This is a genomic window from Pseudomonas sp. RG1, assembly GCF_025910115.1.
In the GTDB taxonomy this organism is placed as follows: Bacteria; Pseudomonadota; Gammaproteobacteria; order Pseudomonadales; family Pseudomonadaceae; genus Aquipseudomonas; species Aquipseudomonas atacamensis.
Genome location: NZ_JAPCIK010000001.1, coordinates 342,860 through 386,840, shown reverse-complemented (window position 1 = coordinate 386,840; position 43,981 = coordinate 342,860). Strand labels below are relative to the sequence as shown.

The window sequence follows — 43,981 nt, the reverse complement described above, 5'->3', positions numbered from 1 at the left end:
TAACTTGCGAATTGGTTAAAAAACATCCAATCAGATGAGAAAAGAGCGTCTTCTATATAGAAGAAGACTTAAAGGACGCCTTCTTCCTTCAACATAGCCACCGCACCTGCCCCCAGACCCAGCACCCGCTGCAGAACCTCTAACGTGTGCTCACCCAATAAAGGAGGCGCATGACGATATTCAACGGGGGTCTCCGATAATCGAATCGGGCTGGCCACCTGGGGCACCATTCCCGCCAATGCATGAGGCAGTTCGATCGCCAGACCGCGCGCCTTCACCTGTGGATCTTCAAACACCTGCGACAGATCATTGATCGGCCCACAAGGCACACCCGCCTGCTCCAATTGAGCAACCCACTCGGCCGTGGTCTTGAAGACCGTAGCTTGGCGGATCAACGGGATCAGCACCGCGCGGTTCGCTACCCGCAGCTTGTTGGTCGCGAAGCGCGGATCATCCGCCCACTGCGGTTGCCCCGCGACCTCGGCGAACTTGCGGAACTGCCCGTCATTACCCACGGTGAGAATGAAGTCGCCATCCGCCGTAGGAAAGTCCTGATAAGGCACGATATTCGGATGCGCATTGCCCAGGCGCTTCGGCGCATTGCCGGTGGTCAGGTAGTTCATCGCCTGGTTCGCCAGACATGCGACCTGTACATCCAGCAACGCCATATCGATGTGCTGGCCGCCACCGTCGTGATCGCGATGAGCCAATGCCGCGAGGATCGCTACCGTCGAATACAGCCCGGTAAGAATATCCGTTAGCGCCACGCCCACTTTCACCGGGCCAGCGCCTTCATCTCCTTCAGGTCGACCAGTCAGACTCATCAAGCCGCCGAGGCCCTGGATCATGAAGTCATACCCTGCACGCCTGGCGTAAGGGCCGGTCTGGCCGAAGCCGGTAATGGAGCAATAGATCAGATTCGGGTTGAGCGCCTTCAGCGACTCATAGTCCAGACCATAGGCCGCCAGACCACCTACTTTGAAATTCTCAATCAGAATGTCCGACTTTGTCGCCAGGTCGCGCACCAGCTTCTGCCCTTCAGGGCGGGTGAAGTCGATGGTGACCGATTGCTTGTTGCGGTTTGCCGAGAGGTAATAAGCCGCTTCCGACGTGTTCTCGCCGTAAGCGTCTTTAAGGAAGGGCGGCCCCCAGGCGCGGGTGTCATCACCATTGCCCGGGCGCTCGACCTTGATCACTTCGGCGCCAAGGTCGGCGAGGATTTGCCCGGCCCAAGGCCCGGCCAGTACTCGCGATAAATCCAGAACCCGCAGATGCGACAGCGCGCCCATGGTCTGCTCTCCTATTAATAGAACGCCTGCAGACCGGTTTGCGCACGCCCGAGGATCAGCGCGTGAACGTCATGGGTACCTTCATAGGTATTCACCACTTCCAGATTGACCAGATGACGAGCGACACCGAACTCATCGGAGATGCCATTGCCACCGAGCATGTCCCGCGCCATTCGTGCGATATCCAGCGACTTGCCGCAGGAGTTGCGCTTCATGATCGAAGTGATTTCAACGGCGGCGGTACCTTCGTCCTTCATCCGGCCCAAGCGCAGGCAGCCTTGCAGTGCCAGAGTGATCTCGGTCTGCATGTCGGCGAGTTTCTTCTGTACCAGCTGAGTTGCGGCCAGCGGACGACCGAACTGCTGACGATCCAGAGTGTATTGGCGCGCGGTGTGCCAGCAGAATTCGGCCGCGCCCAGCGCGCCCCAGGAAATGCCATAGCGTGCGGAATTGAGGCAGGTGAAAGGGCCTTTCAGGCCACGGACATCCGGGAAGATGTTTTCTTCCGGCACGAACACGTTGTCCATGACGATCTCACCGGTGATCGAAGCGCGCAGGCCGACCTTGCCGTGAATCGCCGGAGCGCTCAGACCTTTCCAGCCTTTCTCCAGAACGAAGCCACGGATATCGCCAGCATCGTCCTTGGCCCAGACCACGAACACGTCAGCGATCGGGCTGTTGGTGATCCACATCTTCGCGCCAGTCAGGCTGTAGCCGCCATCGACTTTGCGCGCCCGGCTTATCATCGCGCCCGGATCGGAACCATGGTTCGGCTCGGTCAGGCCAAAGCAACCGATCCATTCGCCGGATGCCAGCTTCGGCAGATACTTCTGTTTCTGTGCCTCGGTGCCGAATTCGTTAATCGGCACCATCACTAGCGAGGATTGCACGCTCATCATCGAGCGGTAGCCGGAGTCGACGCGCTCGACCTCTCGGGCAATCAGACCGTAGCTGACATAGTTCAGACCGCTGCCACCGTATTGTTCGGGAATGGTCGCACCGAGCAGGCCGACTTCACCCATCTCGCGGAAGATTGCCGGATCGGTCTTCTCATGACGGAAAGCTTCGAGCACACGCGGCGCCAGACTCTGTTGAGCGAACTGCGCGGCGGTGTCGCGGATCATCCGCTCTTCTTCGGTGAGCTGTTGATCCAGCAGCAGGGGATCGATCCAATTGAAACTAGCTTTACCGCCCATGAGTGTGCCCTCGCAATCGGGTGAATTAACGTGGCATTGATCCTAGGCGCGGTTCGCCATCGCGGCAAACGAGGATTTCGCATCCTGTTGTGCTAATTTCTCACTCCGAAACGTCGCGAATAGCCTTTTATGCGGCGCATTAGTGAGGTTGACGTACATGCGCAGGAAGATCCCCAGCACCGCCGCCCTGATCAGTTTCGAAGCTGCCGCCCGCCATGAGAGCTTTACCCGTGCTGCTGAAGAACTGTCGCTCACCCAAGGCGCCATTTGCCGACAGATCGCCAGCCTGGAAGATTTCCTCAGCGTGGAACTGTTCCGACGCTCGCGACGTGGAGTGAAACTGACCGAGGCGGGTCTTTCCTACAGTCGCCGGGTGGCGACTCAGCTCGATGCGGTGGAGCGCGACACCCTTTCGGTGATGGGCCAGCAGGGCACCAACGTCATCGAGCTCGCCGTCGTCCCGACCTTCGGCACGCAATGGCTGCTGCCACGCCTCAAGGATTTCCAGCTCAAGCACCCGGAAGTGACCGTCAACCTGACCAACCGCACCCGGCCGTTCCTGTTTGCCGACACCGAATTCGATGCCGCGATCTACTTCGGCGATGCCGATTGGTCGGGTACCGAATCCCACAGATTGATGGGCGAGAATCCGATGCCGGTGTGCAGCCCCGCCCTACTCGGCGATCGCAAGCAGCTGACAGCGCAAGCCATCGCTGAACTACCGCTGCTGCAGCAAACCACCCGACCTTACGCCTGGCGCCAATGGTTCAACTCGCAACAGCTGAATATTCCGCGCGACATGACCGGCCCACGCTACGAGCTATTCTCCATGCTTGCCCAGGCAGCCATGCACGACATGGGCGTCGCGCTGATTCCGCCGTTTCTGATCCAGCGCGAGCTGGCAGAGAAACGTCTGGTGGTTGCCAACCCTCAAGCGCTCTCCAGCATCAAGGCCTATTACCTGATGATTCCGGAGCGAAAGGTCGAATCGGCATCGCTGAAGGCATTTCGCGACTGGCTGGTAAATCAAGCGCAGAGCTACAGCCTAGAATAATAAAGGCTTTGCGCAATACTTAACCCCGTAGTCAGAAAAACCAAAGCCCTACAGATATAACTATTTGTCGCTTTTGAGCAGACTGTATCCGAAAGTCGTACAGACGTCCCACAAGCTGCCAAACACGTGGCTTTGAGCCTCTAATGGCGACTCATTACTGCCTATTCACGCCACCGATTCGAATTTTTTTCAAATTCAGCCAGAATCCATGCAGGGCACGGCCTGCAAGGGGTTCAACTGGCCATCTGCGACATTCGGTCACGGCATGACTTGTAGTTAATTTTCCGTCACCCGTCATAATCCCTTGAAGGGCATAAAGTTCGCCTGCAAAATGCCGCGCCCCGCCCTGATTCGGCGGGATCGTGCTGATCGGCCGCCCCAGTCGCACCATCCGTAGTGCATGGGTTTACTCAATAAGATCACGCAGGAGATTTGACGTGCACATTGGTGTTCCTCTCGAAACCCAGACCGGTGAAACACGGGTTGCTGCAACCCCGGAAACCATCAAGAAGCTGATCAGCCAAGGCCATAAGGTCACTGTGCAAAGCGGCGCTGGCGTCAAAGCCAGTGTCGTCGACAGTGCCTATGAAGCGGCCGGCGCAAGCATTGGCAGCGCCAATGACGCGTTTGGCGCCGAGCTGATTCTCAAAGTGATCGCGCCAAGCGATGCCGAACTGACGCTGATCAAGCGCGGTGCGGTGCTGGTGGGCATGCTCAACCCATTCAACAACGAGACCATCGCGAAGATGGCCGAATGCGGCATTACCGCGTTCGCCCTCGAAGCGGCGCCGCGTACCTCGCGGGCACAGAGTCTTGATGTGTTGTCGTCGCAGGCGAATATCGCCGGCTACAAAGCGGTGTTGCTCGCGGCTCACTATTACCCACGCTTCATGCCGATGCTGATGACTGCTGCGGGCACCGTGAAAGCGGCGCGCGTGCTGATTCTTGGCGCAGGCGTGGCCGGGTTGCAGGCGATTGCCACGGCGAAACGTCTGGGTGCGGTGATCGAAGCGTCTGACGTGCGTCCAGCGGTGAAGGAACAGATCGAATCCCTCGGCGCGAAGTTCGTCGACGTGCCTTACGAGACCGATGAAGAGCGCGAATGCGCCGTCGGTGTCGGCGGTTACGCGCGGCCAATGCCGGCGAGCTGGATGCAGCGTCAGGCCCAGGCTGTGCACGAGCGCGCCAAGCAGGCCGATATCGTCATCACCACCGCGCTGATTCCGGGCCGCAAGGCGCCGACGCTGCTCAGCGCCGAGACCGTGGCAGAGATGAAGCCGGGCTCGGTGGTCATCGACCTCGCCGCCGCCCAGGGTGGCAACTGCCCACTGACCGTCGCCGATCAGGTCGTTGTGGAAAACGGTGTGACCATCGTCGGCCCGACCAACCTCGCCGGTGAAGTCGCTGCCGATGCTTCGGCGCTGTACGCACGCAACCTGCTGGACTTCCTCAAGCTGGTGTTCACCAAGGAAGGCCAGTTCGACGTCAACCTCGAAGACGACATCGTCGCCGCGTGCCTGATGTGCCGCGACGGCCAAGTCATCCGCAAAAACGCCTAAGCAGGGATTCAGACGATGGAAGAGCTTATCTCCCCCGGTATCTACAACCTGATCATCTTCGTGCTGGCGATTTATGTCGGTTACCACGTGGTCTGGAACGTTACGCCTGCGCTGCACACGCCGTTGATGGCGGTGACCAATGCCATTTCCGCGATCGTGATCGTCGGCGCCATGCTCGCCGCTGCGCTGACCGTCACGCCGCTGGGCAAGACCATGGGCACGCTGGCAGTGGCACTGGCGGCGGTCAATGTGTTTGGTGGCTTCCTGGTCACCCGCCGCATGCTTGAGATGTTCAAGAAGAAAGCCCCGAAAGCAAAAGAAGAGGCGCCGAAGTAATGAGCATGAATCTCGTCACGACGCTCTACCTGATCGCGTCGATCTGCTTTATCCAGGCCCTCAAAGGCCTGTCGCACCCGACCACTTCGCGGCGCGGCAACCTGTTCGGCATGCTCGGCATGGCGCTGGCAATCATCACCACGGTCGGCCTCATCTATAAGTTGGGCGCTGAACTGGCCACGGCTGGCATTGGTTATGTGATCGTTGGCTTGCTGGTCGGCGGTACCGCCGGCTCGATCATGGCCAAGCGCGTTGAAATGACCAAGATGCCGGAACTGGTAGCGTTCATGCACAGCATGATCGGCCTCGCGGCGGTGTTCATTGCCATCGCGGCGGTGGTCGAGCCGCAATCGCTGGGTATCGTTAAACAACTGGGCGATGCGATTCCGGCAGGCAACCGTCTGGAGCTGTTCCTCGGTGCGGCGATTGGTGCGATCACCTTCTCCGGCTCGGTGATTGCCTTCGGCAAGCTCTCGGGCAAATACAAGTTCCGCCTGTTCCAGGGCGCACCGGTACAGTTCAGTGGCCAGCACAAGCTGAACGCCGTGCTGGGTCTGGCTACGCTGGTTCTTGGTCTGACCTTTATGCTCACCGGCAACCTCACTGCTTTCGCGCTGATGCTGGCGCTGGCGTTCGTGATGGGCGTGCTGATCATCATCCCGATCGGCGGCGCCGACATGCCGGTAGTGGTGTCGATGCTCAACAGCTATTCCGGCTGGGCGGCGGCGGGCATCGGTTTCTCGCTGAACAACTCGATGCTGATCATTGCCGGCTCGCTGGTGGGTTCCAGCGGTGCGATCCTCTCGTACATCATGTGCAAGGCGATGAACCGCTCCTTCTTTAATGTACTGCTCGGCGGTTTCGGCAATACGGCAGACGCAGGTCCTGCCGGTGCGCAGGAAGCCCGTCCGGTGAAATCCGGCTCGGCTGATGATGCAACCTTCCTGCTGACCAACGCCGACACCGTGATCATCGTCCCGGGCTACGGTCTGGCAGTGGCCCGTGCACAACACGCACTGAAGGAACTGACCGAGAAGCTGACCCATCGCGGCGTGACCGTGAAGTACGCGATTCACCCGGTGGCCGGTCGCATGCCTGGGCACATGAACGTCCTGCTCGCCGAGGCCGAAGTGCCTTACGACCAGGTGTTCGAGATGGAAGACATCAACTCCGAGTTCGGTCAGGCCGACGTAGTGCTGGTGCTCGGCGCGAACGACGTGGTCAACCCGGCCGCGAAGAACGATCCGAAGTCGCCGATTGCCGGCATGCCGATCCTCGAAGCGTTCAAGGCCAAGACCATCATCGTCAACAAGCGCTCGATGGCCAGCGGCTATGCCGGTCTGGACAACGAACTGTTCTATCTGGACAAGACCATGATGGTTTTCGGCGACGCGAAGAAAGTGATCGAAGACATGGTCAAAGCGGTCGAGTAATTCACCGCTGCAATAGCGAACGCCCCGACTTGTCGGGGCGTTTTTGTTTGCGCAAGACGCTGGACAATTTGCCGCGTTGTTGCAGATCCGGTAACGGTGTTTTACTGCAAACCCGCGAAATAGAGGCCTCGTTTGCGACCTTGGTAGCGGGACAGGCGCCGGCCAAATTAACTAGACTGCGCATCCTGCTACTCGTTGCCCGAGATAATAATCCATGTACCGTGACCGTATTCGCCTGCCTTCGTTGTTGGACAAAGTGATGAGCGCTGCCGACGCCGCTGCTCTGATTGAGGACGGCATGACCGTCGGCATGAGCGGTTTCACCCGCGCCGGCGAAGCCAAGGCCGTTCCCCATGCACTGGCCGAGCGCGCCAAGGTCACGCCGCTGAAGATCAGCCTGATGACCGGCGCCAGTCTGGGTAACGACCTCGACAAGCAACTGACCGAGGCCGGCGTGCTGTCGCGGCGTATGCCGTTTCAGGTCGACAGCACGTTGCGCAAGGCAATCAACGCCGGCGAAGTGATGTTCATTGACCAGCATCTCTCGGAAACCGTAGAGCAACTGCGCAACCAGCAGTTGAAACTGCCGGACATTGCCGTCATCGAGGCAGTCGCGATCACCGAACAAGGCCACATCGTGCCGACCACTTCGGTGGGCAACTCGGCCAGCTTCGCGATCTTCGCCAAACAAGTGATCGTCGAGATCAACCTGGCCCACAACGCCAACCTCGAAGGCCTGCACGACATCTATATCCCGACGTACCGCCCGACGCGCACGCCAATCCCGCTGGTGAAAGTCGACGATCGCATCGGCAGCACGGCAATTCCGATTCCGCCGGAGAAGATCGTTGCGATTGTCATCACTCAGCAGTCGGACTCGCCGTCCACAGTGTCGGTACCGGACGTTGATACCAACGCTATCGCCGAACACCTGATCACCTTCTTCAAGCAGGAAGTTGCGGCCGGGCGCATGACCAACAAGCTCGGCCCGCTGCAAGCCGGAATTGGCAACATCGCCAACGCGGTGATGTGCGGCTTGATCGACTCGCCGTTCGAAGACCTCACCATGTACTCGGAAGTGCTCCAGGATTCGACTTTCGACCTGATCGATGCCGGCAAGCTGAGCTTCGCCTCGGGCAGTTCGATCACCCTGTCCGAGCGGCGCAACAGCGACGTGTTCGGCAACCTGGAGAAGTACAAGGACAAACTGATTCTGCGGCCGCAGGAGATCTCCAATCACCCGGAAGTGGTGCGCCGTCTGGGCATCATCGGCATCAACACCGCGCTGGAGTTCGATATCTACGGCAACGTCAACTCCACCCATGTCTGCGGCACGCGGATGATGAACGGCATCGGCGGCTCCGGCGACTTCGCGCGCAATGCGCATCTGGCGGTATTCGTGACCAAGTCGATCGCCAAGGGTGGCGCGATTTCCAGCGTGGTGCCGATGGTCAGCCACGTCGACCATACCGAGCATGACGTCGACATCTTGGTGACCGAAGTCGGCCTCGCCGACCTGCGTGGCCTGGCGCCACGGGAGCGTGCACGAGTGATCATCGACAACTGCGTGCATCCGGACTTTCGCCAGGCACTGAATGACTATTTCAGCGCTGCCTGTGCAATCGGCGGGCACACCCCGCACATTCTGCGCGAAGCCCTGAGCTGGCATATGAACTTGGAAGAAACCGGGCGCATGCTGGCGGTGTGATTCACACAGATAACCACCGAGGCAAACACAGTTTTGCCTCGGTGGATGCGCGCGAGAAGCAGGATCGCAAAAAACTGTACTGCTGTACCGGTCTTTTCCTACAGCAAAGCCCTACTCAATCCCGTGATACGAGCCGAAATGCACCAATCAAGTGCGGACAGGTACAGTTTGCCCAATTTCGACCCGTACACCATCCATAAACAGTTAACTGCTCACTCACAATACAAATGAACTGTATCTACAGAGACTATCCAAACGAGAGGATCATGGGCACCAGTCAAACCACTACCTGATCCCGCCACAAGCGGAAGGATGTCAACCATGGAACGTACACTCAGTTCCGAACTGTTCTTCGAAGACAAAGCTGTAAACACCCAGGCTTCCCTGCCTCTGCGCGTTATTGCCAACCTGATGTTGTGGCAGCGCCGCATCTCCAGCCGCCACCAACTGGCCCGTCTGGATTCGCGTCTGCTGGCTGACGCCGGTATCAGCGAAGCACAACGCTACGAAGAGCTGAGCAAGCCGTTCTGGCGCTAAGCAGCGTCGCTGGCTCTGGTCGTCAGACCCACCGCCAGCAACCCGAATTGCACAAGCAGAACCCGTCGTGGGCAACCACGACGGGTTTTGTCGTTTCAGGGGCCTTGAATGCTCTAAAACGCATAAATGAACGAGTACAAGTACAATTTACGAAAAGATTAACTACCACCAGTACAGTTATCCAGAAACTTTGGAGTATCACTGGCCACCACTGGGCGAACCGCATCTGGCAGCCTAATATCCATGCAGAACGTGGCGAACGTTGCGCAACAGGCGTCTGACTCCTCAGATACCGAGCCACCTCTCACTACGGTTTATCCAAAGGAGTTCCATCATGACCCGTCTTCGTCTGCTCAGTGCCGCCGCCCTGCTGGCCGTGGCTGCCAACGCCAGCGCTACCAGCTTCATCGTCACCACCGACTCGATCGTCGGCGCGCTGAAAGCCTCTTCCGACGCCACTTCCGATGTGACCTCCTCGTTCCGTGACGACAAGATCGTCCTCGCCGCCCGCGACGATGCCGCCAGCTTCGTGGCCAGCGAAGGCGATATCCGTGGAGTCAAGCTGGAAAGCGCGCTCGATCACATCCGCCATCAGGCGCCACAACTCAATGCCACCGATGCCCAATTGGCTCAGGCCATTCTGACCCTCTGATTGTTTGCGGTATTGCGGGACACGCCAGCCGTGTCCCGATGTTTCAACGCTGGCTCTGGTCCGGGCATTTGCGCTAGCCTTCAGGCTCGTTAACAGTTGTCGAGTCCCATGCGCTTTCTTCCAAACCTGCTCATCTCTTCTACTTTATTCACGGCCTGCTGGGCGATGTCCGCCAACGCCTTCGATGCTTTCAATGCGTCGACCCAAGGCACGGTTGTCAGCGGTTACGCCACCAGCATGGTGTCTTCTGCGCCGTTCGACCGTAAACTGCTGCGCGCCGCTCATGATGACGCGGCCGCCTTTGTTGCCAGTGACGGTGAATGGCGAGGCGCAAGGCTGGAATCCGCGCTGCATTACCTGCGCAAATCCCGGCCGAAACTTCATGCCAGCGACCTTGAACTGGCAGAGGCAATTCTCGTCCAATAGTTATCCTTTTCCTTCCGGAGTCGTTCCATGCGTAGCCCGCTGATTGCTGCCGCCTTTGGCCTGTTTGTGTTGGCCGATGTGGCCCAGGCGCACACCCTGGTAGCCACCAGTAACATCATCGTTCGTGCCTCCCAGCGCAGCATCGATTTCACTTCCGATACCACCACGTCGATTCGCGATTCGAAAATCATCCGCGAAGCCCACGACGACGCCGCCAGTTTCGTCGCCAGCAACGGCGACATCCGTGGCGCGCATCTCGAAGCCGCGCTCAACACTTTGCGTAATCGCGTGCCGGAAGCGCGCGACGCCAGTGATCAGGTACTCGCCGAAGCCATTCTCGCGCTGTGAAGTCCGTTGGCGCCTGGCTGCTGGCCGGGGCATTGTTGCTGCTCGGCAACAGCGCCCACGCCGGCCTGCAATTGCGGCTCAAGACCGAGGGTCTGAGCCCGGCTCAACAACAGGCCAGTCAGGCGCTGATCGATGAGGCGATGGCGAAACTGCCGCCGAGCTTCATCGAGCGGCTGGATCGGCGCATCGACGTCGGCTGGACCGACGACATGCCTGCCAACGCTTACGGGCAGGCGACGCTGGTGTCCGAGCTCGATCTGAATCGCAAACTGCTCGCCGGTCTCACCGATGGCAGCGCGGCGAAAGAGAAAACCAATCGCCCCCACGGCACTGTGCGCCAGGAACTGCTGGCCACGGTGCTGCACGAAATCACGCATATCTACGACCGCGCGCGTTTATGGCCGAGCGCCGAGCGCACGTTGATCCAGCGCTGCACCCGACACTTCAACAGCGCCGGGCTGATCGGTATGCCCGATGAGTGTCGCGGGCAGAACGGTCGCCGCTTCACCATCAGCGACGACCCGCGCCTGCTCGATCTGGCCGGGTGGCAACAGTACGTCGGTCGCCGTGGCGAGCGTGAACAACATAACCGACAGATCGCCCGCAGTCCGGATCTTTACGAGATCTCCAGTCCCAAGGAATTCGTCGCGGTCAACATGGAGTACTTCCTCCTCGACCCGAGCTACGCCTGCCGCCGCCCGGCGCTGTATCGCTACTACAAGGAACATTTCGGCTGGGCGCCGCCAGCGCAGGACACCTGCAGCAAGAGCTTCGCCTTTCTCAATGCGGGCAATGACTTCGCCAAGCAGCCTCTGGGGCAAGTCGATCCGGAACGGGTCTATGCCGTCGATTACCTGCTGGCCGAGGCCAATCAGAACTGGGTCAGCCGCTGGGGTCACAGCATGCTGCGCCTGGTGATCTGCGCCCCCGGTCGCCCGCGTGGCCCGGATTGCCGCCTCGACCTCGACCAGCACCTGGTGCTGTCCTATCGCGCCTTCGTTGGCGATGTGCAGCTGTCGAGCTGGGACGGACTGGTCGGCAAATACCCGTCGCGGCTGTTCGTGTTGCCGCTGGCGCAAGTGATCGACGAATACACCAAGACCGAGCTGCGCAGTCTCGCTTCGGTGCCGCTGAAGCTGTCTCGCGAGGAAATCGAAGGCGTCGTCGAACATGCTGCCGAGATGCACTGGAGCTACGACGGCAACTATTTCTTCCTGTCCAACAACTGCGCGGTAGAAGGTTTGAAACTGTTGCGCAGCGGCAGCAATAACAGCCAACTGGTCGGCCTCGACAGCATCATGCCCAACGGCTTGCTGGAAGTGCTCAAGGGCCGTGGTCTGGCCGACACCAGTGTGCTCGACGATCCGAAAGAAGCGCTGCGTCTGGGTTACCGCTTCGACTCGTTCCGCGATCGTTATCAGGCGATGTTCGATGTGTTGAAGAAGCAGCTGCCGATCAAGCAGACCACTGTCGAAGACTGGCTGTCACTCAGCGCTGAGCAACGCCGCGAATGGTTCGACCGCGCCGACCTGCGCACCAGTGCCGCGCTGTTGCTGCTCGAGCAGGCGAGTTTCCGCCGGCAGTTGTTACTGGCGCAGGATGAGGTCAAGCAACGTTACCTCGGCGCCCGCGAGCTGGAAAATGGCGGCATGGACAAGGCTAACGCGACCTTGCAGGAGATCCTCGCCAACAGTGGTTTCCTCAGCCGCCCGGCGGAACTGCTCGACTCTAAAGGTTACGGACTGCCCCAGCCGAGCGAGTTCGGCCGACTGGAAGCGGAAAGCAGCCAGCGGCAGAAGAAGCTGCTGGCGCTGTCCGGCGATCTCGATACTGAAGTGCGCAAGCTGCTCGAACCCAAGCGCGCCGCCGAGATTGCCGCCAGCGAGGCCAACGTGAAGCAGATTGGCGAACATCTGCGCAAACTGCACAAGGCCTCGGGCGGATTGCAATTGCCCTGAGCACAAAAAAAGGCTTCAGAACGCCTGTTCTGAAGCCTTTTTTATTTCCCTTCGGCTTTAACCGCGAGCCTTGCGCACGCCTTGCGACAGCGCCGAACACAGACTCAGAACGCCATCGATTGCCTGCTCAGGCGTATCGGCACTGGCGATGTGATCGATCAATGCCGACCCCACCACCACACCGTCAGCCAGACGCGCTATCGCCGCAGCCTGCTCCGGTGTACGGATGCCAAAACCGATGCTGATCGGCAGGTCGGTATGCCGACGCAGACGTGCAACCGCCTCTTCCACGTGCTCCAGAGTCGCTGCACCGGCGCCGGTGACACCTGCGACCGACACGTAATAGACAAAACCGGAACTGCCGTTGAGCACACGCGGCAGACGTGCGTCGTCGGTGGTCGGCGTGGTCAGGCGGATGAAGTCCAGGCCAGCAGCCTGCGCCGGGTCGCACAGCTCTTCGTTGTGCTCTGGTGGCATGTCGACCACGATCAGGCCGTCAACGCCAGCCTCTTTGGCTTCGGCGATGAAACGCTCGACGCCGAATTTGTGGATCGGATTGAAGTAACCCATCAACACCAGCGGCGTGTCGCTGTTGCCTTCACGGAACTCGCGAACCATTTGCAGGGTTTTCGCCAGATTCTGTTTGGCGCCCAGTGCCCGGATATTAGCCAGCTGGATCGCCGGGCCATCGGCCATCGGATCGGTGAACGGCATGCCCAGCTCGATCACATCGGCACCTGCGGCAGGCAGGCCTTTGAGTATTGCCAGCGAAGTGTCGTAGTCAGGATCACCGGCAGTGACAAAGGTCACCAGCGCGGCGCGGTTCTGTTGCTTGAGGTCGGCAAAGCGGGTTTGCAGGCGGCTCATCAGTGTTTCTCCTGCTGCGACTGTTGCATATGGTGCATCACGGTTTGCATGTCCTTGTCGCCACGGCCCGAGAGGTTGACCACCATCAGGTGATCCTTCGGCAGCTTCGGTGCGCGCTTGAACACTTCGGCCAGGGCGTGGGCGCTTTCCAGGGCAGGGATGATCCCTTCCAGACGGCAGCATTTGTGGAACGCTTCAAGAGCTTCGTCGTCGGTTACCGAGGTGTACTGGACGCGGCCGATGTCGTGCAACCAGGCGTGTTCAGGGCCGATGCCCGGGTAATCGAGGCCGGCGGAAATCGAGTGGGCGTCGATGATCTGGCCATCGTCGTCCTGCAGCAGGAACGTGCGGTTACCGTGCAGCACGCCCGGCACCCCGCCGTTCAGGCTGGCCGCGTGCTTGCCGGTTTCGATGCCGTAACCGGCGGCTTCGACGCCGATGATCTCCACGCTCTTGTCATCGAGGAACGGGTGGAACAGGCCCATGGCGTTGGAACCGCCACCGATGCACGCCACCAGGCTGTCCGGCAGACGACCTTCCTGAGCCTGCAGCTGATCGCGGGTTTCCTTGCCGATGACAGCCTGGAAGTCGCGGACCATTGCTGGATAAGGGTGTGGGCCGGCCACAGTGCCGATCAGGTAAAAGGTGTTGTCGACGTTGGTCACCCAGTCACGCAGGGCTTCGTTCATCGCGTCTTTCAGGGTGCCGGTGCCAGCCACGACCGGAATGACTTCAGCGCCGAGCAGCTTCATGCGGAAGACGTTGGCCTGCTGACGTTCGATGTCGGTGGTGCCCATGTAGATCACGCAATCGAGACCGAAACGCGCAGCAACGGTGGCAGTAGCCACGCCGTGCATGCCGGCGCCGGTTTCGGCAATGATGCGCTTCTTGCCCATGCGCCGTGCCAGCAGAATCTGGCCGATGCAGTTGTTGATCTTGTGCGCGCCGGTGTGGTTCAGCTCTTCACGCTTGAGGTAGATCTTCGCGCCGCCGCAGAACTCGGTCAGGCGTTCGGCGAAATACAGCGGGCTCGGACGTCCGACATAATCACGCTGGAAGTAGGCCAATTCTTCCTTGAATGCCGGATCTTCCTTGGCCGCTTCGTATTCGCGAGCGAGGTCGAGGATCAACGGCATCAGGGTTTCCGCTACATAACGGCCACCGAACGCACCGAACAGGCCGTTGGCGTCAGGGCCGTTACGCAGATCAGAGGTGTTCGAAGTCTGGGTCATGGGTCGCTCCAGGTGAATTCGGTCAGAAGACAATGACGATCACTCTACCCCTGACTTTCCAGGCTGAAAACCGATAAGATCGCCGCAACCTGTCAGGAAAACTCACAGATACCATGAGCCATGACCTTCCCCCGCTGAATGCCTTGCGCGCCTTCGAGGCCACCGCTCGTCTGAACAGCGTTAGTCAGGCAGCCGAACAGCTGCACGTCACCCACGGCGCGGTCAGCCGCCAGCTCAAGGTGCTTGAAGAACATCTAGGGGTGAGCCTGTTCGTCAAGGACGGACGCGGCTTGAAACTCACAGATGCCGGAGCGCGTCTGCGCGATGCCAGCGCTGAGGCGTTCGATCGGTTGCGCAGTGTTTGCGCCGAACTGACGCAAAGCACAGCGGATGCGCCGTTCGTGCTGGGTTGTTCCGGGAGCCTGCTGGCGCGCTGGTTTATTCCGCGCCTGGGGCGGCTGAATGCCGATTTGCCGGATCTGCGTCTGCACCTGTCGGCCGGTGAAGGCGATCTCGATCCCCGGCGCCCGGGCCTTGATGCGTTGTTGCTGTTCGCCGAACCACCGTGGCCGGCCGATATGCAGGTCTATGAACTGGCGGCGGAACGCATCGGCCCCGTAATGAGCCCGTTGTATAGCGGTTATCAGAAGCTGCACACCGCTGTGGCCGCAGATCTTTTTGATGAGCCCTTGCTGCACACCACCTCTCGCCCACAAGCCTGGCCCAGTTGGGCGCAGCAAAACCACCTCGATCCCAGGGCGTTGAAGCTCGGGCAAGGTTTTGAGCATTTGTATTATTTGCTGGAGGCGGCTGTTGCAGGTCTCGGCGTGGCAATCGCGCCGGAGCCGCTGGTAACCGAAGATCTGAAGGCGCGTCGCCTGGTTGCGCCGTGGGGCTTTTGCGAAACCCCGGCGCAACTGGCGTTGTGGCTACCCAAGCGCGCCGCAGACGGACGCGCCCGGCAACTGGCGCAGTGGCTCAAGAACGAGCTGCGCCAGACTGATCACTCACCGCGCTTGAACAAAAAGTAGGCGGCGAGCAGACCGATTGCACCGACAGCCACGCCGGCTGTGGTCCATGGGTGTTCCTGCGCGTAGTCACGAGTGGCAATGCCGGTCTCGCGGGTTTTCACTTTGACTTCTTCGTACGCGTCGCTGAGCAGATGACGGGAATGTTTCAGCGCACTTTCGGCGTTGCTTTTCAGCGCCTTGAGGGTCTTGCGCGACTCGTCCGAAGCATCGTCTTTCAAGCTTTCCAACGATTTGAGCAGACTCTCGATCTCGGCTTCCATGCTTTGCAACGAGGCTTTACGTAAAGAGGTGTTGGCCATGGTGGCTCTCCTGCATTGGTGATGAGTGGCGTGTGTTGGTTGGGACTTCAGCACGTCGAGAAAGTGCAGAAATTCTGAACTTCGGCAGCGCAGCGGCGCCGAAATCATCAGTGCAATTGCCTGCTAGGCTCAATTTCACACGCCTTTCCAACCCAAGGAGAACGCCATGAGTGATCATCACACCTACAAGAAAGTCGAGCTGGTCGGCTCGTCCACTACCAGCATCGAAGACGCCATCAACAATGCACTGGCCGAGGCGAACAAGACCCTGCGCAATCTGGAATGGTTTGAAGTGACCGAAACCCGTGGCCACATCGAAAATGGCCAGGTAGCGCACTTTCAGGTCACGCTGAAAGTCGGCTTCAAGATTGCCGCCAGCTGAGTTTGAGCTAGTCTTCTGAACTTGCGCGCTGGCCGAGTGCCATAGGGAATGGCAAAGCGCTACAAGGTGAGCGCATCGGGTGGATGACTCGATGCCCGCCTCTTTCAATCCGACCAGGGAGTGCGACCGATGAAGAAGTTCATGTTGGCAGTAGGTTTGTTGAGCCTTGCGGGTGGTGCGTTTGCAGCCGGCAAGCCATGTGAAGAGCTGAAAAGCGAAATCGCCGCGAAGCTCGACGCCAAAGGCGTTTCCGGTTATTCGCTGGAGGTTGTCGACAAGGGTGCGGCGGCTGATGGTGACGTCGTCGGCAGTTGCGAAGGCGGCAGCAAGGAAATCGTCTACAAACGCGGTTGATTGCGCCTGAAATACAAAAGCCGACGTGGATGCGTCGGCTTTTTTGTGGGCTCCATGTGCCCGATGTGGGAGCGAGCTTGCTCGCGAAACCGGTGGGTCAGTCAACATATCGAGTGCCTGACACTCCGTCTTCGCGAGCAAGCTCGCTCCCACAAGGTATGTGTGGTGAATCTTAGCCCTTCATCACCTGCGCCAGCAGCTCGTACGAGCGCACGCGATCAGCATGCTCATACAAATCGCTGGTGAAAATCAGCTCGTCCGCCTGGGTCTGCTCGATCAACACCTCAAGCTTGGCGCGGATCTTCTGCGGGCCGCCGACCATGGCGAGGCCGAGGAAATCGCCCACTGCCTCACGTTCATGGGGCAGCCACAGACCGTCCATGGTTTTCACCGGCGGACGCTGCACCAGGCTCTGGCCACGCATCAACGCAAGAATCCGCTGGTACACCGACGTCGCCAGGTAATCGGCTTGCTCATCGGTATCCGCTGCCACCAGCGGCACGCCGAGCATCACGTACGGCTTGTCGAGCACCGCCGACGGTTTGAAGTGATTGCGGTAGATACGGATCGCCTCGTGCATGAAGCGCGGCGCGAAGTGCGAGGCGAAGGCGTAAGGCAAGCCGCGCTCACCCGCCAATTGCGCACTGAACAGACTTGAGCCGAGCAGCCAGATCGGCACGTTGGTGCCGGTGCCGGGCATGGCGATCACCCGTTGCTCCGGGGTGCGCGGGCCAAGGTAGCGCATCAGTTCGGCAACGTCTTCAGGGAAGTCGTCAGCGCTGCCCGAGCGCTCACGGCGCAAGGCGCGGGCGGTCATCTGGTCAGAGCCGGGCGCGCGGCCCAGACCCAGGTCGATGCGTCCCGGGTACAGGCTCTCGAGGGTGCCGAACTGCTCGGCAATCACCAGCGGCGCATGGTTGGGCAGCATCACCCCGCCGGAACCGACGCGGATCGTCGACGTGCCTCCGGCCAGATAGCCGAGCAACACCGAAGTGGCCGAACTGGCGATGCCGTCCATGTTGTGGTGTTCGGCGACCCAGAAGCGCGTGTAGCCGAATTTCTCGGCATGCTGCGCCAGGTCCAGCGAGTTGCGCAGCGATTGCGCCGCACTGCCATTTTCGCGCACCGGCACCAGGTCGAGAGTGGAAAATTTAACGTCGGACAGTTTTTTCATGAACCTGCATCTCCGGGTGGGGAGGCAGGTTTTTCTTGCGAGCGAAAACCTGCCAAATCCATAAGCGTGTTTTATGGAATGAGGGCATATACCCGAGATTCAATAGCAGCGACGAAATTTCCTACTAAAAAAGTCAACGATTCAGCCGGGCTGAACTTTGTTCCGCCGTCTATCCTCAGAAGCCTTGCTAGTAAAAACCGCGACGGCGCGGCGTTCCGCGCCATATTTGAGGAGGCAGACATGGCTATCGTGAAAAAGGCATCGGCGCATTGGGAAGGCGATCTGAAAACCGGTCTCGGCTCGATCTCCACCGAAACCGGCGTACTGCGCGAAGCGCCGTACGGCTTCAAGGCGCGCTTTGAAGGCGGCAAAGGCACCAACCCGGAAGAACTGATCGGCGCGGCCCACGCCGGCTGCTTCTCCATGGCGTTTTCGATGATTCTCGGTGATGCCGGCCTGAAGGCAGACAGCATCGACACCAACGCCGAAGTCACCCTCGATCAGGTTGACGGCGGCTTCGCGATCACTGCGGTGAAGCTGATTCTCAAGGCGAAGATCCCGGGCGCAACTCAGCAGCAGTTTGAAGAGTTGAGCAATAAGGCCAAGGAAGGGTGCCCGGTTTCCAAGGTGCTGAATGCGAAGATCACTCTCGAGGCTTCGCTGGTCAGCTGATTTGGCGTTTGCCGGGCTGACGCCTTCGCGAGCAGGCTCGCTCCCACAGGGGATTTGTGCACGTCGCAGATCCAGTGTGGGAGCGAGCCTGCTCGCGAAGGCAGTCTCGAAACCTGCTCAGCGGCCGGCAATTAATACAAGGTGTGAGCAAAGTCAGAACCCGCTCCGCAGAATTGTGGTCGAATAATCGACAGCAGCTTCAGCGCACACCCGTGCGCGCTGCCTCAAGGAGCTTCATCGATGAAACGTATTGGCTTGGCGATCCTTTGCAGTGCACTGGCCACGTCCGCTTTCGCAGCCCCCAAGGACTGCGAAGAGCTCAGAAAGGAAATCGAGATCAAGATTCAGGCGAAGGCGATCCCCTCGTACACCTTGGAAATCATCACGGCGGAAGAGGCGAAGCAGCACGACTCGGCCATGATCGTCGGTTCTTGCGAGAATGGCACCAAGCGGATCATCTATCAGAGAAACGATAGCTGATTGCCTGTCACGGCACGCAATGGATCTGCCGCTCGTTGGCAACGATCTGCCCCTGACGATTGATCAAGCGTGCACTTGGCGTGAAGGCCAGCGATCGGGCCTCAAGGCGGTAACGCTGCCCGGCCTCGAAGTGTTCATAGGGCACGGTCATGTAACACAGCCGCTCTTGCGGATCGGTATCCATGCCCTGACCACCCCCGAATACTTCGAAGTCAAAGCGCACGGTGAGTTCATGACTACCGGGCGTCACCTGAAAAAACCGTCCGTCGCGCAAGCGCTGTTTATCCAGGCGCTCGGCCATCAGCACTTTGCCGCCGGGGGTAGGCATGGCGAAGTCGACCCAGGCTTTGTCTGGATCGGCCGCCGGCAACCGGCTCTGACAACCGGCGAGCACACTGGCGGCCAGCAATGTCGTCAACTTGCGCATGATCGATATCCTTTGACGGGATTTGCAGCATAGCGCCGATCAACTGCTCTGACAGCCCGCCGGCGTGCCCTGACCAACTACCTTGCGCTGTTCGTCATAAAGCTTGGCCCAAGGCCGGAAGCCGATGCTGCCCGCCTGCAGCTGATAGCGCTGGCCGGCGTTGAAATCCTTGAATTTCACGCTCAACTGGCAATCGCGCCACAGCGGTTCGGCAGTCGGGCCGATGTTGGTGGCCTCGACCGGGAATTGATAGCGCACCTTCAGCTCATGGCTGCCGGGCTGCACTTCGAAATAACGTTTGTCGACAGCCTGTGTGGCGTCGACTTGTACGGCTTGCAGCGCCGTGTCGTGTTGGCGAGCATCAAGATCGATCCAGGCTTGCGAAGGGTCGGGGTCGGGCATTCCGAATCCGGCACAACCGGCCAGCGTCAGCAGGCCTCCTGTCAGCATCAACATGCGCATAGCGGTGCTCCTTGAGGCGGGATAGTCTTGGGGCAGACTTTCCGGGGAATTTCTTATTTTGATCAGGCCGTTTTCCAGCCTTGGGTTACTTGATCGCGTTTTTCCGATTTTGTTTCCGGGTGTGTTGTTTTTGTTGCTCAACGGTTGCGCCAGCGTCAGCTATTACAGCCAGTTGGCCAGCGGCCAACTGCAATTGCTGCGCGCACGGGAGCCGGTCGAAAAAGTCATTGCCGACCCCAGCCGCGATGCCAAATTGCGCGCGCATCTGGCTCAATCACAAAAGGCCCGCACGTTCGCCAGCGAGCACCTGCATCTGCCGGACAACCAGAGCTATCGTCTGTACGCCGACATCGGCCGGCCGTTCGTGGTGTGGAACGTGTTCGCCACCGCAGAGTTTTCCCTGACCCCGCACAATCACTGCTTCCCGATTGCCGGCTGCGTGGCCTATCGCGGCTACTACAGCCAGAGCGCCGCCCGTGGCGAGGCGGCGATTCAACGCTTGCAGGGCATGGACGTGTCGATCGGCGGGGTCGAGGCGTACTCGACGCTCGGCTGGTTCAATGACCCGATTCTCAATTCGATGATGGGCTGGGGCGACGAACGGCTGGCCACGTTGATCTTTCATGAACTGGCGCACCAGAAGTTCTATGTGAAGGACGACACCGAGTTCAACGAGTCATTCGCCACCTTCGTCGAGCAGGAAGGCACGCGGCAGTGGCGCGCATTTCGCGGGCTGCCGGCGGAGTCGGATGCGAGGCTCAAGCAGCGTGACCAGTTCATCGAACTGGTACTCGCCACGCGCTCACGACTGGAGAAGCTCTATGCGCAGCCGCTCTCGGTTGAGCAAATGCGTGAGCGCAAAGCAGCGGAATTCGAGCGCTTGCGCCGGGAGTATCGGGTAATGCGCGACAGTCAGTGGGCCGGGGACAAACGCTATGACGCCTGGGTCAATGCGCCGTTGAACAACGCGCGGTTGTTGCCGTTCGGGCTGTATGACCAGTGGGTGCCGGCATTTGCGGCGCTGTTCAGGCAAGTAGATGGGGATTGGCTGAGGTTTTATGCCGAGGTCGAGCGGTTGGGACGGTTGCCGGTTGATGAGCGTAAGGCGGCTTTGAGGGCCTTGGCAGTTCCTGAGTCCTCCAGCGGCTGAACGGGCCTCATCGCTGGCAAGCCAGCTCCCACAGGGACAGCGGTGAGCCTGAAGAATCGCTAACCTGTGGGAGCTGCCTTGCCAGCGATAGCCATCTGCTCAGCGCTGCAAAAACGCCTGATGCAACTCGTCCAGGGTTTCAAAGTGATAAGCCGGCGCCTCGGCATTCAGTTCTTCAAAACTGCCAAACCCATAGCCCACCGCCGCTGCATCCAGGCCATTGCTGCGCGCGCCGATCAGGTCGTGCTTGCGATCGCCGATCATCAGGGTCTGCGCGGGGTCCAGGCGTTCTTCCTCAAGCAGGTGCGCAATCAGCTCAACCTTGTTGGTCCGCGTGCCGTCCAGTTCGCTGCCGTAGATCACTTTGAAGTGGCGGGCGAAGTCGAAGTGCCGGGCGATCTCGCGGGCGAACACCCACGGTTTGGAGGTGGCGATGTACAACTGCCGCCCCTGCCCGCTCAAGGTCTCCAGCAACGGCGTGACCCCGTCGAACACCCGATTCTCATAGAGGCCGGTGACCTTGAAGCGCTCGCGATAGAAATTCACCGCTTCCCAGGCCCTGGCCTCGTCGAAGTCGTAGAACTGCATGAACGCTTGCAGCAGCGGCGGGCCGATGAAGTGTTCCAGTTTGCTCAGATCCGGTTCGTCGATGCCGAGATTGGCCAAGGCAAATTGAATTGAGCGGGTGATGCCCTCACGCGGGTCGGTCAGGGTGCCATCGAGGTCGAACAGTACGGTCTGGTAATGCATGAGAGTTCCTGAGCTGGTGTAGGGCAATTCAGAGCTGGTCGTAGCCTTCGGCCAGATGCAGGTCCTTGAGCTTGACGTAGTTCGCCGCGCTGTACGTAAAGAAGGCGTTTTCCTTATCGGTCAGCGGGCGCACTTGCTTGACCGGGCTACCGACATACAGGAAGCCGCTCTGCAGGCGCTTGCCCGGCGGCACCAGACTGCCGGCGCCGATGATCACGTCGTCCTCGACCACGGCGCCGTCCATGACGATGCTGCCCATGCCGATCAATACGCGGCTGCCAACGGTGCAGCCGTGCAGCATGACCTTGTGGGCGATAGTCACGTCATCGCCGATCAGCAAGGGAAAACCGTCCGGGTTGAACGGGCCGGCGTGGGTGATGTGCAGCACGCAGCCATCCTGCACGCTGGTGCGCGCACCGATGCGGATGCGGTGCATGTCGCCACGGATCACCGTCAGCGGCCAGACCGAGCTGTCTGCGCCAATTTCGACGTCGCCGATCACCACCGCCGAACCGTCGACGAATGCGCCGTTGCTCAGGCGGGGGGTGTGATTCTGGTATTTGCGAAGGGACACGATTAGTTCTCTCTCTGTCGCCGATAGCTGCGGTGAGTGTCGATTGTAATTAAGATGGGCGCATGTTTCTTCCAGCCAAGGTGCCAACCGTGAGCGTGAACAACCCTCTTTTGCAGTCCTACGACCTGCCGCCGTTCTCCACGATCCGTGCCGAACACGTCCTGCCCGCCATCGAAACCATCCTCGCGGACAACCGCGCCGCCATCGCCGAAATTCTCAAGACCCAGGGCAAGAACCCGACCTGGGCCGGTCTGGTGCTGGCGATGGACGAACTCAACGATCGCCTCGGTGCGGCATGGAGCCCGGTCAGCCATCTTAACGCCGTGTGCAACAGCGCCGAATTGCGTGAAGCCTACGAGTCGTGCCTGCCGGCCCTGAGCGCCTACTCCACCGAGATGGGCCAGAACCGCGAACTGTTCCAGGCGTATGAAGCGTTGGCCAACAGTCCGGAAGCTGCCAATTTTGACGTCGCGCAAAAAACCATCCTGGAACACGCCCTGCGCGATTTCCGCCTGTCGGGTATCGATCTGCCGGAAGCCGAGCAGAAACGTTACGCCGAAGTGCAGAGCAAACTGTCCGAGCTGGGCAGCCGCTTCTCCAACCAATTGCTCGATGCCACGCAGGCGTGGACCAAGCACATCACCGACGAAGCCGCCCTTGCCGGCCTGACCGATTCGGCCAAGGCGCAAATGGCTGCCGCCGCCCAGGCCAAAGGCCTCGACGGCTGGCTGATCACCCTGGAATTCCCCAGCTATTACGCGGTGATGACCTACGCGCAAGACCGTGCGCTACGCGAAGAAGTCTACGCCGCCTACTGCACCCGCGCCTCGGACCAAGGCCCGAATGCCGGGCAGAACGACAACGGCCCGGTGATGGAAGAGATCCTCGACCTGCGTCAGGAACTGGCCCGACTGCTGGGTTTCGCCAGTTTCGCCGAGCTGAGCCTGGCGACCAAAATGGCCGAATCCAGCGATCAGGTGCTGAGCTTCCTGCGCGATCTGGCCCAACGCAGCAAGCCGTTCGCCGCGCAGGATCTGCAACAGCTGCGCGCTTACGCCGCCGAACAGGGCTGCGCGGATCTGCAAAGCTGGGACAGCGGTTTCTACGGTGAAAAACTTCGCGAGCAGCGTTACAGCGTCGCCCAGGAAACCCTGCGAGCCTACTTCCCGATCGACAAAGTCCTCAGCGGCCTGTTCGCCATCGTCCAGCGTTTGTACGGCATCGAGATCGCCGAGCAGAAAGGCTTCGACACCTGGCATCCGGACGTCCGCCTGTTCGAGATCAAGGAAAACGGTCAGCACGTCGGCCGCTTCTTCTTCGACTTGTATGCCCGCGCCAACAAGCGTGGCGGCGCATGGATGGACGGCGCCCGCGACCGTCGTCGCACCGTCGACGGAGTGCTGCAAAGCCCGGTGGCCAATCTGGTGTGCAACTTCACCCCGGCCGACAGCGGCAAGCCTGCGCTGCTGACCCATGATGAAGTGACCACCCTGTTCCACGAGTTCGGCCACGGCCTGCATCACCTGCTGACCCGCGTCGAACACGCTGGCGTATCCGGCATCAACGGCGTGGCCTGGGACGCGGTCGAGCTGCCGAGCCAGTTCATGGAAAACTGGTGCTGGGAGCCGGAAGGCCTGGCGCTGATTTCCGGCCACTACGAGACTGGCGAGCCACTGCCGCAGGACCTGCTGAAAAAAATGCTCGCGGCGAAGAATTTCCAGTCCGGGCTGATGATGGTCCGTCAGCTGGAATTTTCGCTGTTCGACTTCGAACTGCACGCCACCCACGGCGATGGCCGCAGCGTGGCGCAAGTGCTCGAGGGCGTGCGTGACGAGGTGTCGGTGATGCGTCCACCGGCTTACAACCGCTTCCCCAACAGTTTCGCGCACATCTTCGCTGGTGGTTACGCGGCGGGTTACTACAGCTACAAGTGGGCTGAAGTGCTGTCCGCCGACGCCTTCTCGAAATTCGAGGAAGACGGCGTGCTTAACGCTGAAACCGGTCGGGCGTTCCGCGAGGCGATTCTGGCGCGCGGTGGCTCGCAGGCACCGATGGTGCTGTTCGTCGACTTCCGTGGCCGTGAGCCATCGATCGATGCGCTGCTTCGCCACAGCGGCCTGAGTGAGGACGCGGCAGCATGAGCGACGGCCCTGTGATCACCAAGAAGCGCTTTATCGCCGGGGCGGTCTGCCCGGCGTGCAGCGAGCCGGACAAGTTGATGATGTGGAACGAAGACGGCGTGCCGCACCGCGAATGCGTGGCTTGCGGCTACTCCGACACCCTCAACGAGCAGGGCCTGTCGGTGCCCAAAGAACTGGGCACGCGGGTCAATACCAGTGCGCTGAAGCCTGCCGCCGACAAAAAGGTCCAGGCCGTGCAGTTCTTCCCCAACCCCAAGTTGAAGAAAAAGCCCGACGAGCAACAGTGACAACTACCGCCACCTGCCGATGATCGTCGTCAGGTGGCGGTAACTATCTACCACCTCGCCCCCGCGCTTCGTGATTAGGCTGGTCAATCCAGCCCTCTCTCACGGAAGACGCCATGCCTGACACCAACCCCCTCCTGCAACAATGGCAGTTGCCGCCCTGGTCGGCGATACGCGCCGAACATCTGCTGCCGGCAGTCGAGCGCATCGTTGCCGACAACCTGCTGACCATCGAAAACGTCATCGCCACTCAGGTTGAGCATCCCAACTGGGACGACGTGGTCATTGCCATTGATGAAGCCGATGCACGCCTGAATGAAACCATGGCGATTATCGAATTCCTTTCGGTCAGACATGCCGATGATCCCGAGTGGTTGGCGCAGGAAGCGCTCAGCACCCACGCTGCGCAGCATTACAAGGCTGCGAAGGCCGGCAATCGACAGTTGCTCCAGGTTTATCAACGATTGGCACAGAGCTCCATAGCCGCCAGCTTCAGTGATGCACGCAAAGCCTCGCTGGCGAAAATCCTGCGCAGGTTTCACTTGGCCGGCAGCGAATTGTCGAGTGCGCAGCGCAAGGATCTGACGCGATTGAACGGCGAAATCGATCTGCTGGAAAAGCGCTTCATGAGCAATCTCAGATCGGTCAACGCGGCATGGAGCAAGGACATCGACGATGCAGCGCCGTTGGCAGGACTGTCGGCCGAAACGCAGGCGCATCTGGCCGCCAATGCCAACAAGGCCGGCCTGTCCGGGTGGCGGCTGACCCTCGATCAGAACACTTACGATCAGGTCATGAAGCGGGCGCGGCACCGCGGTTTACGTGAAGAGTGTTTCAAAGCCTGGTGCACCCGCGCTTCGGATCAGGGGCCATACGCCGGCCGCTTCGACAACGGACCGGTGCTGCACAAGCTGCTGGCGGCGCGTCATGCCAAAGCCCGGCTGTTGGGTTTCGACAACTTCGCTCAGCTGCGACTGCTCGACCGCATGGCCGTGGATACTGACCAGGTCCGCCGTTTTCTGCAGCAGCAGATCGCTCTCAATGCAGCGGCGCTTGCGCGCGAAACCGATGACCTGCAAGCCTCTGCACGCCAGTACGGTATTGATCAGATAGAAGCGTGGGATCACGACTTCCTCGCCGAGCAATTGCGCCTGAAGCAGTTGGGCGGCGAGGAGCAGGACCTGCGCCTGTTTTTTCCGCTGGACGCCATACTGCAGAGCCTGTGCCGCTTCAGTGAGCACATGTTCGGCATCAGGATCAGCGAAAACATTCGCCTGGAGACTTTCAACGAAAACGTGCGCCTGCTCGAAGTCAGCGAGCATGAGCAAGCGGTCGGCTTCATCTACATCGACCCGTTCCACCGCGCCGCTGGCGCCGACTACGCCTGGACAGGTGTACTGCGCAACCGACGGATCAATGCGGAAGGCCGGCCATCACTGCCGATAGCCTCGCTTCAATGCAATTACACGGCCGCCGCCGACGGGCTGAATCTGCTGGCACATCAGGATCTGCGCGTGCTGCTGCACGAATTCGGCCATTGCCTGCATCACGTGCTGACACATTCGCCGCACTACAATCTTTCCGGCATTTCGCAACTGAGCCGCGACGCTGCCGAGTTTGTCGGGCAGTTGTTCGAGAAATGGGCGCTATCCGGGCAATTCCTGCGCTGGCTGGGTACGCATCATCAGAGCGGTGAGCGCCTGTCGCAAACGCAGGCCGACGCCGCGTTTTCCACCACCGACATCCAGCGCAGCCGAGAGACGGCGATGCTGCTGCTGAGCGCGCTGTTCGACTTCGAACTGCATCGCAGTCACGGCGACGGTCGCACTGTTCAACAAGTGATGGCGGATGTGCAAAGCGCATTCCCGGGCCTGCATATTCCAGCCTACTGCCGCTTCGCCAACAGCTGCGATTATCTGGTCACCGGTTACGAGGCTTCGCTTTACGCCTACAAATGGTCGGGTGTGCTGGCGAGCGAGGCGTTCAAACGCTTCGAACGTGAAGGTCTGTTCAATGAACAGACGGGCCGGGACCTGCGCAAGCACCTGCTGTCGGGAGACAGACAGTCACTCCCCGCCGCGCTGCAAGCGTTCTTGGGTAAACCGATCGACAGCGCGCTGTTTCCTGCACCAGCCGATTGAGCTGATCAACGCTGGACGTGCGCCGAGTCGAACCAGCTCTTCATCGAACACATGGCGAATGCACTGGTGCTGCATTCGCCATTGATCAGGGCTTCGTGCAACCGATCGACATCGGCCTGCATCACGTAGCGCACGCTGTCGTGGAAATGCTGACTGTCACCAAAACCGCCCTCGGTCATTTCCTTGAGCGCCTGCTCTTTGCTCCAGCCCTGCACCACCACGCGGTACATCGCCGCCATCAGACCGGTGCGGTCAGAACCGTGCTTGCAGTGCATGAGCACCGGGCCGTCGGCTTCGGCGGACTGAATCGCGCGCAGAGCCTTGAGCACATCGCTGTCGTCGACGTGATTGGTGCGATACGGCAGTTGCACTTGCTTGATGCCCGGCGCGGAGAGCCAATCGCTATCAGCATCAGGCAGGAAGTTGATTACGGTGACGACATGCAGATCGTTCAACAGCGGCACCGCACTGCGGCTGGGCAAGGCGCTGCGATACAGCGTCGGTGACATGCGGAACAGGTTGAACTGCGCCTCAACCGGCTGTGCCCACTCGGCGGGGCGAGATGCCGTGGCGTCGGCCGCCAGGGCGGCAATGCCATGCAACAGGGCAACAAGCGAAAAACATAACGCGGGGAAAAAGCGCACTCGAGACATGCTGGGCTGACCGTTTCGGCAATCTTCATGGGAGGAATTGCAGCTTCGCTATCAAGCGGTCAATACGCCGTGAGCCGGCCGTCAAAGAAACGTGAATCGGCGCCTCACCGGGCTTTTTTTCCAGGAAAACGGTTTTTCTTGATGCTTAGCCTGCTACCATTTGTCACATGATGTTGCAGACGTGGCGCCCTTTTTCGGGACAGACCCTCGTCATCGCGACGCAAAATTCCTCGAGCTGCTCGCAGAAGCGGCTGACTTCTATGCCTGATGAGGTGCCCCCCATGTCTGATCAAGATCGAGACAACCCGCGGCGTGAGTTCTTGCGCAAATCCCTGACCCTGATTCCGGTGGTCACGCTTGCCGGTACCGGCCTGGGCAGCAGCGTGCTGCAAGCCGCACCTGAAAGCACACCGGCGCCGGCCGCAGCAAAACCGGCCGCGGCTGGCGCCGGTGATTATCAGCCGAGCTTTTTCACCGCTGAAGAATGGGCATTCATCAATGCCGCCGTCGCCCAGTTGATCCCCAACGACGCGCAAGGCCCGGGCGCGCTGGAAGCCGGCGTGCCGGAATACATCGACCGGCAGATGAACACGCCGTACGCCGCCGGTGCCCTGTGGTACATGCAAGGCCCGTTCAATGCCGACGCTGCGCCGGAGATGGGCTGGCAGAGCAAACTGGTGCCCAAAGACATCTATCGCCTCGGCATCGCCGCCACGGATCAGTGGGTAAAAGGTCTCAGCGGTAAAACATTTGCCGAGCAAGACAGCGCTACCCGAGACGATTTGCTCAAGCAACTGGAAGCCGGCAAGCCGCAGTTCGATGCGGTGCCGGCGAAGATCTTCTTCAATCTGCTGCTGCAAAACACCAAGGAGGGTTTCTTCTGCGACCCGATCCACGGTGGCAATAAAGGCATGGTCGGCTGGACCATGATCGGTTTCCCCGGCGCCCGCGCCGATTTCATGGATTGGGTGGAACGCAACGAGCAATACCCCTTCCCGGCAGTGTCGATTCGCGGCGAGAGGGCGTAAGCATGGCAACGGTATTGAAGAAGGTTGATGCAGTCATCGTCGGTTTCGGCTGGACAGGCGCCATCATGGCCAAAGAGCTGACCGAAGCGGGTCTGAACGTGCTGGCGCTGGAGCGCGGGCCGATGCAGGACACCTACCCCGACGGCAACTATCCGCAGGTGATCGACGAACTCACCTACAGCGTGCGGAAAAAGCTCTTTCAGGACATCTCCAAAGAGACGGTGACCATTCGCCACAGCGTCAATGATATCGCCCTGCCCAACCGCCAGTTGGGCGCGTTCCTGCCGGGGAATGGCGTCGGCGGCGCCGGGCTGCATTGGTCGGGCGTGCACTTTCGCGTCGACCCGATCGAATTGCGCATGCGCAGCCATTACGAAGAACGCTACGGCAAAAGCTTCATCCCCAAGGACATGACCATCCAGGATTTCGGCGTCAGCTATGAAGAGCTGGAACCGTTTTTCGACTTCGCGGAAAAAGTCTTCGGCACCTCCGGCCAGGCCTGGACCGTGAAAGGCCAATTGGTCGGCCAGGGCAAGGGCGGCAACCCTTATGCGGCGGATCGTTCCAACCCGTTCCCGCTTGAAGCGCAGAAGAACACCGTATCCGCTCAGCTGTTCGGCAAAGCGGCTACAGAAGTCGGTTACAAACCCTACAACCTGCCTTCGGCAAATACCTCTGGGCCGTACACCAATCCCTACGGCGCACAGATGGGGCCGTGCAACTTTTGCGGATTCTGCAGCGGCTACGTCTGCTACATGTATTCCAAGGCCTCGCCGAACGTGAACATTCTGCCGGCGCTCAAGCCCCTGCCAAATTTCGAACTGCGGCCCAACTCCCATGTGCTGCGGGTCAACCTCGACAGCAGCAAGTCCAAAGCCACCGGCGTCACCTACATCGACGGCCAGGGCCGCGAGATCGAGCAGCCGGCGGACCTGGTGATCCTCGGCGCGTTCCAGCTGCACAACGTGCGTCTGATGCTGCTCTCCGGGATCGGCAAACCCTACGATCCGATCAGCGGCGAAGGCGTGGTCGGGCGTAACTTCGCCTACCAGAACATGGCGACCATCAAGGCCTTCTTCGACAAGGACACCCACACCAACAACTTCATCGGCGCTGGCGGCAACGGCGTGGCGGTGGACGACTTCAACGCCGATAACTTCGATCACGGCCCGCACGGCTTTGTCGGTGGCTCGCCGATGTGGGTCAACCAGGCTGGCAGTCGACCGATTGCCGGCACCTCGAACCCGCCGGGCACGCCGGCCTGGGGCAGCGCGTGGAAACGCGCCACCGCCGATTACTACACCCACCAGGTGTCGATGGACGCCCACGGCGCGCACCAGTCCTACCGTGGCAACTACCTCGATCTCGATCCGGTGTACCGCGATGCCTACGGCCTGCCGCTGCTGCGCATGACCTTCGACTGGCAGGAAAACGACATCAAGATGAACCGCTTCATGGTCGAGAAAATGGGCAAGATCGCCCAAGCCATGGGCCCGAAAGCCATTGCGGTGATCGGCAAGCAGGTCGGCGACCACTTCAACACCGCCTCGTACCAGACCACCCACCTCAACGGTGGCGCAATCATGGGTACCGATCCGAAGACCAGCGCGCTGAACCGCTATTTGCAGAGCTGGGACGTGCACAACGTGTTCGTCCCGGGCGCCTCGGCGTTCCCGCAGGGCCTGGGCTACAACCCGACCGGACTGGTGGCGGCGCTGACCTACTGGTCGGCGAAAGCGATCCGCGAGCAATACCTGAAAAACCCCGGCCCGCTGGTGCAGGCTTAAGGAGCGATAACCATGAAAACTTTCGTTATCGCCACCCTCGCCCTGCTCGGCAGCACTGCAATTTATGCGGCCGATGTTGATCAAAATCTGATCAAGCAAGGTGAATACCTCGCCCGCGCCGGTGACTGCGTGGCCTGTCACACCGCCAAGGGCGGCAAGCCGTTCGCCGGCGGCCTGCCGATGGAGACGCCGATCGGCACGATCTACTCGACCAACATCACCCCGGATAAAACCGGCCTGGGCGATTACAGCTTCGAGGACTTCGATCAGGCCGTGCGCCATGGCGTGGCCAAAAACGGCAGCACGTTGTACCCGGCGATGCCTTACCCGTCCTACGCGCGGGTCAACCAGGCCGACATGCAAGCGCTGTACGCCTACTTCATGCACGGCGTCGAACCGGTGGCGCAGGAGAACAAGGCCAGCGACATTCCCTGGCCGTTGAGCATGCGCTGGCCGCTGATGGGCTGGCGCTGGCTGTTCGCACCGAAGGTCGAGGATTACCAGGCCACATCGGCCGATCCGGTGATCGATCGTGGCGCATACCTGGTCGAAGGCCTCGGCCACTGCGGCGCCTGTCACACCCCGCGTGCGCTGACCATGCAGGAAAAATCCCTGAGCGCGGCGGACGGCAGCGAATTTCTCGCTGGCAGTGCACCGCTGGAAGGCTGGATCGCCAAGAGCCTGCGCGGCGATCACAAGGATGGCCTCGGCAGCTGGAGCGAAGAACAACTGGTGCAGTTCCTCAAGACCGGGCGCAGTGATCGCAGCGCAGTGTTCGGCGGCATGAGCGATGTGGTCACCCACAGCATGCAGTACATGAGCGACGCCGACCTCACCGCGATTGCCCGCTATCTCAAATCACTGCCGGCCAATGACCCGGCGGATCAGCCGCATCAGTACGACGAGAAAGTGGCCAAAGCGCTGTGGAACGGTGACGACAGCCAACGCGGCGCGTCGGTGTACATCGACAACTGCGCGGCCTGCCACCGTACCGATGGTCATGGCTACACCCGGGTGTTCCCGGCGCTGGCGGGCAATCCGGTGCTGCAAACGGACGATCCGACCTCGCTGATTCATATCGTGCTCAAGGGCGGGACTTTGCCGGCAACGCACACCGCGCCATCGACCTTCACCATGCCCGGTTTCGCCTGGCGCCTGTCGGATCAGGAAGTCGCGGATGTGGTGAGCTTCATTCGTGGCAGCTGGGGCAACAAGGGTGCGCCGGTGAAAGCTGCCGATGTTGCCGAGTTGCGTACGGAGGATATGAAGCAGACCTCCGGTGACGATCTGGGCCAAGTGACGCAACACAACTGACCACTCGCCCGACGGCACTAGCCAGATGAGGATCGCCCCGATACTGTGCGCATATACAGTGTCGGGGCGTTTTCATGTCTACTCCATTGCCACCTCGCGGTCGCGGCACCGCAACCAACCCGCACAACCGCTTTGCCCCCAGTCGTTCGGTGGCCGAGGACGATGGCTGGTATCAGGAAGTGCCAGAGACGCAAAACACCGAAGTGATCATCGAGAAGGCCAAATCGATCATCAGCCGCAACACCTCGCCGGATCTGCCCTTCGACCGTTCGCTCAATCCCTATCGCGGCTGCGAACACGGCTGCATCTATTGCTATGCACGGCCCAGCCACGCCTACTGGGACATGTCGCCGGGCCTCGATTTCGAAACCCGGCTGATAGCCAAGACCAATGCCGCCCAGGTTCTCGAGGAACAACTGAGCAAACCCGGCTATCAATGTGCGCCGATCAATCTCGGCTCCAATACCGACCCGTATCAGCCCATCGAGCGCGAATACAAAATCACCCGTCAGACCCTGGAAGTGCTGCTGCGCTATCGCCACCCGGTGACCATCGTCACCAAAGGTTCGCTGATTCTGCGCGATCTCGATTTGCTCACGGAGCTCGCGCAGCAACGGCTGGTGTCGGTGATGATCAGCCTGACCACGCTGGATGATGAACTCAAACGCATCCTCGAACCGCGCGCCGCTGCGCCCAAGGCACGCCTGCGCGCGATCCGGGTCATGCGTGAAGCAGGCATTCCGGTGGGCGTGCTGTGTTCGCCGATGATTCCGATGATCAATGACAGCGAAATCGAAAGCCTGCTCACCGAGGCCCACGCTGCCGGTGCGCAAAGCGCTGCCTACATGATGCTGCGCCTGCCGCTGGAAGTCGCGCCGCTGTTCGAGGAGTGGTTGCAGGCGCACTATCCGCAACGTGCCGCCCATGTGCTGAGCCTGATCCGCCAGAGTCGCGGCGGTGAACTCTACGACAGTCGATTCGGCGCGCGGATGCGCGGTGAAGGGCCGTTTGCCGACCTGCTCGCACAAAGATTTGCCAAGGCCATCAAAAAGCTTGGCCTGAACAAACGCGAGGGCTATAACCTCGACTGCTCGGCCTTCTGTCCGCCGGGTCGCCAGATGTCGTTGATTTAGCGACAATTGGCTTTGGGTTGACGGGTTGGAATCCTTCCGCCGAAACACGCCGGTCACGTTTTTTGTGACCTGGAACACACGTTCTAGAGCGTTTGATTCAGTTTCAGTTAAGTTTCGGCGGCTACCTTGTTCATCGAGTGACTGACGGGTCGGGATGACCCGGATGGTTTAAACAGCCACTGGCTTCATACCGGAATACCGGGGAAGACTCCCTGAATCCGCACAAGAGGATGAATCATGAGTGACAAGGATAAACAGTCGTTGGCTGCCTCGGCGCAAAGCCCTGAAGCACAATCCGCCGATGCAGCACTGCGACAGATCGTTGATGGCTTTTTACGCTTTCACCATGACGTTTTTCCGCAGCAGGAAGAACTGTTCAAGAAGCTCGCCACCGCTCAGGCGCCCAAGGCGATGTTCATCACCTGCGCCGACTCGCGCATCGTTCCCGAACTGATCACCCAAAGCTCGCCGGGCGATCTGTTCGTCACCCGTAACGTCGGCAACGTGGTGCCGCCCTACGGTCAGATGAACGGCGGCGTCTCCACCGCGATCGAATACGCGGTACTGGCGCTGGGCGTGCAGCACATCATCATTTGCGGCCACTCCGATTGCGGCGCCATGCGCGCGGTACTCAACCCCGACAGCCTGGAAAAAATGCCGACGGTCAAAGCCTGGCTGCGCCACGCTGAAGTTGCAAAAACCATGGTGCACGACAACTGCAACTGCACCGACGAAAAAGACAGCATGCCGATCCTCACCGAGGAAAACGTCATCGCCCAACTGCAGCACTTGCGTACCCATCCTTCGGTAGCCTCGCGCATGGCGAACGGTCATCTGTTCATCCATGGCTGGGTCTACAACATCGAAACCAGCGAAATCAAAGCTTACGACGCGGACCAGGGTCGTTTCCTGCCTCTCGACGGCAGCCATCCGATTCCTGTGGCGACGCCCAAAGCGCGCTTCTAAATCTTCCCAACAATCTGTGTGGTATGACGCCGGCCGCTGATTCAGCGGTCCGGCCTCGCCACGCCTGAAGAAAACTTCGGGAGAATCGCCATGCGTGCGGCTCAATTGAAAGCTGTGTTGCCACGGGAGCTGCTCGCCTCCGTGGTTGTGTTTCTGGTCGCCCTGCCGCTGTGCATGGGCATCGCGATTGCCTCAGGGCTGCCGCCGGCCAAGGGTCTGATCACCGGCATCATCGGCGGCCTGGTGGTCGGTTGGCTGGCGGGCTCGCCGTTGCAGGTCAGCGGTCCGGCGGCGGGTCTGGCGGTGCTGGTTTTCGAGCTGGTGCGCCAGCATGGCGTCGAGATGCTCGGGCCGATCCTGCTGCTCGCCGGATTTCTGCAACTGGTCGCCGGGCGGCTGAAGCTCGGCTGTTGGTTTCGCGTCACGGCGCCAGCGGTGGTCTACGGCATGCTCGCGGGCATTGGCGTGTTGATTGTGCTTTCGCAGATCCATGTGATGCTCGATGCCAAGCCGCAGCCTTCCGGGCTCGACAACCTCACGGCGTTCCCGGCGGCCGTAGCGCAAGCCTTGCCGTCGTTCGGCTGGCAGGCGGGTCTGCTCGGCTTGTCGACGATTGCGGTGATGTGGCTGTGGGAAAAATTCCGCCCGCATTCGCTGCGCTTCATTCCCGGCGCATTGCTCGGTGTGGGTCTGGCGACGGTGGCGAGCCTGATGCTGGCGTTGCAGGTCAAGCGCGTCGAGGTACCGGCGAACCTGGCCGAGGCGATCGATTGGCTCAAGCCAGCCGACCTGATGAATCTGGCCGACCCGACGCTGCTGATAGCCGCGTTCGCCGTGGCGTTTATCGCCAGTGCCGAAACCCTGTTGTCGGCGGCAGCGGTGGATCGCATGCACAGCGGCGTGCGTTCGGACTTCGATCGTGAACTGTCGGCGCAAGGTGTCGGCAACATGCTCTGCGGTCTGGTCGGCGCGCTGCCGATGACCGGGGTGATCGTGCGCAGTTCGGCCAACGTTCAGGCTGGTGCGACCACACGCTACTCGACGATTTTCCATGGCCTGTGGCTGCTGGCATTCGTGCTGTTGCTGTCGAGCGTGCTGCAAAGCATTCCGGTGGCGAGTCTGGCGGGGGTGCTGGTGTATACCGGCTTCAAACTGGTCGACCTGAAAGCTTTCCGTGGTCTCGGCCGGTACGGGCGGATGCCGATGTTCACCTATGCCGCGACGGCGCTGGCGATCATCTTCACTGATCTGCTCACCGGTGTGCTGATCGGTTTCGGCCTGACCATGTTGAAACTGGCATTCAAGGCTTCGCGCCTGAAAATCAGCCTGATCGACCTGCCGCAGGACGGCGAAATGGAACTGCGTCTGGTCGGCGCGGCGACGTTCCTCAAAGTGCCGGCGCTGACCCAGGTGCTGGGCAGCATTCCCCACGGCACGACGGTGCATGTGCCGCTGAACAACCTGAGCTACATCGACCATTCGTGTCTCGAGTTGCTTGAGGAATGGGGCCGGGCGAATGCGGCGAAGGGGTCGAAGCTGTTGATCGAGTCGCGTGGGTTGAAGCGCAGGCTGGAAGGCCGGGTGCGGACCAATACCGGGATTGGTGCGGCGGGTTAGAAGTCGACCTCAAAACGCAAACCCTGTGGGAGCGAGCCTGCTCGCGAAAGCGGTGTATCAGCCAACAGAGATGTTGAATGATCGACCGCATTCGCGAGCAGGCTCGCTCCCACACTGGATTTATGACACAAGAAGATCAGGCAGCAGGCTGATCCAGCTCAAGCCCCACCCCCAACCGGCGGCCCATGCACGGCCAGCGTTTCCACGCCGCGCCAGTGTCCGGACTGCTGAGTTTTTCGCGGTAGGCTTCGACCGACTCCAAAGCAAAACTCTCTTCGTTGAGCATCTCGTCGATCGCGTGATGCACCGCTTCGTCCAGTTGGTTGGCGAATTCCTCACCGATCAATTGGTGAGCAATCAGGTTGGCGACCGTCATGTCCAAGGGGATCAGTGGCTGGCCGAAATGCTTGATGTACAGGTCGTTGACCTCTTCGACAAAACGGTGTGCCAGATAGGCCTCGTCGAGCAGACTGTCCAGGCCGACATGCCCGGCCATGATCGCCGGCGGCTGGAGGAAATACTGCTCGGCGATTTTCAGCACCGGTTTGATCTGCGATTCGATTCCCGCTTCCCTGGCGACTTCATTGGCTGCATCCAGCAGGTCCGGTACTTCATCGATGTAGGCGGCGACAAAACGCGTCAGCACGCCCTGGGCGTCGGCTTCCGGCAACTGGATCGCCGGGTGCAGGTGAGGCAGCTTGCTTTCCAGCTGACGGGTCAGCAGGCCGGTGTCTTTTTCGTGCTGTTGGGCTTTTTGGATCTGCTCGCGCAATGCGGCGGTGTTCATGAAAACTCCAGGAAACAAGGCAATGAAATAGGGAAGACATAACTTAGCTGGCTTACGAAAAACGCTAAGACGCATTTGTCATAATTATTTCATCCTTGATGCAGCTGCGTTATATCCATTCGCCACCACTCGTCTGCATCCTTCTCCATTCGGGCACTTGAACGCAAGCGCCGGGTGTTTCCGCTCATTTACGTGCCCGGGTTGCAATTCCCGGGCGCTGTCTATACTCGCCAATGAATGGAGTTAGCTGATGACGCCCGACTGCACCCGCAGCAAGGCCCGGCGATTCAAGTTCGTAGTCTGATGCAGCCGCTCCCTTGCCGCAGGCGATACGCCGGCGGGATAACAAGAACGATAAGGGGAACCCGCAATGATGCGACATCCACATGTCTGGATGGGCCTCCTGTTGTGGTCGATTTTCAGCCCGGCCAACGCGGCATGGACTGTGAATATGGCGCCTGGAGCGACTGAAATCAGTCACGCAGTATTCGACCTGCACATGACCATTTTCTGGATCTGTGTGGTGATCGGGATCATCGTCTTCGGCGCCATGTTCTGGTCGATGATGGTGCACCGCCGCTCTACTGGCCAGGTCGCGGCCAAATTCCACGAAAGCACCGGCGTCGAGATCATGTGGACCATCGTGCCGCTGCTGATCCTGGTGGCCATGGCCGTGCCGGCCACCGCGACGCTGATCAAGATGTACGACACCAGCGAGCCGGACATCGATATCCAGATCACCGGTTATCAGTGGAAGTGGCACTACAAATACTTGGGCCAGGACGTCGAGTTCTTCAGCAACCTGGCCACCCCCGCCGAGCAGATCCACAACAAAGAAGCCAAGGGCGAGCACTACCTGCTCGAAGTCGACAAGCCGCTGGTGCTGCCGATCGGCGCCAAGGTGCGCTTTCTGGTGACCTCGGCTGACGTCATTCACTCATGGTGGGTGCCGGCGTTTGCGGTCAAGCGCGATGCGATTCCCGGGTTCGTCAATGAGGCCTGGACACGCATCGACAAGCCTGGCCTCTACCGTGGCCAGTGCGCCGAATTGTGCGGCAAGGATCACGGCTTCATGCCGATCGTGGTCGAGGTCAAGGAACAGGCCGACTACGAAAAATGGCTCGCCGAGCGCAAGGCCGAGGCCGCGCAGCTCAAAGAACTGACCAGCAAGGAATGGACCCTCGACGAGCTCAAGGAGCGCGGCGACAAGGTCTATCACACCACTTGCGTGGCCTGTCACCAGGCCGAAGGCCAGGGCCTGCCGCCGATGTTCCCGGCACTCAAGGGCTCGAAAATCGCCACCGGGCCGATCAAGGATCACCTGAGCATCGTCTACCACGGCAAACCCGGCACCGCCATGGCGGCGTTCGGCAAACAGCTGTCGGAAGTCGATATCGCAGCGGTCGTGACTTACGAACGTAACGCCTGGGGCAACAACAAGGGCGACATGGTCACGCCAAAAGAAGTGCTGGAGCTGAAACAGGCGGAAAGCAAATGAGCCGGTCAATTGCGTATTCAGTGAACCGGTCGGGGCAGCGCGCCCCGGCCTGCCCCGTCCACTTTCGTGAAGGAGACCGGCCATGAGCGCTGTCATCGATGACCACGGTCACGCCGACCACGCCCACGGCCCCGCCAAAGGCCTGATGCGCTGGGTGCTGACCACCAACCACAAGGACATCGGCACGCTGTACCTGTGGTTTGCCTTCTGCATGTTCCTGCTCGGCGGCTCGTTCGCCATGGTCATTCGCGCCGAGCTGTTCCAGCCCGGCCTGCAGATCGTCCAGCCGGAATTCTTCAACCAGATGACCACCATGCACGGTCTGGTCATGGTGTTCGGCGCGGTGATGCCGGCATTCGTCGGCCTCGCCAACTGGATGATTCCGCTGATGGTCGGCGCGCCGGACATGGCCCTGCCCCGGATGAACAACTTCAGCTTCTGGCTCTTGCCGGCGGCGTTTCTGCTGCTGGTCTCGACGCTGTTCACCCCGGGCGGCGGGCCAAATTTCGGCTGGACCTTTTATGCGCCGCTGTCGACGACCTACGCACCGGAAAGCGTGACGTTCTTCATCTTCGCCATCCACTTGATGGGCATCAGTTCGATCATGGGCGCGATCAACGTGGTCGCGACCATCCTCAACCTGCGCGCGCCCGGCATGACCCTGATGAAAATGCCGCTGTTCGTCTGGACTTGGCTGATCACCGCGTTTCTGCTGATCGCAGTAATGCCGGTGCTGGCCGGCTGCGTGACGATGATGCTCATGGATATTCACTTCGGCACCAGTTTCTTCAGTGCTGCCGGCGGCGGTGACCCGGTGCTGTTCCAGCATGTGTTCTGGTTCTTCGGCCACCCCGAGGTGTACATCATGATCCTGCCGGCGTTCGGCGCGGTCAGCCAGATCATCCCGACCTTCGCGCGCAAGCCGCTGTTCGGCTACACCTCGATGGTCTACGCCACGGCGAGCATCGCGTTCCTGTCGTTCATTGTCTGGGCGCACCACATGTTTGTGGTCGGCATTCCGCTGGTAGGCGAGTTGTTCTTCATGTACGCGACCATGCTGATCGCCGTGCCTACGGGTGTGAAAGTGTTCAACTGGGCGAGCACCATGTGGCAAGGCTCGATGACCTTCGAGACACCGATGCTGTTTGCCGTGGCGTTCGTCATCCTGTTCTCCATTGGCGGTTTCTCCGGGCTGATGCTGGCGATCGCCCCAGCGGACTTCCAGTATCAGGACACCTACTTTGTCGTCGCGCACTTCCACTATGTGCTGGTGCCGGGGGCGATCTTCGGCATCTTCGCCTCGGCCTATTACTGGCTGCCGAAGTGGACCGGGCACATGTACGACGAAACCCTCGGCAAGCTGCACTTCTGGCTGTCGTTCGTCGGCATGAACCTGACCTTTTTCCCGATGCACTTCGTCGGTCTTGCGGGAATGCCGCGACGGATTCCGGACTACAACCTGCAGTTCGCCGATTTCAACATGGTCTCGTCGATCGGCGCATTCATGTTCGGCGCCACGCAGATCTTCTTCCTGTTCATCGTCATCAAGACCATCCGTGGCGGCGCACCGGCCCCGGCGAAACCGTGGGACGGTGCCGAAGGGCTGGAGTGGAGCGTGCCGTCGCCAGCGCCGTACCACACCTTCACCACGCCGCCGGAAGTGAAATGAATACCTGCTGTTTTTTGCAATGTGTGCAGAGGCACAGATCCCCAGTGGATGCTCACAGATCTCCTGTGGATGTACACAGATCCCTTGTGGGGAGGGGATTTATCCCCGTTGGGCTGCGCAGCAGCCCCAAAACCTGCAATCGAAATTCATCAGGTAGACCGTGTGCGCTGGATTCAGGGCCGCTTCGCAGCCCAACGGGGATAAATCCCCTCACCACACAGGTATTGCCGGGCAAAGGATCACCGGGGAAACATGAATCATGGCTGACTCGATCTCGCTGAAGAAACTCGTCACCCGTCTGCTGCTGGTGGTGGTGGCGATGTTCGTCTTCGGTTTCGCCCTGGTGCCGATCTACGACGTGATGTGCAAAGCCTTCGGCATCAACGGCAAGACCGGCGGCCAGTACGCGGGCGAGCAAGTGGTCGACACCTCGCGCCAGGTGCGCGTGCAATTTCTCTCGACCAACACCGCCGACATGCCGTGGGACTTTTACCCGAAACACGACGAGCTCACCGCCAATCCCGGCGCGGTGAACGAGATGGTGTTCATCGCGCGCAATCCCACCGACAAACCGATGAGCGCGCAAGCGGTGCCGAGCATCGCGCCGAGCAACGCGGCGGCGTTTTTCCACAAGACCGAATGCTTTTGCTTTACCCAGCAGGTGCTGCAACCCGGTGAACAGATCGAGATGCCGGTGCGTTTCATCGTTGACCGCGACATGCCCAAGGAAGTGAAGCACCTGACGCTGTCCTACACGCTGTTCGATATCACCGCCCGACATCCGCCGGTGGCTGTAAACACTGGTGGCTGAGCGTGCCCGATAAGGAGAACAATAAATGGCAACTCATGAGCATTATTACGTCCCGGCCCAGAGCAAATGGCCGATCATCGCCACGCTCGGGATGTTCGTCACCGTCTACGGCCTCGCCACCTGGTTCAACGATCTCAAGGCCGCACGCCCGGATTCCCACGGCCCGCTGATCTTTTTCGTCGGCGGCCTGCTGCTGGCGTACATGTTGTTCGGCTGGTTCGGTGCGGTGATCAAGGAAAGTCGCGCGGGATTGTACAGCCCACAGCTGGACCGCTCGTTCCGCTGGGGCATGAGCTGGTTCATCTTTTCCGAGGTGATGTTCTTCGTCGCCTTCTTCGGCGCGCTGTTCTATATCCGCGTCGTGTCAGCGCCCGGGCTGGCCGGCGAAGGCAGCAAGGGCCTGTCGGAAATGCTCTGGCCGAACTTCGAATATGTCTGGCCGTTGCTGAACAACCCCGACCCGAAATTGTTCCCACCGCCCAAGGATGTCATCAGCCCTTGGGGCCTGCCGCTGCTCAATACGATCCTGCTGGTCAGCTCCAGCGTGACCATCACCATCGCCCACCATGCGCTGAAGAAAGGCCATCGCGGCGCACTGAAACTGTGGCTGGCGATTACCGTACTGCTGGGCATCGCGTTCCTCGGTTTCCAGGCCGAGGAATACATCCACGCCTACCAAGAGCTGGGGCTGACCCTCGGCTCGGGCATCTACGGCGCGACGTTCTTCATGCTTACCGGCTTCCACGGCGCCCACGTGACCATCGGCACGATCATCCTGTTCGTGATGCTGATGCGCATCATGAAGGGCCACTTCGACAACGAGCACCAGTTCGGTTTCGAAGCGGCGAGCTGGTACTGGCACTTCGTCGACGTCGTGTGGATCGGTTTGTTCTTCTTCGTCTATGTGCTCTGAAAACAGCTGCAAGTGGCGAGCTGCAAGCTTCAAGTCAAAGCGGGATGGCCTCTAACTTGTAGCTTGCCGCTTGAAGCTTGCCGCTCGCGTCTACCACGGCACGTGGGACACCAACTGGCCGCTGTAGAAACCCCAGGCCATCAGGCCGACGGTGACCACGGCCAGTGCCACCCGAACACTCAAGGCGATGACCAGCCGATTGGAGCTGCTGTCGTCCTTGACCAGGAAAAACAGGCCGCTGAACAGGCTGACGACCGTGGCAATCAGCATCAAAACGATCGCTGCTTTGAACATGGCAAGACTCCGGGGGACAGGCGATGCACTTGAGTATAGCGAGCGCGATGACTGACTTTATGGCGCGCCCATGAAGCGCTTTCGCCCGGGCGTGATTCCCACCGTAGTGGTCGCCCTGTTGCTGCCGCTGATGGTTGCGCTGGGCTTCTGGCAACTGGGCCGGGGTGCGGAGAAAACCGCGCTGCTGGCCAGTCATGCCGAACGTCGCGTGGCCGAACCGCTGGCCAGCAGCGAACTGCTCGGCAACGCCGACCCGGCTTACCGCCGCGTGCGCCTGCACGGCCAGTTCGATCCGGCCCACACCCTGTTGCTGGACAACCGCCAGCGTGGCGGCAAGGTCGGCGTCGAATTGCTGCAACCGTTTCAGGACCAACGCAGCGGCCTCTGGCTGCTGGTCAATCGCGGCTGGCTGCCATGGCCCGATCGGCGCGTGCCGCCGCAATTCACGACACCGGCCGAGGCGCTGACGCTCGACGCCTGGGTCTATGTCGCCCCCGGCGCAACGTTCCAGTTGCACGCCGATCCGGTCAGCGATGTCTGGCCGCAAACCATTACCGCCGTCGAGCCGGGCAAATTGTGGCAAACCCTGGAGCGCGACGGCTTCGCCTACGAATTACGCGCCGAACCCGGCCCGGCGAGCTACCAGACCGATTGGCCGGTAGTCGCGATGGGCCCGGAAAAACACCTCGGCTACGCCGTGCAATGGTTCGCCATGGCCACGGCCCTGCTCGGTCTTTACCTCTATTTCGGCTGGCACCACGCAAAGGAGAAACGCCATGGGAAGCGCCATGAATCCACCCAGCATGTCTGAGGCCAAACCCGTTCCGAGCCGCCGGCGCGGGCGCATTCAATTGTTGCTGATCGTGCTTGGCGTGGTCGGGCCGATGCTGCTCGCCACCGGCATGTACAAATTGCAGTTCTGGGTGCCGGAAGGACGCAGCTACCACGGCGAGCTGATCGGCAACGGCCAGACCCGCGCCGACCTCGGCGTGCAGGCCGATGAGCAGCGCTGGCAGATTCTGGTCACAGCGCCGAAGGACTGCGCAGTCGATTGCCAGCAACTGGTTTATCTGGCGCGGCAGATCCAGATCAGCCTCGGCCGCGAAGCCGGGCGCGCCAGCCACGCCCTCGCCGCCGCGCAACCACTGAGCGCTGATTACGCCGCCAAACTCGACCGCGAATATCCGCAGTTGCAGCGCTATCCGCTGGATGCCGGGGTGTTCGCCAGGACCACCGGCGATAAAGCCGTGCCGCAGCTGTGGATCGTCGACCCGCACGGCAATCTGGTGCTGCGTTACGAGCCGAATGTGAAGGGCAAGGATCTGCTTAACGACCTGCGGCATCTGCTGAAACTGTCGAACATCGGATGAGGGCATCGTCATGGCCAAACCTGGATTTCGCCTCGCGCTGTTTGCCACCCTGCTGGCACTGATTGTGGTGTTGCTCGGCGCCTACACCCGCCTGACCCACGCCGGCCTCGGCTGCCCGGACTGGCCAGGCTGCTACGGCTTTATCAGCGTGCCGAAAAGCGAGGCGCAACTGGCCCATGCCGAACTGCATTTCCCTGACGCGCCAGTGGAGGCGCACAAGGGCTGGAACGAGATGATCCACCGCTACTTCGCCGGCACCCTCGGCTTGCTGATTTCAGTTTTGGCCGGGCGCGCCTGGGTCAACCGGCGCCATCCGGGCCAGCCGGTGAAACTGCCGCTGTTTCTGCTGGCGGTGGTCATCGCCCAAGCGGCGTTCGGTATGTGGACGGTGACGCTCAAGCTCTGGCCGCAAGTGGTCACCGGGCATTTGCTCGGCGGCTTTGCCACATTGAGTCTGCTGTTCCTGCTGACGCTGAGGTTGTCCGGCGTGCTGCCGGCGCTGACCGTACCCAAGCGCCTGCAATATTGGGCGACGGCGGGGCTGCTGCTGGTGATCGGCCAGATCGCCTTGGGCGGCTGGGTCAGTTCCAACTACGCAGCGGTGGCCTGCATCGACTTCCCCACCTGCCACGGCCAATGGCTGCCTGCGGCGGACTTCGCCAACGGTTTCCACCTGACCCAGCACATCGGCCCGAATTATCTCGGCGGACAACTCGATAGCGACGCGCGCACGGCCATTCATCTGACACACCGCATCGGCGCTTTGCTGGTGACGGTCGTGCTGCTCGGTCTGGCGTGGCAGTTGAAAGTGGTGGGCATGACGCGTCTGGCCGGGCTGCTGCTGATCGCCCTTTCCGCGCAGATCACCCTCGGCATCAGCAACGTGCTGTTTCATCTACCGCTGCCAGTGGCCGTCGCCCATAACGCTGGCGGTGCGGCGCTGTTGCTGACTCTGGTGCTGGTCAACTATCACGCGCGCACCAGCCTGTTGCGGGTGAACCAACCGGTGCTGGCGCGCTGGCGCTTGAGTGCGCACAAACCTGTCGTCGCGCCCATCGCATTGAAAGGAGAAACGCCATGGCGAGTCTGATCGGCCAGCGTGCAGCGCAAGCGCTGTGGCGCGATTATCTGGAGCTGACCAAACCGAAAGTCGTGGTGCTGATGCTGATCACCTCGCTGGTCGGCATGTTCCTCGCCACCCGCGCGGGCGTGCCGTGGACGGTGC

At 60.5% G+C, this 43,981-nt stretch carries 46 protein-coding genes (1 of these 46 only partly in view); 33 read left to right on the top strand and 13 right to left on the bottom strand.

Annotated features, from left to right (window positions below):
• Positions 1 to 68: 68 nt before the first annotated feature.
• A complete protein-coding gene (locus OK411_RS01790; protein ID WP_136493282.1) occupies positions 69 to 1,289 on the bottom strand; it encodes a CaiB/BaiF CoA transferase family protein in 1,221 nt (406 codons plus the stop codon).
• A 14-nt stretch (positions 1,290 to 1,303) separates the two neighbouring features.
• Complete coding sequence (locus OK411_RS01785; protein WP_024015035.1) at positions 1,304 to 2,485, bottom strand: acyl-CoA dehydrogenase; 1,182 nt, start codon at positions 2,483 to 2,485, stop codon at positions 1,304 to 1,306.
• Positions 2,486 to 2,642: 157 nt separating this feature from the next.
• Between OK411_RS01785 and OK411_RS01780 the strand changes: the two genes are divergently transcribed.
• From OK411_RS01780 to OK411_RS01735, 10 genes are all read left to right on the top strand, one after another.
• The gene (locus OK411_RS01780; protein WP_136493281.1) at positions 2,643 to 3,539 is read left to right on the top strand and encodes a LysR family transcriptional regulator; all 897 of its coding nucleotides are present in this window, start codon (positions 2,643 to 2,645) and stop codon (positions 3,537 to 3,539) included.
• 437 nt (positions 3,540 to 3,976) lie between these two features.
• The gene (locus OK411_RS01775; RefSeq protein WP_016772295.1) at positions 3,977 to 5,098 is read left to right on the top strand and encodes a Re/Si-specific NAD(P)(+) transhydrogenase subunit alpha; all 1,122 of its coding nucleotides are present in this window, start codon (positions 3,977 to 3,979) and stop codon (positions 5,096 to 5,098) included.
• A gap of 15 nt (positions 5,099 to 5,113) precedes the next feature.
• Positions 5,114 to 5,434 carry an NAD(P) transhydrogenase subunit alpha gene (locus OK411_RS01770; RefSeq protein ID WP_003220416.1) on the top strand — a complete coding sequence of 107 codons (321 nt, stop codon included), beginning with the start codon at positions 5,114 to 5,116 and terminating at the stop codon, positions 5,432 to 5,434.
• Entirely contained in the window at positions 5,434 to 6,867 is a 1,434-nt protein-coding gene (locus OK411_RS01765) for an NAD(P)(+) transhydrogenase (Re/Si-specific) subunit beta (RefSeq protein ID WP_122506365.1), read from the top strand. Before OK411_RS01770 ends, OK411_RS01765 begins: the two co-directional genes overlap by 1 nt.
• Positions 6,868 to 7,081: 214 nt before the next feature.
• Positions 7,082 to 8,575, top strand: coding sequence for an acetyl-CoA hydrolase/transferase family protein (locus OK411_RS01760; RefSeq protein ID WP_071173986.1), 1,494 nt, complete (start codon positions 7,082 to 7,084; stop codon positions 8,573 to 8,575).
• A 321-nt stretch (positions 8,576 to 8,896) separates the two neighbouring features.
• Positions 8,897 to 9,112, top strand: coding sequence for a DUF1127 domain-containing protein (locus OK411_RS01755; protein ID WP_007911656.1), 216 nt, complete (start codon positions 8,897 to 8,899; stop codon positions 9,110 to 9,112).
• Positions 9,113 to 9,446: 334 nt separating this feature from the next.
• A complete protein-coding gene (locus OK411_RS01750) occupies positions 9,447 to 9,764 on the top strand; it encodes a DUF2388 domain-containing protein (protein ID WP_042608980.1) in 318 nt (105 codons plus the stop codon).
• A gap of 108 nt (positions 9,765 to 9,872) precedes the next feature.
• On the top strand, positions 9,873 to 10,190 hold the full coding sequence (locus OK411_RS01745) for a DUF2388 domain-containing protein (protein WP_264364320.1): 318 nt from the start codon (positions 9,873 to 9,875) through the stop codon (positions 10,188 to 10,190).
• A 27-nt stretch (positions 10,191 to 10,217) separates the two neighbouring features.
• Entirely contained in the window at positions 10,218 to 10,538 is a 321-nt protein-coding gene (locus OK411_RS01740) for a DUF2388 domain-containing protein (protein ID WP_122506363.1), read from the top strand.
• Positions 10,535 to 12,496 (top strand): DUF4105 domain-containing protein, encoded by a 1,962-nt coding sequence (locus tag OK411_RS01735; RefSeq protein ID WP_264364319.1) that lies wholly within the window; start codon positions 10,535 to 10,537, stop codon positions 12,494 to 12,496. The genes OK411_RS01740 and OK411_RS01735 overlap by 4 nt, the downstream gene beginning before the upstream one ends.
• Before the next feature lie 57 nt (positions 12,497 to 12,553).
• Here OK411_RS01735 and trpA read toward each other — a convergent pair whose 3' ends face one another.
• Complete coding sequence (gene trpA / locus OK411_RS01730; RefSeq protein WP_264364318.1) at positions 12,554 to 13,363, bottom strand: tryptophan synthase subunit alpha; 810 nt, start codon at positions 13,361 to 13,363, stop codon at positions 12,554 to 12,556.
• A complete protein-coding gene (gene trpB / locus OK411_RS01725) occupies positions 13,363 to 14,595 on the bottom strand; it encodes a tryptophan synthase subunit beta (RefSeq protein WP_016772302.1) in 1,233 nt (410 codons plus the stop codon). Before trpB ends, trpA begins: the two co-directional genes overlap by 1 nt.
• A gap of 113 nt (positions 14,596 to 14,708) precedes the next feature.
• On the opposite strand from trpB, the gene OK411_RS01720 reads away from it, so the two are divergent.
• Complete coding sequence (locus OK411_RS01720) at positions 14,709 to 15,626, top strand: LysR family transcriptional regulator (RefSeq protein WP_264364317.1); 918 nt, start codon at positions 14,709 to 14,711, stop codon at positions 15,624 to 15,626.
• Here the strand turns inward: OK411_RS01720 and OK411_RS01715 are convergent.
• Positions 15,599 to 15,925: a DUF883 family protein gene (locus tag OK411_RS01715; protein WP_039757078.1), complete on the bottom strand. Its 327-nt coding sequence runs from the start codon at positions 15,923 to 15,925 to the stop codon at positions 15,599 to 15,601. The two genes, OK411_RS01720 and OK411_RS01715, sit on opposite strands and share 28 nt — an antisense overlap.
• A 166-nt stretch (positions 15,926 to 16,091) precedes the next feature.
• Here OK411_RS01715 and OK411_RS01710 point away from each other — a divergent pair, with 166 nt between their 5' ends.
• On the top strand, positions 16,092 to 16,307 hold the full coding sequence (locus OK411_RS01710) for a dodecin (protein WP_016772305.1): 216 nt from the start codon (positions 16,092 to 16,094) through the stop codon (positions 16,305 to 16,307).
• 129 nt (positions 16,308 to 16,436) lie between these two features.
• Positions 16,437 to 16,661 carry a DUF1161 domain-containing protein gene (locus OK411_RS01705; protein WP_016772306.1) on the top strand — a complete coding sequence of 75 codons (225 nt, stop codon included), beginning with the start codon at positions 16,437 to 16,439 and terminating at the stop codon, positions 16,659 to 16,661.
• 172 nt (positions 16,662 to 16,833) lie between these two features.
• Here the strand turns inward: OK411_RS01705 and OK411_RS01700 are convergent, their stop codons facing one another.
• Positions 16,834 to 17,835 carry an LLM class flavin-dependent oxidoreductase gene (locus OK411_RS01700; protein WP_039757082.1) on the bottom strand — a complete coding sequence of 334 codons (1,002 nt, stop codon included), beginning with the start codon at positions 17,833 to 17,835 and terminating at the stop codon, positions 16,834 to 16,836.
• A 240-nt stretch (positions 17,836 to 18,075) separates the two neighbouring features.
• Between OK411_RS01700 and OK411_RS01695 the strand changes: the two genes are divergently transcribed.
• Both OK411_RS01695 and OK411_RS01690 read left to right on the top strand, forming a co-directional pair.
• On the top strand, positions 18,076 to 18,507 hold the full coding sequence (locus OK411_RS01695; RefSeq protein WP_016772308.1) for an OsmC family protein: 432 nt from the start codon (positions 18,076 to 18,078) through the stop codon (positions 18,505 to 18,507).
• 240 nt (positions 18,508 to 18,747) lie between these two features.
• Positions 18,748 to 18,987, top strand: a complete 240-nt coding sequence (locus OK411_RS01690; RefSeq protein ID WP_016772309.1) for a DUF1161 domain-containing protein — start codon at positions 18,748 to 18,750, stop codon at positions 18,985 to 18,987.
• A gap of 7 nt (positions 18,988 to 18,994) precedes the next feature.
• Here OK411_RS01690 and OK411_RS01685 read toward each other — a convergent pair whose 3' ends face one another.
• Positions 18,995 to 19,414: a hypothetical protein gene (locus tag OK411_RS01685; RefSeq protein WP_264364316.1), complete on the bottom strand. Its 420-nt coding sequence runs from the start codon at positions 19,412 to 19,414 to the stop codon at positions 18,995 to 18,997.
• Between the two features lie 39 nt (positions 19,415 to 19,453).
• The gene (locus tag OK411_RS01680) at positions 19,454 to 19,876 is read right to left on the bottom strand and encodes a hypothetical protein (RefSeq protein ID WP_016772311.1); all 423 of its coding nucleotides are present in this window, start codon (positions 19,874 to 19,876) and stop codon (positions 19,454 to 19,456) included.
• A gap of 58 nt (positions 19,877 to 19,934) precedes the next feature.
• On the opposite strand from OK411_RS01680, the gene OK411_RS01675 reads away from it, so the two are divergent.
• Positions 19,935 to 21,026, top strand: a complete 1,092-nt coding sequence (locus OK411_RS01675) for an aminopeptidase (protein WP_264364315.1) — start codon at positions 19,935 to 19,937, stop codon at positions 21,024 to 21,026.
• Positions 21,027 to 21,125: 99 nt separating this feature from the next.
• Here the strand turns inward: OK411_RS01675 and OK411_RS01670 are convergent, their stop codons facing one another.
• Entirely contained in the window at positions 21,126 to 21,776 is a 651-nt protein-coding gene (locus OK411_RS01670; RefSeq protein WP_016772313.1) for an HAD family hydrolase, read from the bottom strand.
• A 28-nt stretch (positions 21,777 to 21,804) separates the two neighbouring features.
• Positions 21,805 to 22,350: a gamma carbonic anhydrase family protein gene (locus tag OK411_RS01665; protein WP_016772314.1), complete on the bottom strand. Its 546-nt coding sequence runs from the start codon at positions 22,348 to 22,350 to the stop codon at positions 21,805 to 21,807.
• Positions 22,351 to 22,439: 89 nt separating this feature from the next.
• Here OK411_RS01665 and prlC point away from each other — a divergent pair, with 89 nt between their 5' ends.
• From prlC to OK411_RS01650, 3 genes are all read left to right on the top strand, one after another.
• Positions 22,440 to 24,491, top strand: coding sequence for an oligopeptidase A (gene prlC, locus OK411_RS01660; protein WP_264364314.1), 2,052 nt, complete (start codon positions 22,440 to 22,442; stop codon positions 24,489 to 24,491).
• Entirely contained in the window at positions 24,488 to 24,778 is a 291-nt protein-coding gene (locus tag OK411_RS01655) for a YheV family putative zinc ribbon protein (protein WP_016772316.1), read from the top strand. Before prlC ends, OK411_RS01655 begins: the two co-directional genes overlap by 4 nt.
• A 113-nt stretch (positions 24,779 to 24,891) precedes the next feature.
• Entirely contained in the window at positions 24,892 to 26,916 is a 2,025-nt protein-coding gene (locus OK411_RS01650; RefSeq protein ID WP_217879101.1) for a M3 family metallopeptidase, read from the top strand.
• Positions 26,917 to 26,921: 5 nt separating this feature from the next.
• Here the strand turns inward: OK411_RS01650 and OK411_RS01645 are convergent, their stop codons facing one another.
• On the bottom strand, positions 26,922 to 27,569 hold the full coding sequence (locus OK411_RS01645) for a tyrosine-protein phosphatase (RefSeq protein WP_038860827.1): 648 nt from the start codon (positions 27,567 to 27,569) through the stop codon (positions 26,922 to 26,924).
• Positions 27,570 to 27,850: 281 nt separating this feature from the next.
• On the opposite strand from OK411_RS01645, the gene OK411_RS01640 reads away from it, so the two are divergent.
• The 6 genes from OK411_RS01640 to OK411_RS01615 all read left to right on the top strand — a co-directional run bounded on the left by OK411_RS01640 (position 27,851) and on the right by OK411_RS01615 (position 35,414).
• Positions 27,851 to 28,597: a gluconate 2-dehydrogenase subunit 3 family protein gene (locus OK411_RS01640; protein ID WP_024015018.1), complete on the top strand. Its 747-nt coding sequence runs from the start codon at positions 27,851 to 27,853 to the stop codon at positions 28,595 to 28,597.
• A gap of 2 nt (positions 28,598 to 28,599) precedes the next feature.
• Positions 28,600 to 30,384, top strand: coding sequence for a GMC family oxidoreductase (locus OK411_RS01635; protein WP_130888816.1), 1,785 nt, complete (start codon positions 28,600 to 28,602; stop codon positions 30,382 to 30,384).
• A gap of 12 nt (positions 30,385 to 30,396) precedes the next feature.
• A complete protein-coding gene (locus OK411_RS01630) occupies positions 30,397 to 31,698 on the top strand; it encodes a c-type cytochrome (RefSeq protein ID WP_136493273.1) in 1,302 nt (433 codons plus the stop codon).
• A gap of 74 nt (positions 31,699 to 31,772) precedes the next feature.
• On the top strand, positions 31,773 to 32,831 hold the full coding sequence (locus OK411_RS01625) for a PA0069 family radical SAM protein (protein ID WP_136493272.1): 1,059 nt from the start codon (positions 31,773 to 31,775) through the stop codon (positions 32,829 to 32,831).
• Positions 32,832 to 33,068: 237 nt separating this feature from the next.
• The gene (locus OK411_RS01620; RefSeq protein WP_016772323.1) at positions 33,069 to 33,797 is read left to right on the top strand and encodes a carbonic anhydrase; all 729 of its coding nucleotides are present in this window, start codon (positions 33,069 to 33,071) and stop codon (positions 33,795 to 33,797) included.
• A gap of 90 nt (positions 33,798 to 33,887) precedes the next feature.
• Entirely contained in the window at positions 33,888 to 35,414 is a 1,527-nt protein-coding gene (locus OK411_RS01615; RefSeq protein ID WP_016772324.1) for a SulP family inorganic anion transporter, read from the top strand.
• A gap of 136 nt (positions 35,415 to 35,550) precedes the next feature.
• On the opposite strand, the gene OK411_RS01610 is transcribed toward OK411_RS01615, so the two are convergent.
• A complete protein-coding gene (locus OK411_RS01610; protein WP_016772325.1) occupies positions 35,551 to 36,201 on the bottom strand; it encodes a hypothetical protein in 651 nt (216 codons plus the stop codon).
• Positions 36,202 to 36,571: 370 nt separating this feature from the next.
• On the opposite strand from OK411_RS01610, the gene coxB reads away from it, so the two are divergent.
• The 4 genes from coxB to OK411_RS01590 all read left to right on the top strand — a co-directional run bounded on the left by coxB (position 36,572) and on the right by OK411_RS01590 (position 41,092).
• Complete coding sequence (gene coxB, locus OK411_RS01605) at positions 36,572 to 37,699, top strand: cytochrome c oxidase subunit II (protein ID WP_016772326.1); 1,128 nt, start codon at positions 36,572 to 36,574, stop codon at positions 37,697 to 37,699.
• An 82-nt stretch (positions 37,700 to 37,781) separates the two neighbouring features.
• The gene (ctaD, locus tag OK411_RS01600) at positions 37,782 to 39,368 is read left to right on the top strand and encodes a cytochrome c oxidase subunit I (protein ID WP_016772327.1); all 1,587 of its coding nucleotides are present in this window, start codon (positions 37,782 to 37,784) and stop codon (positions 39,366 to 39,368) included.
• A gap of 259 nt (positions 39,369 to 39,627) precedes the next feature.
• Positions 39,628 to 40,179: a cytochrome c oxidase assembly protein gene (locus OK411_RS01595; protein ID WP_016772328.1), complete on the top strand. Its 552-nt coding sequence runs from the start codon at positions 39,628 to 39,630 to the stop codon at positions 40,177 to 40,179.
• Positions 40,180 to 40,204: 25 nt separating this feature from the next.
• Positions 40,205 to 41,092, top strand: a complete 888-nt coding sequence (locus OK411_RS01590) for a cytochrome c oxidase subunit 3 (RefSeq protein ID WP_016772329.1) — start codon at positions 40,205 to 40,207, stop codon at positions 41,090 to 41,092.
• A gap of 90 nt (positions 41,093 to 41,182) precedes the next feature.
• Here the strand turns inward: OK411_RS01590 and OK411_RS01585 are convergent, their stop codons facing one another.
• Positions 41,183 to 41,386: a twin transmembrane helix small protein gene (locus tag OK411_RS01585; protein WP_024015001.1), complete on the bottom strand. Its 204-nt coding sequence runs from the start codon at positions 41,384 to 41,386 to the stop codon at positions 41,183 to 41,185.
• 70 nt (positions 41,387 to 41,456) lie between these two features.
• Between OK411_RS01585 and OK411_RS01580 the strand changes: the two genes are divergently transcribed.
• The 4 genes in view from OK411_RS01580 to cyoE are tightly spaced (at most 10 nt apart) and all read left to right on the top strand, a layout consistent with a single transcriptional unit that may run on beyond the window.
• The gene (locus tag OK411_RS01580) at positions 41,457 to 42,197 is read left to right on the top strand and encodes an SURF1 family protein (RefSeq protein ID WP_264364313.1); all 741 of its coding nucleotides are present in this window, start codon (positions 41,457 to 41,459) and stop codon (positions 42,195 to 42,197) included.
• A complete protein-coding gene (locus tag OK411_RS01575; protein WP_056791251.1) occupies positions 42,163 to 42,756 on the top strand; it encodes a hypothetical protein in 594 nt (197 codons plus the stop codon). The genes OK411_RS01580 and OK411_RS01575 overlap by 35 nt, the downstream gene beginning before the upstream one ends.
• A 10-nt stretch (positions 42,757 to 42,766) precedes the next feature.
• Entirely contained in the window at positions 42,767 to 43,846 is a 1,080-nt protein-coding gene (locus tag OK411_RS01570) for a COX15/CtaA family protein (protein WP_123441945.1), read from the top strand.
• A protein-coding gene (gene cyoE / locus OK411_RS01565) for a heme o synthase (protein ID WP_264364312.1) crosses the window boundary here: on the top strand, positions 43,834 to 43,981 show its start. It continues 752 nt past the right edge of the window; 148 of the gene's 900 nt are visible here — the first part of the coding sequence; its start codon is at positions 43,834 to 43,836; its stop codon lies beyond the right edge, outside the window. The genes OK411_RS01570 and cyoE overlap by 13 nt, the downstream gene beginning before the upstream one ends.

Bases quoted from the DNA above. Each gene is read 5' to 3' on its own strand.
- OK411_RS01700 (WP_039757082.1), bottom strand. From the start codon at position 17,835: ATGAAAAAACTGTCCGACGTTAAATTTTCCACTCTCGACCTGGTGCCG.
- OK411_RS01710 (WP_016772305.1), top strand. From the start codon at position 16,092: ATGAGTGATCATCACACCTACAAGAAAGTCGAGCTGGTCGGCTCGTCC.
- OK411_RS01715 (WP_039757078.1), bottom strand. From the start codon at position 15,925: ATGGCCAACACCTCTTTACGTAAAGCCTCGTTGCAAAGCATGGAAGCC.
- OK411_RS01570 (WP_123441945.1), top strand. From the start codon at position 42,767: ATGGCCAAACCTGGATTTCGCCTCGCGCTGTTTGCCACCCTGCTGGCA.
- OK411_RS01590 (WP_016772329.1), top strand. From the start codon at position 40,205: ATGGCAACTCATGAGCATTATTACGTCCCGGCCCAGAGCAAATGGCCG.
- OK411_RS01790 (WP_136493282.1), bottom strand. From the start codon at position 1,289: ATGGGCGCGCTGTCGCATCTGCGGGTTCTGGATTTATCGCGAGTACTG.
- OK411_RS01690 (WP_016772309.1), top strand. From the start codon at position 18,748: ATGAAACGTATTGGCTTGGCGATCCTTTGCAGTGCACTGGCCACGTCC.
- OK411_RS01635 (WP_130888816.1), top strand. From the start codon at position 28,600: ATGGCAACGGTATTGAAGAAGGTTGATGCAGTCATCGTCGGTTTCGGC.
- OK411_RS01630 (WP_136493273.1), top strand. From the start codon at position 30,397: ATGAAAACTTTCGTTATCGCCACCCTCGCCCTGCTCGGCAGCACTGCA.
- OK411_RS01695 (WP_016772308.1), top strand. From the start codon at position 18,076: ATGGCTATCGTGAAAAAGGCATCGGCGCATTGGGAAGGCGATCTGAAA.
- OK411_RS01720 (WP_264364317.1), top strand. From the start codon at position 14,709: ATGAGCCATGACCTTCCCCCGCTGAATGCCTTGCGCGCCTTCGAGGCC.
- OK411_RS01680 (WP_016772311.1), bottom strand. From the start codon at position 19,876: ATGCGCATGTTGATGCTGACAGGAGGCCTGCTGACGCTGGCCGGTTGT.
- OK411_RS01650 (WP_217879101.1), top strand. From the start codon at position 24,892: ATGCCTGACACCAACCCCCTCCTGCAACAATGGCAGTTGCCGCCCTGG.
- OK411_RS01640 (WP_024015018.1), top strand. From the start codon at position 27,851: ATGTCTGATCAAGATCGAGACAACCCGCGGCGTGAGTTCTTGCGCAAA.
- OK411_RS01610 (WP_016772325.1), bottom strand. From the start codon at position 36,201: ATGAACACCGCCGCATTGCGCGAGCAGATCCAAAAAGCCCAACAGCAC.
- OK411_RS01620 (WP_016772323.1), top strand. From the start codon at position 33,069: ATGAGTGACAAGGATAAACAGTCGTTGGCTGCCTCGGCGCAAAGCCCT.
- OK411_RS01615 (WP_016772324.1), top strand. From the start codon at position 33,888: ATGCGTGCGGCTCAATTGAAAGCTGTGTTGCCACGGGAGCTGCTCGCC.
- OK411_RS01760 (WP_071173986.1), top strand. From the start codon at position 7,082: ATGTACCGTGACCGTATTCGCCTGCCTTCGTTGTTGGACAAAGTGATG.
- OK411_RS01765 (WP_122506365.1), top strand. From the start codon at position 5,434: ATGAGCATGAATCTCGTCACGACGCTCTACCTGATCGCGTCGATCTGC.
- OK411_RS01705 (WP_016772306.1), top strand. From the start codon at position 16,437: ATGAAGAAGTTCATGTTGGCAGTAGGTTTGTTGAGCCTTGCGGGTGGT.
- OK411_RS01750 (WP_042608980.1), top strand. From the start codon at position 9,447: ATGACCCGTCTTCGTCTGCTCAGTGCCGCCGCCCTGCTGGCCGTGGCT.
- OK411_RS01625 (WP_136493272.1), top strand. From the start codon at position 31,773: ATGTCTACTCCATTGCCACCTCGCGGTCGCGGCACCGCAACCAACCCG.
- OK411_RS01785 (WP_024015035.1), bottom strand. From the start codon at position 2,485: ATGGGCGGTAAAGCTAGTTTCAATTGGATCGATCCCCTGCTGCTGGAT.
- trpB (WP_016772302.1), bottom strand. From the start codon at position 14,595: ATGACCCAGACTTCGAACACCTCTGATCTGCGTAACGGCCCTGACGCC.
- OK411_RS01580 (WP_264364313.1), top strand. From the start codon at position 41,457: ATGAAGCGCTTTCGCCCGGGCGTGATTCCCACCGTAGTGGTCGCCCTG.
- trpA (WP_264364318.1), bottom strand. From the start codon at position 13,363: ATGAGCCGCCTGCAAACCCGCTTTGCCGACCTCAAGCAACAGAACCGC.
- coxB (WP_016772326.1), top strand. From the start codon at position 36,572: ATGATGCGACATCCACATGTCTGGATGGGCCTCCTGTTGTGGTCGATT.
- OK411_RS01645 (WP_038860827.1), bottom strand. From the start codon at position 27,569: ATGTCTCGAGTGCGCTTTTTCCCCGCGTTATGTTTTTCGCTTGTTGCC.
- ctaD (WP_016772327.1), top strand. From the start codon at position 37,782: ATGAGCGCTGTCATCGATGACCACGGTCACGCCGACCACGCCCACGGC.
- OK411_RS01685 (WP_264364316.1), bottom strand. From the start codon at position 19,414: ATGCGCAAGTTGACGACATTGCTGGCCGCCAGTGTGCTCGCCGGTTGT.
- OK411_RS01780 (WP_136493281.1), top strand. From the start codon at position 2,643: ATGCGCAGGAAGATCCCCAGCACCGCCGCCCTGATCAGTTTCGAAGCT.
- OK411_RS01595 (WP_016772328.1), top strand. From the start codon at position 39,628: ATGGCTGACTCGATCTCGCTGAAGAAACTCGTCACCCGTCTGCTGCTG.
- OK411_RS01585 (WP_024015001.1), bottom strand. From the start codon at position 41,386: ATGTTCAAAGCAGCGATCGTTTTGATGCTGATTGCCACGGTCGTCAGC.
- OK411_RS01655 (WP_016772316.1), top strand. From the start codon at position 24,488: ATGAGCGACGGCCCTGTGATCACCAAGAAGCGCTTTATCGCCGGGGCG.
- OK411_RS01745 (WP_264364320.1), top strand. From the start codon at position 9,873: ATGCGCTTTCTTCCAAACCTGCTCATCTCTTCTACTTTATTCACGGCC.
- OK411_RS01575 (WP_056791251.1), top strand. From the start codon at position 42,163: ATGGGAAGCGCCATGAATCCACCCAGCATGTCTGAGGCCAAACCCGTT.
- OK411_RS01670 (WP_016772313.1), bottom strand. From the start codon at position 21,776: ATGCATTACCAGACCGTACTGTTCGACCTCGATGGCACCCTGACCGAC.
- OK411_RS01740 (WP_122506363.1), top strand. From the start codon at position 10,218: ATGCGTAGCCCGCTGATTGCTGCCGCCTTTGGCCTGTTTGTGTTGGCC.
- OK411_RS01770 (WP_003220416.1), top strand. From the start codon at position 5,114: ATGGAAGAGCTTATCTCCCCCGGTATCTACAACCTGATCATCTTCGTG.
- OK411_RS01755 (WP_007911656.1), top strand. From the start codon at position 8,897: ATGGAACGTACACTCAGTTCCGAACTGTTCTTCGAAGACAAAGCTGTA.